Annotated in this window: 55 protein-coding genes, 2 pseudogenes and 3 other annotated features (2 of these 60 cut by a window edge); of the genes and pseudogenes, 44 read left to right on the top strand and 13 right to left on the bottom strand. The window is 34.3% G+C overall.

Annotated features, from left to right (window positions below):
• Both AC3EMB_RS14615 and lsrB read left to right on the top strand, forming a co-directional pair.
• Positions 1-246: the final stretch of an ABC transporter permease gene (locus tag AC3EMB_RS14615; RefSeq protein WP_000876510.1), read on the top strand. 744 nt of this gene lie to the left of the window's left edge; 246 of the gene's 990 nt are visible here — the last part of the coding sequence; the start codon falls outside the window, past its left edge; its stop codon occupies positions 244-246.
• A complete protein-coding gene (lsrB, locus tag AC3EMB_RS14610; RefSeq protein ID WP_069355819.1) occupies positions 243-1,286 on the top strand; it encodes an autoinducer 2 ABC transporter substrate-binding protein LsrB in 1,044 nt (347 codons plus the stop codon). The genes AC3EMB_RS14615 and lsrB overlap by 4 nt, the downstream gene beginning before the upstream one ends.
• Before the next feature lie 47 nt (positions 1,287-1,333).
• Here lsrB and AC3EMB_RS14605 read toward each other — a convergent pair whose 3' ends face one another.
• Positions 1,334-2,836, bottom strand: a complete 1,503-nt coding sequence (locus tag AC3EMB_RS14605) for a malate:quinone oxidoreductase (RefSeq protein WP_000069161.1) — start codon at positions 2,834-2,836, stop codon at positions 1,334-1,336.
• Between the two features lie 380 nt (positions 2,837-3,216).
• Here AC3EMB_RS14605 and AC3EMB_RS14600 point away from each other — a divergent pair, with 380 nt between their 5' ends.
• Positions 3,217-4,263 (top strand): DUF2332 domain-containing protein, encoded by a 1,047-nt coding sequence (locus AC3EMB_RS14600; RefSeq protein WP_071732045.1) that lies wholly within the window; start codon positions 3,217-3,219, stop codon positions 4,261-4,263.
• Between the two features lie 121 nt (positions 4,264-4,384).
• On the opposite strand, the pseudogene AC3EMB_RS14595 reads toward AC3EMB_RS14600, so the two are convergent.
• From AC3EMB_RS14595 to AC3EMB_RS14580, 4 genes and pseudogenes are all read right to left on the bottom strand, one after another.
• Positions 4,385-4,513, bottom strand: a pseudogene (locus AC3EMB_RS14595) (short-chain dehydrogenase); the annotation flags it as partial.
• Positions 4,514-4,533: 20 nt separating this feature from the next.
• Positions 4,534-5,016, bottom strand: coding sequence for a hypothetical protein (locus AC3EMB_RS14590; protein ID WP_488517086.1), 483 nt, complete (start codon positions 5,014-5,016; stop codon positions 4,534-4,536).
• 335 nt (positions 5,017-5,351) lie between these two features.
• The gene (locus AC3EMB_RS14585; protein ID WP_488517085.1) at positions 5,352-6,689 is read right to left on the bottom strand and encodes an FAD-binding oxidoreductase; all 1,338 of its coding nucleotides are present in this window, start codon (positions 6,687-6,689) and stop codon (positions 5,352-5,354) included.
• 155 nt (positions 6,690-6,844) lie between these two features.
• Positions 6,845-6,997, bottom strand: a pseudogene (locus tag AC3EMB_RS14580) (GNAT family N-acetyltransferase); the annotation flags it as partial.
• 97 nt (positions 6,998-7,094) lie between these two features.
• Here AC3EMB_RS14580 and AC3EMB_RS14575 point away from each other — a divergent pair.
• From AC3EMB_RS14575 to AC3EMB_RS14560, 4 genes are all read left to right on the top strand, one after another.
• On the top strand, positions 7,095-7,586 hold the full coding sequence (locus AC3EMB_RS14575) for a hypothetical protein (protein ID WP_001071236.1): 492 nt from the start codon (positions 7,095-7,097) through the stop codon (positions 7,584-7,586).
• A gap of 213 nt (positions 7,587-7,799) precedes the next feature.
• Positions 7,800-9,416 carry a cell wall-binding protein EntB gene (gene entB / locus AC3EMB_RS14570; RefSeq protein ID WP_488517084.1) on the top strand — a complete coding sequence of 539 codons (1,617 nt, stop codon included), beginning with the start codon at positions 7,800-7,802 and terminating at the stop codon, positions 9,414-9,416.
• Positions 9,417-9,729: 313 nt separating this feature from the next.
• The gene (locus AC3EMB_RS14565) at positions 9,730-10,152 is read left to right on the top strand and encodes an SMI1/KNR4 family protein (protein WP_071732048.1); all 423 of its coding nucleotides are present in this window, start codon (positions 9,730-9,732) and stop codon (positions 10,150-10,152) included.
• A gap of 52 nt (positions 10,153-10,204) precedes the next feature.
• Positions 10,205-10,879: a hypothetical protein gene (locus tag AC3EMB_RS14560; RefSeq protein ID WP_488517083.1), complete on the top strand. Its 675-nt coding sequence runs from the start codon at positions 10,205-10,207 to the stop codon at positions 10,877-10,879.
• 18 nt (positions 10,880-10,897) lie between these two features.
• Here AC3EMB_RS14560 and AC3EMB_RS14555 read toward each other — a convergent pair whose 3' ends face one another.
• A complete protein-coding gene (locus AC3EMB_RS14555) occupies positions 10,898-11,422 on the bottom strand; it encodes a kinase (RefSeq protein WP_069355812.1) in 525 nt (174 codons plus the stop codon).
• A gap of 99 nt (positions 11,423-11,521) precedes the next feature.
• Here AC3EMB_RS14555 and AC3EMB_RS14550 point away from each other — a divergent pair, with 99 nt between their 5' ends.
• The 3 genes from AC3EMB_RS14550 to AC3EMB_RS14540 are packed head-to-tail and all read left to right on the top strand — an operon-like array spanning position 11,522 to position 12,952.
• Complete coding sequence (locus AC3EMB_RS14550) at positions 11,522-11,827, top strand: YfzA family protein (protein ID WP_000502339.1); 306 nt, start codon at positions 11,522-11,524, stop codon at positions 11,825-11,827.
• Positions 11,828-11,839: 12 nt separating this feature from the next.
• Positions 11,840-12,379 carry a GNAT family N-acetyltransferase gene (locus AC3EMB_RS14545; protein ID WP_000898784.1) on the top strand — a complete coding sequence of 180 codons (540 nt, stop codon included), beginning with the start codon at positions 11,840-11,842 and terminating at the stop codon, positions 12,377-12,379.
• Between the two features lie 42 nt (positions 12,380-12,421).
• Positions 12,422-12,952, top strand: a complete 531-nt coding sequence (locus AC3EMB_RS14540) for a cysteine hydrolase family protein (protein WP_488517082.1) — start codon at positions 12,422-12,424, stop codon at positions 12,950-12,952.
• A 150-nt stretch (positions 12,953-13,102) separates the two neighbouring features.
• Here the strand turns inward: AC3EMB_RS14540 and AC3EMB_RS14535 are convergent, their stop codons facing one another.
• Positions 13,103-13,540, bottom strand: coding sequence for a YndM family protein (locus tag AC3EMB_RS14535; protein WP_000997702.1), 438 nt, complete (start codon positions 13,538-13,540; stop codon positions 13,103-13,105).
• A 181-nt stretch (positions 13,541-13,721) separates the two neighbouring features.
• Between AC3EMB_RS14535 and AC3EMB_RS14530 the strand changes: the two genes are divergently transcribed.
• From AC3EMB_RS14530 to ltaS, 11 genes are all read left to right on the top strand, one after another.
• Positions 13,722-17,204, top strand: coding sequence for a DUF4020 domain-containing protein (locus AC3EMB_RS14530; protein ID WP_140155494.1), 3,483 nt, complete (start codon positions 13,722-13,724; stop codon positions 17,202-17,204).
• Between the two features lie 107 nt (positions 17,205-17,311).
• Positions 17,312-17,547, top strand: a binding site (T-box leader).
• A gap of 54 nt (positions 17,548-17,601) precedes the next feature.
• Positions 17,602-17,837: a binding site (T-box leader), on the top strand.
• A 194-nt stretch (positions 17,838-18,031) separates the two neighbouring features.
• Positions 18,032-19,108 (top strand): bifunctional 3-deoxy-7-phosphoheptulonate synthase/chorismate mutase, encoded by a 1,077-nt coding sequence (locus tag AC3EMB_RS14525; protein WP_001273575.1) that lies wholly within the window; start codon positions 18,032-18,034, stop codon positions 19,106-19,108.
• A 9-nt stretch (positions 19,109-19,117) separates the two neighbouring features.
• Positions 19,118-19,337: a binding site (T-box leader), on the top strand.
• Between the two features lie 53 nt (positions 19,338-19,390).
• Positions 19,391-20,563, top strand: coding sequence for a chorismate synthase (gene aroC, locus AC3EMB_RS14520; RefSeq protein WP_488517081.1), 1,173 nt, complete (start codon positions 19,391-19,393; stop codon positions 20,561-20,563).
• Between the two features lie 18 nt (positions 20,564-20,581).
• On the top strand, positions 20,582-21,682 hold the full coding sequence (gene hisC, locus AC3EMB_RS14515; protein ID WP_488517080.1) for a histidinol-phosphate transaminase: 1,101 nt from the start codon (positions 20,582-20,584) through the stop codon (positions 21,680-21,682).
• Positions 21,675-22,775, top strand: a complete 1,101-nt coding sequence (gene tyrA, locus AC3EMB_RS14510; protein WP_095690671.1) for a prephenate dehydrogenase — start codon at positions 21,675-21,677, stop codon at positions 22,773-22,775. The genes hisC and tyrA overlap by 8 nt, the downstream gene beginning before the upstream one ends.
• Positions 22,776-22,792: 17 nt before the next feature.
• Positions 22,793-24,082, top strand: coding sequence for a 3-phosphoshikimate 1-carboxyvinyltransferase (aroA, locus tag AC3EMB_RS14505; RefSeq protein ID WP_078401528.1), 1,290 nt, complete (start codon positions 22,793-22,795; stop codon positions 24,080-24,082).
• A gap of 125 nt (positions 24,083-24,207) precedes the next feature.
• Positions 24,208-25,365: a GNAT family N-acetyltransferase gene (locus AC3EMB_RS14500; RefSeq protein WP_142245235.1), complete on the top strand. Its 1,158-nt coding sequence runs from the start codon at positions 24,208-24,210 to the stop codon at positions 25,363-25,365.
• Between the two features lie 272 nt (positions 25,366-25,637).
• Positions 25,638-26,204 carry a TetR/AcrR family transcriptional regulator gene (locus AC3EMB_RS14495; RefSeq protein ID WP_001107290.1) on the top strand — a complete coding sequence of 189 codons (567 nt, stop codon included), beginning with the start codon at positions 25,638-25,640 and terminating at the stop codon, positions 26,202-26,204.
• A 245-nt stretch (positions 26,205-26,449) separates the two neighbouring features.
• A complete protein-coding gene (locus tag AC3EMB_RS14490; protein WP_168410563.1) occupies positions 26,450-29,566 on the top strand; it encodes an MMPL family transporter in 3,117 nt (1,038 codons plus the stop codon).
• A gap of 312 nt (positions 29,567-29,878) precedes the next feature.
• Positions 29,879-31,504 carry an ABC-F family ATP-binding cassette domain-containing protein gene (locus tag AC3EMB_RS14485; RefSeq protein WP_000633860.1) on the top strand — a complete coding sequence of 542 codons (1,626 nt, stop codon included), beginning with the start codon at positions 29,879-29,881 and terminating at the stop codon, positions 31,502-31,504.
• A gap of 518 nt (positions 31,505-32,022) precedes the next feature.
• Positions 32,023-33,996, top strand: a complete 1,974-nt coding sequence (gene ltaS, locus AC3EMB_RS14480; RefSeq protein ID WP_029442622.1) for a lipoteichoic acid synthase — start codon at positions 32,023-32,025, stop codon at positions 33,994-33,996.
• Positions 33,997-34,051: 55 nt separating this feature from the next.
• Here ltaS and AC3EMB_RS14475 read toward each other — a convergent pair whose 3' ends face one another.
• The 4 genes from AC3EMB_RS14475 to AC3EMB_RS14460 all read right to left on the bottom strand — a co-directional run bounded on the left by AC3EMB_RS14475 (position 34,052) and on the right by AC3EMB_RS14460 (position 37,278).
• Positions 34,052-34,723 carry a TerC family protein gene (locus AC3EMB_RS14475; RefSeq protein ID WP_000395169.1) on the bottom strand — a complete coding sequence of 224 codons (672 nt, stop codon included), beginning with the start codon at positions 34,721-34,723 and terminating at the stop codon, positions 34,052-34,054.
• Positions 34,724-34,832: 109 nt separating this feature from the next.
• Positions 34,833-35,495, bottom strand: coding sequence for a DUF3841 domain-containing protein (locus AC3EMB_RS14470; RefSeq protein ID WP_168410562.1), 663 nt, complete (start codon positions 35,493-35,495; stop codon positions 34,833-34,835).
• 157 nt (positions 35,496-35,652) lie between these two features.
• Positions 35,653-36,480 carry a peptidoglycan-N-acetylglucosamine deacetylase gene (locus AC3EMB_RS14465; RefSeq protein ID WP_000551449.1) on the bottom strand — a complete coding sequence of 276 codons (828 nt, stop codon included), beginning with the start codon at positions 36,478-36,480 and terminating at the stop codon, positions 35,653-35,655.
• 150 nt (positions 36,481-36,630) lie between these two features.
• The gene (locus AC3EMB_RS14460) at positions 36,631-37,278 is read right to left on the bottom strand and encodes a DJ-1/PfpI family protein (protein ID WP_000407025.1); all 648 of its coding nucleotides are present in this window, start codon (positions 37,276-37,278) and stop codon (positions 36,631-36,633) included.
• 417 nt (positions 37,279-37,695) lie between these two features.
• Here AC3EMB_RS14460 and AC3EMB_RS14455 point away from each other — a divergent pair, with 417 nt between their 5' ends.
• The 8 genes from AC3EMB_RS14455 to AC3EMB_RS14420 all read left to right on the top strand — a co-directional run bounded on the left by AC3EMB_RS14455 (position 37,696) and on the right by AC3EMB_RS14420 (position 43,491).
• The gene (locus tag AC3EMB_RS14455) at positions 37,696-38,517 is read left to right on the top strand and encodes an MBL fold metallo-hydrolase (protein ID WP_069355807.1); all 822 of its coding nucleotides are present in this window, start codon (positions 37,696-37,698) and stop codon (positions 38,515-38,517) included.
• A gap of 177 nt (positions 38,518-38,694) precedes the next feature.
• On the top strand, positions 38,695-39,084 hold the full coding sequence (locus AC3EMB_RS14450; RefSeq protein ID WP_000800663.1) for a VOC family protein: 390 nt from the start codon (positions 38,695-38,697) through the stop codon (positions 39,082-39,084).
• A 175-nt stretch (positions 39,085-39,259) separates the two neighbouring features.
• Positions 39,260-40,213, top strand: coding sequence for a PLP-dependent cysteine synthase family protein (locus AC3EMB_RS14445; protein WP_078401530.1), 954 nt, complete (start codon positions 39,260-39,262; stop codon positions 40,211-40,213).
• A gap of 241 nt (positions 40,214-40,454) precedes the next feature.
• Positions 40,455-41,138 carry a DNA alkylation repair protein gene (locus tag AC3EMB_RS14440; RefSeq protein WP_098976104.1) on the top strand — a complete coding sequence of 228 codons (684 nt, stop codon included), beginning with the start codon at positions 40,455-40,457 and terminating at the stop codon, positions 41,136-41,138.
• Positions 41,139-41,154: 16 nt separating this feature from the next.
• Complete coding sequence (locus AC3EMB_RS14435) at positions 41,155-41,856, top strand: nucleotidyltransferase domain-containing protein (protein ID WP_000802433.1); 702 nt, start codon at positions 41,155-41,157, stop codon at positions 41,854-41,856.
• A gap of 15 nt (positions 41,857-41,871) precedes the next feature.
• Positions 41,872-42,417 carry a GNAT family N-acetyltransferase gene (locus AC3EMB_RS14430; protein WP_001102507.1) on the top strand — a complete coding sequence of 182 codons (546 nt, stop codon included), beginning with the start codon at positions 41,872-41,874 and terminating at the stop codon, positions 42,415-42,417.
• Positions 42,418-42,450: 33 nt separating this feature from the next.
• The gene (locus tag AC3EMB_RS14425) at positions 42,451-42,951 is read left to right on the top strand and encodes a GNAT family N-acetyltransferase (protein WP_000620322.1); all 501 of its coding nucleotides are present in this window, start codon (positions 42,451-42,453) and stop codon (positions 42,949-42,951) included.
• 15 nt (positions 42,952-42,966) lie between these two features.
• Positions 42,967-43,491 carry a DinB family protein gene (locus AC3EMB_RS14420; RefSeq protein WP_000653846.1) on the top strand — a complete coding sequence of 175 codons (525 nt, stop codon included), beginning with the start codon at positions 42,967-42,969 and terminating at the stop codon, positions 43,489-43,491.
• Between the two features lie 32 nt (positions 43,492-43,523).
• Here the strand turns inward: AC3EMB_RS14420 and AC3EMB_RS14415 are convergent, their stop codons facing one another.
• A complete protein-coding gene (locus tag AC3EMB_RS14415) occupies positions 43,524-43,910 on the bottom strand; it encodes a hypothetical protein (RefSeq protein ID WP_000390805.1) in 387 nt (128 codons plus the stop codon).
• Positions 43,911-44,200: 290 nt separating this feature from the next.
• On the opposite strand from AC3EMB_RS14415, the gene AC3EMB_RS14410 reads away from it, so the two are divergent.
• The 14 genes from AC3EMB_RS14410 (at position 44,201) to AC3EMB_RS14345 (ending at position 55,634) form a co-directional block, all read left to right on the top strand.
• A complete protein-coding gene (locus AC3EMB_RS14410; protein WP_053564173.1) occupies positions 44,201-45,139 on the top strand; it encodes a DMT family transporter in 939 nt (312 codons plus the stop codon).
• A 56-nt stretch (positions 45,140-45,195) separates the two neighbouring features.
• A complete protein-coding gene (locus tag AC3EMB_RS14405) occupies positions 45,196-45,597 on the top strand; it encodes a GNAT family N-acetyltransferase (RefSeq protein ID WP_088024654.1) in 402 nt (133 codons plus the stop codon).
• A 230-nt stretch (positions 45,598-45,827) separates the two neighbouring features.
• Positions 45,828-46,631 carry an AAC(3) family N-acetyltransferase gene (locus AC3EMB_RS14400; protein WP_095690678.1) on the top strand — a complete coding sequence of 268 codons (804 nt, stop codon included), beginning with the start codon at positions 45,828-45,830 and terminating at the stop codon, positions 46,629-46,631.
• A gap of 15 nt (positions 46,632-46,646) precedes the next feature.
• Entirely contained in the window at positions 46,647-47,336 is a 690-nt protein-coding gene (locus tag AC3EMB_RS14395; RefSeq protein ID WP_098127898.1) for a phosphopantothenoylcysteine decarboxylase domain-containing protein, read from the top strand.
• Between the two features lie 141 nt (positions 47,337-47,477).
• On the top strand, positions 47,478-47,951 hold the full coding sequence (locus AC3EMB_RS14390) for a tetratricopeptide repeat protein (protein WP_000400637.1): 474 nt from the start codon (positions 47,478-47,480) through the stop codon (positions 47,949-47,951).
• A gap of 12 nt (positions 47,952-47,963) precedes the next feature.
• On the top strand, positions 47,964-49,022 hold the full coding sequence (locus AC3EMB_RS14385; protein ID WP_097821870.1) for a hypothetical protein: 1,059 nt from the start codon (positions 47,964-47,966) through the stop codon (positions 49,020-49,022).
• A gap of 205 nt (positions 49,023-49,227) precedes the next feature.
• A complete protein-coding gene (locus tag AC3EMB_RS14380) occupies positions 49,228-49,737 on the top strand; it encodes a DUF402 domain-containing protein (protein WP_168410557.1) in 510 nt (169 codons plus the stop codon).
• A gap of 239 nt (positions 49,738-49,976) precedes the next feature.
• Entirely contained in the window at positions 49,977-50,567 is a 591-nt protein-coding gene (locus AC3EMB_RS14375) for a TetR/AcrR family transcriptional regulator (protein ID WP_144465286.1), read from the top strand.
• Positions 50,564-51,292, top strand: coding sequence for a hypothetical protein (locus AC3EMB_RS14370; protein ID WP_095690683.1), 729 nt, complete (start codon positions 50,564-50,566; stop codon positions 51,290-51,292). Before AC3EMB_RS14375 ends, AC3EMB_RS14370 begins: the two co-directional genes overlap by 4 nt.
• Positions 51,293-51,532: 240 nt before the next feature.
• On the top strand, positions 51,533-52,288 hold the full coding sequence (locus tag AC3EMB_RS14365; protein ID WP_340783543.1) for an ABC transporter ATP-binding protein: 756 nt from the start codon (positions 51,533-51,535) through the stop codon (positions 52,286-52,288).
• A gap of 17 nt (positions 52,289-52,305) precedes the next feature.
• A complete protein-coding gene (locus AC3EMB_RS14360; RefSeq protein WP_078401537.1) occupies positions 52,306-53,292 on the top strand; it encodes an aliphatic sulfonate ABC transporter substrate-binding protein in 987 nt (328 codons plus the stop codon).
• 16 nt (positions 53,293-53,308) lie between these two features.
• A complete protein-coding gene (locus AC3EMB_RS14355; RefSeq protein WP_488517079.1) occupies positions 53,309-54,157 on the top strand; it encodes an ABC transporter permease in 849 nt (282 codons plus the stop codon).
• 76 nt (positions 54,158-54,233) lie between these two features.
• The gene (gene ssuD, locus AC3EMB_RS14350) at positions 54,234-55,346 is read left to right on the top strand and encodes an FMNH2-dependent alkanesulfonate monooxygenase (RefSeq protein ID WP_043938042.1); all 1,113 of its coding nucleotides are present in this window, start codon (positions 54,234-54,236) and stop codon (positions 55,344-55,346) included.
• Between the two features lie 195 nt (positions 55,347-55,541).
• The gene (locus AC3EMB_RS14345; protein ID WP_001289320.1) at positions 55,542-55,634 is read left to right on the top strand and encodes a putative holin-like toxin; all 93 of its coding nucleotides are present in this window, start codon (positions 55,542-55,544) and stop codon (positions 55,632-55,634) included.
• Positions 55,635-55,862: 228 nt separating this feature from the next.
• Here the strand turns inward: AC3EMB_RS14345 and AC3EMB_RS14340 are convergent, their stop codons facing one another.
• Complete coding sequence (locus AC3EMB_RS14340) at positions 55,863-56,684, bottom strand: HNH endonuclease (protein WP_366987982.1); 822 nt, start codon at positions 56,682-56,684, stop codon at positions 55,863-55,865.
• A gap of 149 nt (positions 56,685-56,833) precedes the next feature.
• Here AC3EMB_RS14340 and AC3EMB_RS14335 point away from each other — a divergent pair, with 149 nt between their 5' ends.
• Positions 56,834-57,671: the 5' portion of an AI-2E family transporter gene (locus AC3EMB_RS14335; protein WP_000837894.1), read on the top strand. 248 nt of this gene lie beyond the right edge of the window; 838 of the gene's 1,086 nt are visible here — the first part of the coding sequence; its start codon is at positions 56,834-56,836; its stop codon lies beyond the right edge, outside the window.

Here is a 57,671-nt window from a genome sequence, read left to right as displayed (position 1 = left end):
ATTACAGCAGTCGTATTAGGCGGGACACTTATTACAGGTGGAAAAGGAAGTATTTTCGGTACTGTACTTGCAAGTATTTTTATAGGCCTTATGCAATATGGCCTACAAATGACAGGCTTAACAAATGAACAATCAAATGTCGTAATAGGTATTATCCTTATTCTTTCAGTTATTATGAGACATTTCAAATTACATCAATTTTTAGCGGGGAAAAGACAGAGTTGGCATAAGGGGGAAATGTCATGAAGAGAAAACTGGGGATTGTATTGATTGTATGTATTTGTTTAATAGGTTTAATCGCTTGTTCCAGTCAAACGGCAGATAAGAAAAAAGCGGATGATGTGAAATTTGCATTTATCCCGAAATTAACTGGAGTTGGCTTCTTTACATCGGGCGGTGAAGGAGCAAAGGAGATGGGAGATAAGCTAGGCGTACAAGTGAAATATGATGGGCCGTCTGAAGCGAGTGTATCAGGGCAAGTAAAGTATATAAATAATTTTATTAACCAAAATTATGATGCACTTATGGTTTCCTCTACATCAGTTGATGGTTTATCGCAATCATTGCAACGTGCTAAGAAAAAAGGAATGACTGTCTTAACGTGGGATTCTGATGTGAATCCCAAAGACCGTTCTTTTTATATAAGTCAAGGGACACCAGACCAACTTGCTAACTTATTAATTGAAATGACTTCCAAGCAAATTGGAGATAAAGGGAAAGTAGCGTTCTTTTATTCTAGTCCAACAGTAACGGATCAAAACCAATGGGTAACGAAAGCGAAAGAAATTATTAAAAAGAAATATCCGAACTGGGAAATTGTAACGACGCAGTACGGTGAAAATAATGCACAAAAATCTTTATCCGTAGGGGAGAACATATTAAAAACGTATCCAGATATTAACGCAGTTATTTGTCCAGATGCAACAGCACTCCCAGCCATGGCGCAAGCAGCTGAAAACTTAAAAATGGATAAAAAAGTAGTGGTAACTGGATTTTCTACACCGAACGTTATGCGTGATTATGTAAAACGAGGAACAGTACAACAATTCGGATTATGGGATGTCAAACAGCAAGGTGCGTTGGCAACTTATGTAGCAAATGAAATTGTTGTAAAAGGGAAGAAGTTAAAAGTAGGGGATAGCTTTGAAGTAAAAGGAATTGGAATAGTGAAAGTAGAGCCAAACTCCATTCAAGGATATGACTATGAGGCAGAAGGGAACGGAATTATCGTATTACCAGACCGAGTTGTATTTACGAAAGATAATATTGATAAGTATAATTTTTAGTAGACAAAAAAACGTCCGAATATATCGGACGTTTTTTAATTTCTTCATTAATTATGAACAGTTTCTTTTTCGTTTAATCCAAGTGTACGACCAGTCGAAGTGTGAAGATCTTGGAACAATCTTGGATTTTCAGTTAGTGAAATGCCATATGAAGGAATCATTTCTTTTATTTTTTCTTCCCATTCTACCATGCGGCTTGGGAAACATTTTTCTAATACTTCAAGCATGACGTGAACAGCAGTAGAAGCACCTGGTGATGCACCTAGTAATGCGGCGATTGAGCCGTCAGCTGCACTTACTACTTCTGTACCAAATTGAAGTGTTCCTTTACCGCCAGCATCAGTATCTTTAATTACTTGTACACGTTGTCCAGCAACTACAATATCCCAATCTTCACTTTTCGCGTTCGGAATGAATTCGCGTAATTCTTCCATACGTTTTTCGTGCGATAACATAACTTGCTGAATTAAGTATTTTGTAAGTCCCATTTCTTTTACACCAGCAGCTAACATCGTTAAGACGTTATTCGGTTTTACAGAACCGATTAAGTCAAGGTTTGAGCCAGTTTTTAAGAATTTAGGTGAGAAGCCTGCGAATGGTCCAAACAGTAAAGCTTTTTTATTGTCTATATATCTCGTATCTAGATGAGGTACAGACATTGGCGGAGCGCCAACTTTAGCTTTACCGTATACTTTCGCATGATGTTGCTCTACAACTTTTTGGTTTTTACATACCATAAATAGTCCACTTACCGGGAATCCTCCGATATGCTTTGATTCAGGGATACCAGTCTTTTGAAGTAGAGGTAGACTACCGCCACCACCGCCAATAAAGACGAATTTAGCAGTATGATGCTCAATTTTACCACTATTCATATCGTGTACTTTTACTTCCCACAAACCATTTTTCGTGCGCTTAATATTTTCGACACTATGCTTGTAGTTTAGCTCGACATTTTTTGTTTTTAAGTAATCAAACAACATACGTGTTAATGCACCGAAGTTAACATCTGTTCCAGAGTCAATCTTCGTTGCCGCCATCGGTTCATTAGATGTGCGGCCTTCCATAATGAGTGGAAGCCATTTTTTTAATGTTTCAGGAGCATCAGAAAATTCCATTCCTTGAAACAGTGGATTTTTTGAAAGCGCTTCAAAACGGTTTTTTAGAAATTCAACATTTTTTTCCCCTTGTACTAAACTCATATGAGGTAGTGGCATAATAAAATCTTGTGGATTACGAATTAATTTGCTCTTTACAAGATATGCCCAAAATTGTCTTGAAAGCTGGAATTGCTCATTCACTTTTACAGCCTTACTAATATCTATAGATCCGTCAGATTTTTCGGAAGTATAGTTCAGTTCGCATAGCGCAGAATGCCCTGTACCTGCATTATTCCATTCGTTAGAGCTTTCTTCCCCGGCACTTGCGAGTTTTTCAAAAACTTTAATTTCCCATTCTGGTGCTAATTCTTTTAGTAATGAGCCTAACGTTGCACTCATAATTCCTGCACCAATTAAGATAACGTCTGTTTTTTGCTGCATGTTGCTCATGATAATCTCTCCATCCCCTATATTGGCAAAAAAGTGTAGGTGTTTTCTATGTCTAAGCCGTAAAAGAGAAACACCGCCTAGGCCCCACCTAGGTGTATACCTTTTTTGTCTCAATTATATAACCATCTCATACTCTATTATAATAATTAATAGACTAAAATATCTAGTGTTATCTGATAATTTTAAACTATTTAACGTTTTATTCGCTAAAAATCTTATTTAACAAGCTCTTTTAAGGTGATAAATAGAAAAAAATTACAGTTTGAAATTATCTCGAAAAAGCTTACGTATCCTTAAGTGACTAAATCGAGTACCTTTTTATGGGATTATTCTTTCTGTAATGGTAAGATTATTCTGAAAAATAAAAAGGAGGGACTCTAATGTGTACAAAAGAACAAATTTCAAACTTATTTCGAAACTTTTCAATAAAGGAATGTAAAGGGTCAAGTGATTTATATGAATATTTATCAATGAAAATTGCTGAAGATGAGGAAGTACTTACACTATCGTCCTCTGCTCAGGTAGGTCAACCAGTCCCAAACTTACTATTAGGTGCAGTACATTATTTATTGTTAGCAGGGAAAGAACATCATTTAAAAACGTATTATAGTAGTTTAGTTGAAAATGCCGATACAAATTTAAATAAAGCTTTTGATCATTTTAAAGATTTCTGTAAAGAGTACCGAGAAGAAATCATTACATTGTTACAAACGAAACTCGTTCAAACGAATGAAGTAAGACGGTGTGCATACTTATACCCAAGTTTCTGCTACATATTTAACAAAGTGAAGAAGCCGTTAGCGTTAATTGAAATTGGGACAAGTTCTGGGTTGCAACTGTTCTGGGACCAATATAGTTATTCGTACGGGACGGATGAAATGTACGGAAATATAAATTCAAATGTGCATGTAACTTCTGAAATAAGAGGGGAGAATGTACCGCATTTTCTAAAAGAAAGCCCATCTGTCGTAGAAAGAATCGGACTGGACTTACATGTGAATGATTTACATAATGAGGAAGATTATTTATGGTTACGTGCTTTAATTTGGCCAGAACATAAAGAAAGGCTTGAGATGTTTGATCAAGCTGCATCTTTAGTGAAAAATGAATCTGTCCAATTCATAGAAGGAGACGGTGTAGAGCTATTATCATCTATTATTGAACAAATAAGTGAAGAAGCTGTTATTTGTATTTTCCATACACACGTCGCAAATCAAATACCAGAACAAGTAAAACATAAGTTAGAAAAACAAATACAAGAAATTGGCGCAAAACGTGATGTATTCCACCTTTATAACAACATGTGGGATCGTGACCTTCATATTGATTATTATATTAACGGAAACGAATATCGTGAAACGGTTGGAGAAACAGAAGGGCATGGGAGATGGTTTAGCTGGAAGATTGGAAATGAGACGCTTATTTAGATTAATATGGGTGCTCTCACTTGTAAAAGGTTCAAGCATTGACTAAATGACTAAGGAATAAATTTATTAGTACCATACAAAAAATGCTTGGGAGAAATCCTAAGCGTTTTTTGTATTACATTTAAACCCCATAATGGATCATGTACTTTTGTTCTGCTGTAGCTTGTTCAATTTTTGAAGCTAACTCATTCAGCTCATCAGAATTTATGAAGAACTTTGAAGATGTAACTGCTTCATAAAATATCTTCGGTTCTTCTTCGTGAAGACAGTTTATTTATCGATAAACTCATCGGGAGCCCAAGTGGCGATTTCATTCCTAGGTGCAGCGACTACAAGCCATTGCTCACATAGAACACCAGATTGCCAACATTCATAATAATCATGAAAACCATTTACAAAAATAATTTGTCCACTCTCTAATGTAATAATTAAATGAGGGCTTTCTAAGCCGAGTCGTATATCGGTAACTTTTTTTCTTCTTATCTTAAATATTCTTTCATATTCTTCTTCCTCAGAATAAACTTCAAATTCATCTTCATTTAATGGGTATCTTTTTTGAGGTTTATTAAATAAACACCATTTGGATTCGATATTGATATATAATTGTCCGTCATAATCAACTGAGTCGTGAAAGTTTGTGAAATGAATCTTTATAGCGGCTGGAGAAATACCAAATTGTAATCCATCAACTTGTGATCCGATGAATAGATTTTTCAACACTTTTTCAGCGTAAATTTTATCCTCTTGATTCATTCTTGAAATCCTCCTTTTCTTAAAAATATACCGTATATTTTTATTGTAATAAATAAATTTTCATGTAAAATGAACCTTTTGTGAAAAACGAGCGAATATAGTGTGAAAGATTACGAGAGGGGAACGAAACTTTGGATGAAGTACAATTAAAAGAATGGCTATATAAACGAAAGTATGTTATTCAAAAAAGAGCTTGAGAAAGTTTTACTTTCGGTGATTGAATAGTTATTTGGTATAAGTAATTGATAATTATATTATGTAAACTTATTTTTACAAAACATCCATTTTTTAAAATGGATGTTTTGTATTTAGATAGATTAGGTGGAGTATATAGTTTAAAAAAGCGGAATACTTTGCGGAAAGTTAAAGACATTTTTCGGATCATATTTCGCTTTTACTTCCATTAATCGGTCAAAGTTGCAACTGAAGTATGCATCTGGCCAATTTTTAATGTAAAGGTCAGGCGTATTAACGTAGACACCTTTTGTAAAGGGGAGCATTGCCAAACGGAAATCTTCAACCCATCGAATACTTCCACCAGCACCTTCTGGTTGCCCCCAAGTAGCGAATATTGACATGTTTGATAGTGCTTTTCGGTAAAAATAAGCAGTCGCCTCATTTGGCACTTCAGCAACAGCACCGCCTAATCCGTGGAAAAATACGGAGGTGGTGGAAAAGGGAGGTGCATTATTAATAAAGTGATCGATAATGGATAGTCCTTCTTCTGGTAATAGTTCATATACATATGGACCAACACTTTTAAATGGTAAAGGTGTTGCAGGTTGCTTCTCAGCTATTTTCGCTGCTGCTTCTGCCCATGGTATTTCTTCGATAGTTACTTGCAGTGGTGAACCGGCTTCTAGTAATGGCTGTAGTAGCGACTGCAATTCTTGTACAGAACCGAGAAATACACCTTGCATTAATAATGATGGTTCTAATCCTGCAGACATAAAAAGAGTAGTTGTAAGTCGATTATTAGCGCAAGGTAGCGTATATTCTTGCCAAGAGGTTAATACAGGTTTTAAATCTGATATCCCCCAGCTTATTTCTGCAAATCCTACCGTATTAATTTTATGTGTTCGAAACTTAAACGAAGTACATATTCCAAAGTTACCACCACCAGCACCGCGCGAAGCCCAATAGAGATCGGAGTTACACTTGGCGTTAGCGCGTATTATACAACCATTCGCGTCTACCATTTCTAATTCAAGTAAATGATCGAGAGTTAATCCAAACGGACGAGAGAGAATACTATGTCCGCCACCTAAAGTAACACCTGCAATCCCGGGAGTAGGACAAACACCACTCGGCACAACTAATCCTTCAGCTGCAAGTGTTTCAATTAAAGAAATATTTCTCCATCCAGTCCCGATAGTTACAGTTCCATTATTGTGATCTATTTCTAATTGCTTCATTTCACTTACATCAATTACAAGACCAGCATTACTGACGGATAATGCCTCATAATTATGACGTCCAGAGCGCATGCGTATAGGAACGTTATGTAGCCTTGACCAGCGAACAGCGTTTACTACATCCTGCGTATTTTGAGCAAAAATAATGATTAACGGAAATTTGTTGAAGAATGTATTGAATTCTTCACGCGCTGAATTATAATCAGGATCATTAGGTGTAACGATACGACCAGTAAGTTCAATTTTTTGATTATTCATTTCAGTCATCTCTCCTTGACGTGAAATATTTATAATGTGGAAATACAGAACATAAAGAAGAACTGACAATACTTTATAAGTAAATGAATAAAGGAAAAGGATTATTCCAATAAAGAAAAAGGCAGTGCTACATAAGTAGCACTGCCTTTTTGTAATTATATGTATGTGCTCAAAATTTCCTCAGGTAATCCATCAATCTCACAAACTTTCTCCGATGTAAAACCTACGCTTAGTAAAATTTTGCGAGAAGGGATATTATTTGGATCGATCATTGCTTTTAGTACGTTTACATCTGTTTGCTTCACTATTAAAGCTAGATGTTAATTTTTGATTATGTACGTACATACAATGTGTAATTAAGTGAATGATTAACATAGTAATTACAGAAAAGGGTGAATGAAGCATATGAATCAATTTGAGCAAATGATGTACGTTGGTGTCATCATGTCTATTGTACTATCCGTAATGATTTTAGGGTCCTTATATTATAATCCTCGACTTTCATTAACTGATTATCCGAAAGATATTCAAAAAGTAGTTTTTCCAAAATCGATTCATGAAAAAAAGCAAACCATTTACTTTAATATTGTATACAATGCTATTCTTTTCGGTTGTCCTTTCGTTTCTACATATATATTACATAAGCATGAAAAATTAATGTATATGGATGCTTATTTACACACTTTTGGTATTTTAATGATTTTCAATTTAGTAGATTTACTTATAATTGATTGGCTAATTTTTTGCTGGATTACTCCAAGGTTTGTTGTGATTCCTAGTACGGCAGGTATGAAAGGATATAAAGATTATAAGTTTCATTTAAGAGGGGCTATAGTCGCTACTCAAATTTTAGCAATCGTAAGTTTATTTTTGGCGGGAATTGCAACAACTATTTAGTGTGAAGAAGGGCATGAAGCTTTTATAAAAGATAAGGAGATTTATAATATATAGAATTAGAAATGAGAATTTGTTAGTATTGAAGTGAGGAGTTTTAATAACAGTATATTAAGCCGTATTAATATACTGTTGCAAATGTTTTGATATTATGTAAAATTATACAATTTTACAGAGACATTTGATAAAATTCAAAAAAATATAATGGAGGCTAATATGAAAAAAGTAATTGGCGCAGCAACAGCAACTATTTTTGGATTGGGGGCGTTTACCACAACTGCTACCGCAGAAACAATCGTAACAGCAGATGTACTTAACGTACGTGAAAAACCGACTACAGAATCAAAAGTGGTCGAAAAAGTAAAGAATGGGCAAGAGTTAAAAGTCATCAATACCGAAGATGGCTGGTCAAAAATTGAATTGAACGGTAAAGAAGTGTTTGTAAGTTCGGAGTTTACAAAAGATGTGTATCATGTAACGGCGAATTTGTTAAATGTACGTACCGAAGCAAACACAGATTCAGAAATTCTTGGCAGACTAAAAAAAGATGATGTAATTGAATCAACGCATCAAGTAAAAGACGGATGGTTGGAATTTGAGTATAAAGGAAAAATTGCTTATGCAAACGTTTCTTTCCTATCAAGTACAGCACCAACTGAAAAGAAAACTGAAGAGAAAACGAAGCAAGTAGCGAAAGTACAAAAATCAGTTAAAGAAAAGAAAGAAGTAAAGACGCAGAAAGTAGCAAAAGCGAAAGAAACAACGAAAGCACAAGAAATAGTAAAGCCTAAAGAAGAAGTAAAAGTTAAAGAAGAACCGAAAGCACAAGAAATAGTAAAGCCTAAAGAAGAGGCAAAAGTTAAAGAAGAAGTAAAAGTTAAAGAAGAAGTAAAAGCACAAGAAATAGTAAAGCCTAAAGAAGAGGCAAAAGTCAAAGAAGAAGTAAAAGTTAAAGAAGAACCGAAAGCGCAAGAAATAGTAAAGCCTAAAGAAGAGGCAAAAGTCAAAGAAGAAGTAAAAGTTAAAGAAGAACCGAAAGCGCAAGAAATGGTAAAGGCTAAAGAAGAAGTAAAAGCTAAAGAAGAAGTAAAAGCTAAAGAAGAAGTAAAAGCTAAAGAAGAAGTAAAAGCTAAAGAAGAAGAAAAAGCGCAAGAAATAGCAAAAGCAAAAGAAGAAGAGAAAGCAAGAGAAATAGCAAGAGCTAAAGAAGAAGAGAAAGCAAAAGAAATAGCAAAAGCAAAAGCAAAAGCAAAAGAAGAAGAGAGAGCAAGAGAAATAGCAAAAGCTAAAGAAGAAGAGAAAGCAAGAGAAATAGCAAGAGCTAAAGAAGAAGAGAAAGCAAAAGAAATAGCAAAAGCAAAAGCAAAAGAAGAAGAGAGAGCAAGAGAAATAGCAAAAGCTAAAGCTAAAGAAGAAGAAAAAGCAAGAGAAATAGCAAAAGCTAAGGAAGAAGAAAGAGCAAGAGAAATAGCACAGGCTAAAGAAGAAGAGAGAGCGAAAGAAGTATCAAAAAACAATATACAGTCTGCTAAACGTGAATTAACGGTAGTAGCGACAGCGTATACTGCTGATCCAAGTGAAAATGGTACATATGGTGGACGCGTTTTAACTGCGATGGGGCATGATTTAACGGCAAATCCGAATATGAGAATTATCGCAGTTGACCCGAAAGTAATCCCATTAGGATCTAAAGTATGGGTAGAAGGTTATGGAGAAGCTATCGCTGGTGATACTGGAAGCGCAATTAAAGGTAATCGTATTGATGTATTAATGGGGTCAAAAAGTAAAGCTATGAATTGGGGAAGAAAAACTGTTAAAGTAAAAATTTTATAGTAACTATAATGATCCAAATAGAAGTCAGTTCTCTTTATTGAGGCTGGCTTTTATTTTTTTAGTGGAAGTATAATAGGATTTTTAAATGACTTATTAATAAACCTGTAATAAAACATAAAAATTGTCTCATGTTTAGAAAAACTATTAAGAATGAGGTAAGGAAGTAGAACAGAAGGTTATTGAGAAGTAGAGAAGAATAGTATGTTGAAAACGAAGGGTTAACGTATAATGAAATATATAAATCGGATCAAATCGTTTACTAAACACTTTCACTCATAATAGTGTAATTAAGTTCAAAGGATAGGTGTATTTCATGAAAGAAGTAAGAGAATATATTGAAACAAAGAAACAAGGTGTATTGGAGTTGCAAATAAAAGAAACGGAAGAAAAGCTAGGTGTTGCTTTCCCAAATCAATATAGGGATCTTATTAAATTAGTTAATAATGCTGAAATAGGGGAATGGATACTATATCCGATTAAAGATAATAGAAATGTAACGAAAACTTGGGATGATATTGTTAGACAAAACATTGACATGAGAGATGAGTCTATACCAGAAAATCTTATCATAATTGGTGACGATGGTTCAGGGGATAAATTGTGCTTTAAAATAAATAATGGAAAAACGGATGATAAAATATATATTTGGTATCACGCGGATGACGAAATGGAAGAAATATCTCCGAGTTTAAAAGAATTTATTATGGAAACTATTCAGGAAGACGATGTTTTTTAGTCTTAATTATTATCATTTTGTGAATCATTCTTATAAAAGGCGAGGATAGAATATGACAATAGAATTATATGGCGCACATTGTAATGAGCGGAAAGGGTATAGAGTAATTGAAGGAAGAGGTTCATATAATCATTACTTTGGCGGTCAAGATTGTAATTTGCCAGTATGTAAGTTATGCGGTGAGAAGATGCATCAAATTCTCTGTTTTGATTTAAAAGATGGGAGACTTGCTGAACTTAAAAGTAATGAACTAAATATTTTACCATTCGTTTCATGCTTGAACTGCGCGATGGTGTGGGAACCGCAATATTTTCAGTTAAGTGATGGAGGTAAAACAGTTCAAATCATAAAGCAGCAAAATACAGAAGAATGGATAATGGAAGAGGAAGATAAGTTACCAGTTTCATTACCAAAAACAACGGTAAAGCTTATAAATATGAAAAATGAAGATATACCTACAGATGAAGATAGTTACTGGGAAGCTTTTGACTTGTTCGGTTCTGAATATGTATGTAGATTATTAGGGGCACCATTATATGCGGATCTTCCAGAGGATTTGGCGTGTCCAACTTGTTCTAAAGAGATGAAGTATGTTGCTACAATTACACAAGATATCGAGGAACGTGAACTTATTTCAGTAGTTGATTTCCAGTTTGGGGAAATGAATATCTATTTTTATTTATGTCAAGATTGTTCAATTATAAAAACGGAAACACAAAGTACATAACAAGACTAACATATTATATTAGTCTTGTTTTTGTATCGCAACATCGTTAAGAATCGCATCAAATATATCTTTTTGTGTAAAATTATCTGTAAAAATAGTTTCACTAGCAACTTCAATTGTATCGTGCGGATTATACCATTTTTGAAGGGAATATTCACCAAATTCATGTCGTTTGTCCCTTGTGTTATGTCGTCTAATGGTTTCCTCGAGTGATAAATCAAAGTAATATGTATATGCATTTCCATCAAAATAACGAATTAATTCTTTCAACATATCACCGTATCTACGATTGTTTAAAATACCTTCTAAAATAACAAACTTACATTTTCCTTTTCCGTACTTCGTAATTTCAAATAGTAGATCATGAGATAAGTTCCCCATCGTGTCGTGTACTCTTAACATATCTCTACGCACGACGTCTTGAGAGACTAAAAGTGTACCTTGTCCGAAATGTTCTTGTAGTTGCTTTGCAATCGTTGTTTTACCACTTGCGGAGTTTCCTCTAAGAATGATTAAAGTGGATGTAAGTATAGGTTTAGACATAATGTATTCCCCAAACGGTATTAATTATATAGAAAATTTTAACAAATAAAGTGAGGAAAGTGTATAATTAATATGATGAATATTTAAGGAGGGGATTAGATGGGGGATATATTAAAAAATGCACAACCTATATGGAAACGGACTTGGTTTCGTTATCTAGGGGCATTTTTTATTGTTCAGTTACTGTTTATTTTGTGTGAAATAACTGCGTGGGCACCAAACTTTAGGCCAGGCGGAGAGTTTTTTAATAGAATATTAAATTCTCAATTTTTCACTGAATGGTTCACACTCTATACAATCCCGCAATTTAACGTATTTACAGCATTTTTTGCGATTACATTACTACCATATGCATTAGTAGGTGCAATGAAAGATGTAACATCAAGAAAAAATATAAAGGAATAATAGAGGTATAATATGCTTTTTCAAAAAGAAGGTTTATTGATTAGATACGTAATGGAAAATGATGCAGCTATCATTTCTAAATGGTTAACGGACCCAGCAGTCCTGCGGTATTACGAAGGGCGAGATAATCCGCAATCTGTAGAAAAGGTGCTTGATCATTTTATGCATAATCCAAACAGTAATGAAAATAGATGTTTAATAGAATTTGATACCGTTCCGATTGGTTACATACAAATGTACCCAGTTGATTCAGAGTGGAAAGCGATATATGGCTATAAAGAATCACAAAATGTATGGGGAATGGATCAATTTATCGGTGAACCAGTCTATTGGGGAAAAGGAATTGGACAAAAACTCGTTCAGGCAGCAATTACATACATTATGGGTGAAATGGGAGCAGAAGCAATCGCAATGGATCCGAAAGTAAATAATGAACGAGCGATAAAGTGTTATGAAAAATGCGGATTTAAAAAAGTAAAGATTTTAAAGGAACATGAGCTGCATGAGGGGGAACTAGAAGATTGTTGGATGATGGAATACAAACAATTATAATGAATATGCAATGGCTTATATAAACGAAGGGAGCTGTGTGAAATGAAAAAAGCATTAATCGTAATTGATGTGCAAGCCGGTATGTATACAGCTGGAATGCCAGTACATAATGGGGGAAAGTTTTTACAAACATTGCAAGAGCTTATTGGGGAATGTCGTTCAAATGATATTCCAGTTATTTATGTCCAACATAACGGTCCTAAAGACCATCCGTTAGAAAAAGGTACGGATGGATGGCGAATCCATGCAACAATCACTCCGCAAGAAGGGGATGATATTGTTGAAAAGACGACGCCAGATTCATTCCATAAGACAAACTTAAGCGAAGTGTTACAAGAGAAAGGAATTGAACACGTTATTCTTTCGGGAATGCAAACAGAGTATTGTGTAGATACGACAACGCGCAGAGCATGTAGTGAAGGATATAAAGTAACGTTAGTGAGTGATGCGCATAGTACATTTAATACAGAAGTGTTACGTGCTGAAGATATTGTGAAACATCATAACACAGTATTGGGAGCGTTTGCGGATGTTGTTGCATTAAAAGACTTGAAAGTGGCTGCCTCTAAATAAGAGGCAGTTTTTTTATTAGAAAAATAGCGTCAAATATTGTTGGTAAGTCGATATTTTGAAATAATCGTTTATATAATTTCACGTACCATAATAAAAATATACAAAAAAGGAGCACCACATAATTAAAAAGGGTGCTCCTGCATTAAAATGTTACTTTTTCTTGTCTTTATCCAATATATTTTGTTCTTCAGCAAACTCCGTACCATATGCAAAGCGGCGATTAATACGAATGTTATCATTGTTGTGCCTTGTATGAGAGTTAGAGAAGCGATGAACGATTACTTCAGATAAAGTGAAGACGATGGCAGAAAGGATACTGCCCCATGCAATTTGCATATAGTTGTCTAATAAAATATTACCGAAAATCCATACGCTTAAATATGTTAATAAGAAATCCGACATAATGGCACCAGTATTGCCAATTCGATTTAAAATAATTTTATCAACGAACATGTAGGATACGATTGTAACAAAGAGACTGAATGAAATAATTTGAACAAACGTTGCAGGGAAAAATAAAGCAAGCCCAATGCTAAATGCGATAATGCACGATATAAACTTGATAAGCACTACTGTGAAATCATTCAAAATTTACACCTCCGATTTATACATAGTTTTGCAATAAATTCTGGAGTTCATACATTGTAACGGATTTATTTACATAAAACTTTTTCATGTTCGGAATTTAGTCTAAATATTATAAAAATAACGAAAAAATGTTATAGTAAAATGAGAGTGTATGACATTTTTAGGTAAGGGGGAATCCAGGATGTGGATTACTTCAGAAGTAGAAATTCCAGATGAGTTAATTGATCACATTGAGCAAGGAAAGTTAGTGTTATTTGTTGGAGCGGGAGTTTCTATGAAAGGGAAATCAAACTTACCAAATTTTGATGATTTAGTTGATGAAATTGCAAAAACGTTATATGTCGAAAAGCGTGAAATAACAGAACCACATGATTATTATCTTGGTAAAATTGCGAAAACAAAAGATGTACATCAAGTCGCAAGAGATCTTGTTCATATAGAGAAATCAAAACCGAATCCATTACATTATGCAATTCCAAGGTTATTTCCTTTAGATACAGATATCCGCATTGTAACAACAAATTTTGATCAACATTTTACAACTGCAATTAAAGAAATAAATAGAGATATCAATGTTTATTACGCTCCAGCTTTACCGACTGGGAGAGCTTTTAAAGGTCTTGCTTATATACATGGTAATGTAGAACAGGAGAAAGAGGCTTTAATTTTAACAGACGGTGATTTTGGAAGGGCTTACTTAACGGAAGGGTGGGCGAGAAGATTTTTAGTCGATCTATTCTCAAATTACACCGTTTTATTCGTTGGATATAGTCATAATGACCCAGTAATGAAATATTTAGCAACTGGTTTACCACCAAGTACAAGACGATTTGCTTTCGTCGCACAAGGAGAAAATACGTACCACTGGGAACATTTGGGGATAAGACCGATTGTGTATCCGAATAAAGTGAATAATCATCAATCCCTCGTAAAAGCGGTAAAACGCTGGGCGGAATTAATGGGTGATAATTATATTACGAAAAGAATGCGTATTCGGGATATTGTAACGGTTCCCCCGTCAGTAGAACAGGAACAATTATCATACATAAAGCAATCAATTAAAAAAATTGAAACAGTTCGTTACTTTGTGGAATTTGCTCACGATTATGAATGGGTCGAATGGTTAGAAGCAGAAGGTAAATTACAAAATTTGTTTATGCTTACGCCAAACTATAATGAAGTAGATGAATTACTTGCAGAATGGTTAGTGGAACAATTTCTTTTTAGTCATCAGATAGAATTATTTCAATTAATTTATAAAAACTATTCTAAAATATCACCGTTATTATGGAGAACAATTTGTAACTACTTAAACGAAACGAAGAGTAAGATGGACCCATTGTTGTTTGCCAGGTGGACACTCCTTTTATTAGAAACTGCTGAAAAAGATAGTAGCTCTATAGAAAAGATTTCTAAGTTACTGCAAAAATGTTCTTTTCCTGAGCATAAGGAAATTGCGTTATTGTTACTAACTTTTATTTTAGACGGAAAGCTGAAGTTGAAACGTGTAAGAAAATGGGGAAATGATACGCAAGAAGCAATAGAACTCGAGGAATCGAGTCGCTTACCAGTATCAACATTTTCTCATGTGGAGCAAATTTGGAATGAAAAGATGAGGCCATATATCGCCTATTATGCTGTTCCAATTATGATGATTGGATTAGAAAAATTGAGAATGTTGTCATTAAGACAAACGGCACTGAAAAAAAGAAATACGGAAGATGTAGAAAAAGAGTTTCATCAAAATGATCTTGCATTTTTAATACAAATTGTAAAAGAGTGTCTAACTTATTTATGTGAAAACAATGAGAAAAAAGCGGATTATTATATTACAGAAATGATAGAAGCGAATAGTGTACTTCAAAAGCGAATTGCAATTGATGCGATGAATAAAAATATTTTTGTTCGTGTAGATGACAAAATGAAATGGTTGTTACAGGAAGGACTTCTTTTAGATTTCACTTATAAACATGAAGTTTTCCAACTTTTAAAAAGTCATTATGCAAATTGTTTGGAAAAAACAAAAGAAGAAGTCACTCGAACTGTAATAAAGCGTCTTACAGAAGAGAGAGTATTTGATGCATGTCTCGTATTAGACTTATTATTCAAGTGTGATTCAAATAGTCCATCTACGGCAAATGGGTATGAGTTAATGAAGCAAAAGCATCCTCATTTTCATTCTGAACGATACAGTGTACAAAAGAAAGAGGATACAGCGCAAAGCATTACTTGTAATGTAACAGCTGACGGATTATTGCAGCTGAAAGATGTTGAAATTATGAAGCAAGTTCGGCAATTTTCGCAAGATGGTGTTTTTGAACAACGCCATTTTTTAGAGATGTTATCAAAAGCATGTAAATTGAATACAGAGTGGAGTATTTCATTCGCATATCAATTAGTAGGAGTGCAAGAAATAAGTAATGAAGTATGGTTTGTTTGTATTAGAGAATGGCGAAATAACAGAGGATTGACAAATGATCAAATCCAAAAAATTATTCCGTTATTGCAGAAATTTGTTAGAAATACTGCTTTTCATTGGTTAATTAGTAGTTTTTTATATGAAATTAGTAATCGACTAGAAGAGTTAGAAGAGAATAGTATACGTGTTGTAAAACGCTTTGCTTTTTCAGTATTTCCTCAAGTTATGAAGAGTGATACGGATTTTAAGCTTGGAAAACAAGATTTTTACAATGAATCAATTCAGCATCCTGTTGGAAAAATGACGGCTGTATTATTAAAGTTGTTATCATATGATCATTTATACGATCGTAATGTATATGAATATTTATTTTTATTTGAAGAACAAGTAAGAGTTAATTCAGTACGAACAAACTTTATGTTTGCTCGTTTAATAGCAGATATTACATTTCTATATCATATTGAAAAGCAATGGTGCCGAAAATATTTGTTACCATACTTAGATTTAAAAAAACAAAATGAAATTACGGAATATGCATGGGCTGGTTTATGTTACACGCAAATAAATTTACCTTTATTTACAGAAATGAAGCGTTTTATTAAGTATGCGATAGAACATTTGGAAGTATTACATCCGCATACGAGGGAAGCTTTCTTGAAGTGGCTTAGCTTTGTATTTATTAAATGTGTACTATATTGGGAGCAAAAAACAGATTGGTTATACCCTTTACTCGTATTAGAAAATGAAGAAAATAAAATTAAATTTATGCAGTTTTTATGCTATTACGTCAAAACATTAAGTGTAAAAGAACAACAAAAATTTTGGACAGCTTGGCTCAGTGTATTTTTGCGAGAACGACCAAAAATGGGTGAGATAACAGCGAGAGAATATGTAATGCTTTTACGTATTATTTTATACATGGATGAAATATTAGAAAAAGGATTATGTATTATGTCTCGTGCATTTTCAAGTGTAAATGGTAAATGTACAGGTGAGGAAATGAAGCAGTTATTGATTGAAATGCTTCATAAGAAAGAAAGTATGAAAGCGCATAAAGAAATGTTTGCAAATGTGTTTTTTATTTTACTACAAACATGTCAAGAAGCCGTTTTATTTGAAAAAGAAATCATAAAAATAAAAGAATTATTAGTTCAGTATGGAGTAGAGGAATATGTTTTACATTTACTAGAAAATGAAATAATTCGCATAGGAATTGTAATGGGTGATTTACAAGAAGAATTATAGGACGAAAGTGGAATTTTAAAAAATATATAAAAAGTTGTTGACAGTGTTTTGAAAAGCGTTCTATAATACGAATCATACTTATTCAATTTCAAAAACATTTGAATAAACAAAGTGCAATGAAGAGATCACAGTAGTGGTTAGTCTTACTGTAACAGAGAGCTGGTGGTTGGTGTGAACCAGTACAGGGATAATCATGAATTACAGTCTTGGAGCATCTTTTTCGTAATAAAGATAGTTTGTCTTTATGAGGAAAAAGCGGTCAATTGATCGTTAACAGTGAAGAGAGGTAGACAGAAAGTTAGTCTACAACTAGGGTGGTACCGCGATAAATATCGTCCCTACTGATTTATTCAGTAGGGACTTTTTGTATTTTAGTGGTCCAACTTGAAAATAAAATAGTCATGCATTGAAAGGAAAAGCAGTAGTTGTTGTTTCCCTGTAACAGAGAGCTGGTGGTTGGTGCGAACCAGTACAAAAACAAGAGCGAATTACAGTCCTGGAGCATCTTTTTCGTAGTAAAGATAGTATTGTCTTTATGAAGGGAAAGACGGTCAGATGATCGTTAACAATGAAGAGAGGTAGACGAAAGAAGTCTACAACTAGGGTGGTACCGCGATAAATATCGTCCCTACTGATTGGATCAGTAGGGCTTTTTTGTACAAAAAAGTGGCTTTTTAACTAGTAGTTCATGTCTTTGTACGAATTATTAGTTTAAAATAAGAAGAGGTATCGATTCCACTATAAATTTGTATAATTAGCCAGTTCAGAAAATAGAGAATCTTTTATTCTCTTACTATACTTTTAAAACATTAGAGGAGGATTTCCAAATGGCAAATCATGAATTAGATCAATTACGTAAACAGGTAGATGAAATTAACTTACAACTATTACACCTTTTAAACAAACGTGGTGAAATCGTTCAAAAAATTGGAGAGCAAAAGCAAGTACAAGGTACGAAACGCTTTGATCCAGTACGTGAGCGTGAAGTACTTGATATGATTGCAGAGCATAACGAAGGACCATTCGAAACATCAACAGTTCAACATATTTTCAAAACGATTTTCAAAGCAAGCTTAGAGTTACAAGAAGATGATAACCGTAAAGCGTTACTAGTATCACGTAAAAAGAAACAAGAAAATACAATCGTTGATGTAAAAGGTGAATTGATTGGAAACGGAACACAAACGTTCATCATGGGACCTTGTGCAGTAGAAAGCTTAGAGCAAGTTCGTCAAGTAGGGCAAGCGATGAAAGACCAAGGCTTAAAATTAATGCGCGGTGGTGCATTCAAACCGAGAACATCTCCATACGATTTCCAAGGTTTAGGAGTAGAAGGACTTCAAATTTTACGTCAAGTAGCAGACGAGTTCGACTTAGCAATTATTAGTGAAATTTTAAATCCGAACGATGTTGAAATGGCATTAGACTACGTTGATGTAATTCAAGTTGGCGCACGTAACATGCAAAACTTCGATTTATTACGAGCTGTAGGTAAAGTTAACAAACCAGTATTATTAAAACGTGGATTAGCAGCAACAATTGATGAGTTCATTAACGCAGCGGAATACATCATTGCGCAAGGTAACGATCAAATTATTCTTTGTGAGCGCGGTATCCGCACATACGAAAGAGCAACACGTAACACATTAGACATTTCTGCAGTACCAATTTTAAAGAAAGAAACACATTTACCAGTTATCGTTGATGTAACACATTCAACTGGACGCAGAGATTTATTATTACCAACAGCGAAAGCGGCACTTGCAATTGGCGCAGATGCAGTAATGGCTGAAGTTCATCCAGATCCAGCAGTTGCATTGTCAGATTCTGCACAACAAATGGACATTCCAGAATTCCATAGATTCATGGATGAGTTAAAAGGTTTCAAAAATAAATTATCTTAATTCCATATCATATATGCGTTGAAGAGGAAACAGTAGTGCTTATCTCACTGTTAAAGAGAGCTGATGGCTGGTGTGAATCAGTACAAAGGTAAGCATGAATTACAGCCTTGGAGCATCTTTCTCGACAACTTATGGAGGGGAAGACGGTCAAACGATCGTTAAAGAAGAAGAGAGGTAGACGACAGTTGTCTACAACTAGGGTGGTACCGCGATAAACATCGTCCCTACTGAGCGCTCAGTAGGGACTTTTTTGTACAAAAAAATAGTAAAGGGGCAAGAGAAATGAGATACATTACAGCTGGAGAATCACATGGACCGCAGTTAACAGTTATTTTAGAAGGTGTACCAGCAGGTTTGACACTTACGGCGGAACATATTAATAAAGAATTATTAAGAAGACAAAAAGGTCATGGACGCGGAAGACGCATGCAAATTGAAACAGATACAGTTGAAATTGTAAGTGGTGTTCGTCACGGGATGACACTTGGATCACCGATTACGTTAATCGTAAAAAATGATGATTTCAAACATTGGACGAAAGTAATGGGTGCTGAGCCAATTTCTAAAAAAGAAAGTAAAGACATGAAACGTACAATTACAAAACCACGTCCAGGACATGCGGATTTAAATGGAGCAATTAAATATGGTCATCGTGATATAAGAAACGTATTAGAGCGCTCATCTGCAAGAGAAACGACAGTTCGTGTAGCTGCTGGTGCAGTTGCAAAACAAATTTTAAGCGAATTAGGCGTAAAAATTGCAGGACATGTTCTTGAAATTGGTGGAGTAAAAGCAAAACATATTTCAAACTTACCGATTGAAGAAATTCAAACGATAACTGAAAACTCACCAGTTCGATGTTTAGATAAAGAAGTAGAGCAAGAAATGATGGATGCGATTGACAACGCAAAAAGTACCGGAGATTCAATCGGTGGTATTGTGGAAGTTATTGCAGAAGGTATGCCTATTGGCGTTGGTAGTTACGTTCATTACGATCGTAAATTAGATGCAAAACTTGCTGGTGCAATTATGAGTATAAATGCATTTAAAGGTGCTGAAATTGGCGTAGGTTTTGAAGCGGCAAGACAACCAGGAAGTAAAGTGCATGATGAAATTCTGTGGGATGAAGAAAAAGGATACACGAGAAAAACGAATAATGCCGGCGGTTTAGAAGGCGGTATGACAACAGGTATGCCAATTGTCGTAAGAGGCGTTATGAAGCCAATTCCTACATTATACAAACCGTTAGCAAGCGTTGATATTGATACGAAGGAAGCATTCCAAGCGAGTATTGAAAGATCTGATAGTTGCGCAGTGCCAGCAGCGGGTGTAGTAGCTGAATCTGTTGTAGCATGGGAACTTGCAGATGCACTAGTCGAACAATTCGGAAAAGATCGTATGGAATTATTAAAACAAAACATTATGCAACACAATAACTACGCAAAAGAATTTTAATAAAAAGGTGGGTTTAACGTGCAAGTAAAAGATCAACTATCATCATTACAACCATATAAACCAGGTAAATCACCAGAACAAATGAAAGAAGTGTACGGAGATCATTCGTTTGTGAAATTAGCATCGAATGAAAATCCATTCGGTTGTTCACCGAGAGTTTTAGAAGAGTTGCAAAAATCTTGGTTGGAACATGCTTTATATCCTGACGGAGGTGCTACGACGCTCCGTCAAACAATCGCGGATAAGTTGCATGTGCAAATGGAACAAGTACTTTGTGGTAGTGGTTTAGATGAAATCATTCAAATAATAAGCCGCGCCGTATTACGAGCGGGAGATAACATTGTAACAGCAGGTGCAACATTCCCGCAATACCGTCATCATGCGATTATTGAAGGCTGTGAAGTGAAAGAAATTCCTTTAAATAACGGTGTATACGATTTAGACGAAATTTTGTCAGCGGTAAATAATAATACGAAAATCGTATGGATTTGTAATCCGAACAACCCGACGGGCACATATGTGAATGAGCAAAAATTAACTCAATTTATTGAAGGCATTAGTGAAAATACGTTAATTGTCATTGATGAAGCGTACTATGAATACGTAACAGCAAAAGATTTCCCTGAGACATTACCGCTTTTAGAAAAACATAAAAACATTCTTGTACTTAGAACGTTTTCTAAAGCATACGGATTAGCTTCTTTCCGCGTTGGATATGCGATCGGACAGGAAGAGCTAATTGAGAAATTAAATATCGTACGTTTACCATTTAACGTATCTTCATTAGCGCAAAAAGCAGCTACGATTGCTTTTGGTGATAACGAGTTTATTGAAGAAATAGTTCGTGTGAATACAGAGGGATTACAACAATACGAAAGCTTTTGTAAGGAAAATGAAATTCCATTTTATCCATCACAAACAAATTTCATCTTCTTGGCAGTTGAGAATGCAGGAGAGATTTATGAAGCTTGTGCACATGCAGGGTTTATTATTCGTCCATTCCCAAATGGTGTCCGTATTACAGTTGGAACAAGGGAGCAAAATGAAGGAGTGATTTCAGTGTTAAAACAACACTTTGAAAACAAAAAAAGTAAGTCTCGAGATGAGGCAAATGCGTAAAAAGGTAGTATTAATTGGAACAGGTTTAATAGGAGGCTCTCTCGCATTAGCGATTAAGAAAGAGCACGATGTAACGATAACAGGTTACGATATATTTAAAGAGCAAGTAGAGCGTGCAAAAGAATTACACGTAGTAGATGAAGTAGCAGTTGATTTACAGCATGCATGTGAAGAGGCACATTTAATTATTTTTGCTTCTCCAGTTGAAGAAACGAAGAAGCTATTACACAAACTTGCGTCATTCCGTTTACGAGAAGATGTTATAGTGACTGATGTTGGTAGTACAAAAGGGTCTATTATGAACGAAGCGGAAGCTTTATTTTCAAAGGAAGTTTCTTTCATTGGGGGACATCCGATGGCGGGTTCTCATAAAACGGGAGTTGAAAGCGCAAAGGCGCATTTATTTGAAAATGCGTTTTACATTTTAACACCGATGAATCATGTACCAAATGAACAAGTGGAAGACCTTAAAGTATGGTTAAAAGGAACAGGATCTCATTTTCTTGTTTTAAATACAGAAGAACATGATTATGTAACAGGGATTGTTAGTCATTTCCCGCATCTTATCGCAGCAGGTTTAGTAAAGCAAGTTGAGAAACATGCAGGAGATAATCCGCTCATTCATCAACTCGCTGCTGGAGGTTTCAAAGACATTACACGTATCGCATCTAGTAGTCCGAAAATGTGGAGTGATATTGTAAAGCAAAATCGAGAGCATTTAATGGTATTATTAAAAGAGTGGATCTCTGAAATGGAAGGTTTATATAAGACAGTTTCTACCGGAGATGCAGGCGAGATTCAAAACTATTTTGCAGATGCGAAGGAATACCGTGATTCTTTACCAGTAAGAAAGAGTGGTGCAATTCCTGCCTATCACGACTTATACGTTGATGTATTAGATAAGGTGGGGGCATTGGCTCATATTACGAGTATTTTAGCGCGCGAGGAAATTAGTATTACGAACTTGCAAATATTAGAAGCGCGTGAAGGACTGCTTGGGGTATTACGTATTAGTTTCCAAAGGGAAGAAGATCGTATGAAAGCGAAGCTAGCGCTTGGAGAAGAAGAATACCAAACTTATGAAACAATTTAAATGAGAAGGTGAAAAACGTGAAAGAAAGAACAATACAACCTGTTAATAACGGATTGAATGGCAATATTACAATCCCAGGTGATAAATCCATTTCACACCGTGCTGTTATGTTCGGTTCGATTGCAGAAGGGAAAACAACAATTAAAGGTTTCTTGCCCGGTGCAGACTGTTTAAGTACTATTTCATGTTTTAAAGAAATGGGAGTAGAAATTACGCAAAACGGTGATGAAGTTACTGTAGTTGGTAAAGGATTAGAAGGTTTACAAGAACCGAAAGTTGTATTAGATGTTGGTAATTCTGGTACAACAATTCGATTAATGTCAGGTATATTAGCTAACACACCATTTTTCTCTTGCGTACAAGGTGATGAGTCTATCGCAAAAAGACCGATGAAGCGTGTAACAAACCCATTAAAACAAATGGGTGCAAACATTGACGGCAGAGAAGAAGGAACATTTACACCGCTAACAATACGTGGCGGAGATTTAAAAGCAATTGAATATATTTCTCCTGTTGCAAGTGCACAAGTAAAGTCAGCTATTTTACTTGCAGGTCTTCGTGCAGAAGGTGTAACAGCTGTTACAGAACCACATATTTCACGCGACCATACGGAAAGAATGCTTGAAGCATTTGGTGTTAAAGTAAATCGCGAAGGGAAAACAGTGAAGCTGTCAGGTGGACAAAAATTAACAGCAACAGACATTCAAGTGCCAGGTGACGTATCATCAGCAGCATTTTTCTTAGTAGCAGGTGCAATCATCCCAAATAGTAAACTAGTATTACAAAATGTAGGAATGAATCCAACTCGTACAGGTATTATTGATGTTTTAGAGAAAATGGGTGCTACGTTCACTGTAGATATAATTAACGAAGGGGCATCAGAACCAGCTGCAAATATTACAATTGAAACATCTTCATTAAAAGGAATTGAAATTGGCGGAGATATTATCCCTAGATTAATCGATGAGATTCCTGTAATCGCATTAGCGGCAACGCAAGCGGAAGGAATTACAGTAATTAAAGATGCACACGAATTAAAAGTAAAAGAAACAAATCGTATTGATACAGTCGTTGCTGAGTTAACGAAACTAGGAGCTCGCATAGAAGCAACTGATGACGGCATGATCATTTACGGAAAATCAGCTCTAAAAGGCAATACAGTAAATAGTTATGGTGATCATCGCATCGGAATGATGCTTGCGATTGCTGGCTGCCTGGCAGAAGGAAAAACAATTATTGAAGATGCAGAAGCAGTAGGTGTATCATATCCTACATTCTTTGATGAACTTCAAAAGTTAGCTAAATAATAAGGATGGAAAGCAGATACGTGATGTATCTGCTTTTTTTGTTAAAACGTCTTTCTAATTTCACTTACCGAACTATAATAGAAAGAATTGTGATACAATTCAAACAGGGAATGGAGGAGAATTATATGAATGTCATACAATTAAAAGAAGATAAGTTCAGAGAAGCATTACGTTTATCAGAATACGCTTTTCAATATAAAGTAGATGAGGAACGATTACAGCAGCAACTTACAAAGATGAAGGAAAGTCATGAAATATACGGCATTATGGAAGGGGAAGACTTAGCAGCAAAACTACATCTTATTCCGTTTCATATTTACATAGGTAAAGAAAAATTTAAAATGGGTGGCGTTGCAGGGGTAGCGACGTATCCTGAGTATAGAAGAAGTGGGTATGTAAAAGAGCTACTTCAAGATTCACTTCAAACGATGAAAAAAGATGGCTATACAGTCTCTATGTTACATCCATTTGCGGTTTCATTTTACCGTAAATACGGCTGGGAACTTTGTGCGAATTTAGTCACATGTCATATGACTAAGAGCGATTTAGTGATGAAAAAACAAGTAAATGGCACTGTGAAACGTTTTAATAAAGAAAATCATCCAGAAGAGGTCGAAAAGCTCTATGAAGTATTTGCAGAACGTTTTTCAGGTATGCTAGTTCGAGAGAAGAACTGGTGGTTACAAGCGGTTTATGATGATTTAACATTAGCGATTTACTATGATGAAAATAAAAGGGCAGCAGGTTACATGTTATACAAAATAGAAAACTATAAAATGACAGTAGAAGAATTTGTACCACTACATAATGAAGCACGAAATGGTCTGTGGAACTTTATTTGCCAGCATGATTCTATGATTAAAGAACTTGAAATGACAGTAAGTGAAAACGAACCGTTGTTATATTCATTGCAAGAGCCACGCGTGAAGACAGAAATAAAACCATATTTTATGGGAAGAATTGTAGATGTAGAGCAGTTCTTAAAACAATATGAGTTGAATTGGAACAATGTACAGCAAGAAGTGATCCTACACATTACAGACGCATTTGCTCCGTGGAATAACGTAACAGTGAGACTTGCAAATCATGAAATAACAATTGTAGAAGAAACAACGGAAAAAGGAATAAAACTGGATATAAATGCACTATCGGCAATAATGTTTGGTTATAAACGCCCATTAGAACTAAATGAACTTGAATTAATTAGTGGAAGTGACGAGGCAATACGGTCAATTGAGAATCTAGTACCAGTGCGTAAGCCATTTATTTATGATTTCTTTTAATTTGTATGTATGAAGGTGGGCTATCCTAAGTGAAATTTCGGGATAGCTTCCTCTTATATTGTGAATTTTTGTCGGTAAGTCAATATATCATGAGAATCGCTGATATAATTTTAAGTTGCGCCAATATATCCAGAAAGTCACTCATATAATTTCATTCACAAATAGAGGATAAAAAATCACAGTTATACTTTGTCACGCACTTGACTTTTAATTCATGTAATTTATAATTAAAAACGGAATGAATTTTCATTCCTGGAAATTGAGGTGGAAAAATGGCTAAAAACAAACAAGAGGATATTTTTGATGCTGCAATACAACTTTTTGCAGAACGAGGTTATGATGGTACAACAATTCCGATGATTGCTGAAAAAGCAAAAGTAGGCGCAGGTACGATCTACCGTTATTTTGAAAATAAAGAAGCGCTTGTTAATTCTTTATTTACGAAAAGTGTTTTACAACTATCAGAATTAATAAAAAATGATTTCCCGGTCGATGCAAATATTCGTGAACAGTTTAGCCATACATACAACCGTTTATTTGAATTTGCGAGACAAAATGCAGATGCTTTTCTTTTTACAAATTCTCACTGTGATAGTTATTTTCTAGATGAACATAGCAATGAAATATTCGAGGACTTCATGGGTTTCTTCATGAACTTGATTGAAGATGGAATCGAAAAAGGTTTGCTTCGTCCATTACCACCAATTGCTTTAATTATTATTGTATATCAACCAATTGAAAAATTAATTAAAGTAATGGAAACAGGGCAGTTAGAATATACAGATGAATTGGTAAAGGAATTGGAAGAAAGTTGTTGGAATGCTATTAGAATCATTTGATTCTATAGCGTTATAAGGATAGGAATGAACATTCATTCCGAGAGAGGTATGAAAAAGAATAACAGGAGATGATAACTCTTTATAACTAAAGGAATGAATATTCATTCCGATTCACCTAGTTTAATAAAGTTAATTAATAAATTAATAGAATGATAGGAATGAACGTTCATTCCGAAAAGTGTTTTCAAAAGATTAGGAATGAATATTCATTCCACATGTGAATTTTATAATGGGAGATGATTCAAATGAGCATGTTAAAAAGTTGGAGAAGTTTATCTTTTCTATTATGGATAGTTATTACTATTGCAATGGTCGTAACGATGCCTAATATGGATAAATTAGTGAAGGAAAAAGGGAAAATTACAATCCCTAATACAGAACAAAGCAGCATTGCTGACAAGATGATTAAAGAGATGGATAAAGAAGGGGTTGAAAAGTATGAAATTATAGCCGTTTTTAATAGTGGCAATAAGGCAGCTTTAACAGATGAACAAAAGAAGGAAATAACAAAAACAATCAACGCCCTGCAAAATGAAAAAGAGCAATTAGGAATTAAGGAAGTTGTTTCACATTTAGATAATAAAGACTTGGAGAAACAATTAGTTTCTAAAGATAATACGACTATTTTAACGCAAATATCGATAGATAAAAAACATGGTGAAATATCAAGGGTTTCAAATAATCTGCATGAAAAGGTGCAAACGAAAGGAGTAAAAACGTATTTAACAGGAAGTGACTTAATAGCGGGTGATTTTCTTAAATCCTCTCAAGAGGGAGTGAAAAAGACAGAAGTTATTTCAATCATTTTCATTCTTGTAGTATTAATCTTCGTATTCCGTTCACCAGTTGTTCCGATTGTTTCTCTTCTTACAGTCGGTGTGTCGTATTTAGTTTCAATGGGGATTATTGCTCAGCTTGTAAATCAATTTAATTTCCCATTTTCAAACTTTACACAAGTGTTCGTAGTCGTCGTCCTCTTTGGAGTAGGAACAGATTATAACATTTTATTATATACGAGGTTTAAAGAAGAATTAAGTAAACAAGAAAATGCATTTTGGGCTACGAAAGAAACATTTAAATCGGCAGGTAAAACCGTATTATATAGCGGTATAGCGGTGCTAATTGGTTTTGCATCACTTGCGTTAGCGAGTTTTAAATTATATCAATCTACTTCAGCGGTAGCAATTGGTGTTTTAGTATTACTACTCGTATTAACGACTTTAAATCCATTTTTTATGGTGCTTTTAGGAAAAGGAATGTTTTATCCAGTTAAAACATTTAAAGGTCATGAGGATAGTCGCTTATGGGGATTCTTTGCGAAAAACTCAGTAGCAAGGCCATTTATCGCTTTAATCATCGTATTTTTAATATCGATTCCTTTCATATTAAAATACTCTAATACACTAAATTACAATGATTTATTTGAAGTAGATAATAAGTATGAATCAAAGATGGGTATTAACGTAATAGAAGATCATTTTCCGCCTGGTTTCTCTTCGCCGAGTACATTAGTCATTCAATCTGATAAAAAGCTGGATGAAGGAACTTCTCTACAAATTTTAGACGAATTAACTGATAAAATTTCGAAAGTTAAAGGTGTATCAGAAGTATATGCACCGACACGTCCAACTGGTGAGAAGATAAAAGAATTATATTTAAATAAGCAAGCGGGAGAATTGAATACAGGATTAGGAGATGCGAATGGTGGCATAAAGGAAATTAATGATGGATTAACGGATGCGAAAAATAAAATGGGAAGTAATGATTCAAATAGTCTTGCGAATGTTCAAAAATTAATTGATGGAACGAACGAGGCGAAAAACGGGGTATCAGCATTAGGAACAGCTTTACATCAATTATCAAATGGCATAAACGACGGTGCACAAGGAGCACAGCAAATTGAGAGTGGCTTAGCTTCAGTAAACGAAAATATAAATGTTCTATCTAATGCAACGTCGCAGCTGCATGCTGGTTATGCACAGTTAGAAAAAGGTTTAAGCTCTTACGATCAATACTTCGGAAGTATTTCTCAAGCAATTGATGGTGCGAAAAAGGGATATGAACAAATTGAAATGTTAATGACCAATTTCGTTCAAACGAAACCAGAACTAGCGAATGATTCAAACATACAACAAACGATAGGGATTGCTAAAGAAGCTCAAAAACAATTAAATATACTTTCAAAAGAATTAAATCAATTAGCAACGCAGCATAAAGCAGCGATGAGTTCATTTAAAGAAGCGAATCAATCGTTACTGAAAGTGGATAACGGCTTAAAAGAAATGAACAATGGAATTAATAAGTTACAAAAGGGAGCAGCGGATCTTAAAAATGGATTAAATGAAGGTTCTGCAGGTTCAAAACAAATTGCGAATAAATCAGCTGAGTTACAATTTGGATTAACGAAAATAAACGATGGGCAAGGGCAACTTTTAACGGGCCTTAAAGACCTGCAGGAAAAGATGGGGCAATTACAATCTGGTTTATCTAAAAGTACAGAAGGGCTTGGAAAAGCAAGCAGTGGCCTGCATGACGCGCAGAAATATTTAGGGGAGCTCAATGAATCGAAAAGCTCTGAGAAGTTTTATATTCCAAAAGAAGTGTTAGAGGGAGACGATTTCCAAAAAGCATTGAACACGTACATGTCACAAGATAGAAAGATTGCTAAAATGACCATCATTTTAGATGTAAATCCGTATTCAAAAGAAGCAATGCCGATTATTCAAGAAATCAATAAAACAATCGAGGGCACTGTAAAGGGAACGGAATTACATGATGCGAAAACAGCAATTGGCGGAACAACAGCTAGAAACGTTGATTTAAAAGAAGTAACAGGGCAAGATTTCTTACGTACAGCTACGATTATGTTAATTGGAATTGCGATTGTATTAATTGTAATTACACGTTCATTATTAAATACAATATTTATTATTGGCTCATTACTATTAGCGTACTTTGCATCGCTTGGTATAAGCGAACAAATTAGTGCACATGTATTACATGTAGAGTCATTAAGCTGGAATGTTCCATTCTTTAGCTTCATTATGATTGTCGCTTTAGGAGTGGATTATAGTATTTTCGTAATGATGCGCTATAACGAGATAGAAGGGGATTCGGTAACGAAAATTGTAACTGCATCTCGTCATATAGGAGGAGTTGTATTATCAGCGGCGCTAATTTTAGTAGGGACATTTGCAGCATTAATCCCTTCAGGTGTATTAACACTTATACAAGTAGCATCAGTTGTTGGCGTTGCACTATTACTATTAGCTTTAATCGTGATGCCGATATTGTTACCTGCTTTAATGGGATTAACGAGTAAATTGAAGAGTTATAAAGAAAAGATAATAAATACGAAATAAGTGAAGACTGTAGGGGATGATTTCTCTACAGTTTTTCTATATATAAAATTTCGAATGAAAAATGAATCCAATGTATTACAGAATGAGAAGTGAATGGTTATATGAGAAAGAGGTCGATGATATACATACAATAGCTAGGGGAATGGATAAAAACTATCCGATTTCATTATAGAAAGGTAATCAACCGTTGCTATTCATCCAGCTTCTACTATATAATAGCTATAGTCTACAATAATTGAGTCGTAATATGCGATTTTTTAAGACAATCGGTGAGAAAACGCTGAAATAAGCGGTATTAGTAGGAGGACACAAATGATTACAGTAAGTAACGTTAGTTTGCGTTTCGCGGATCGCAAATTATTTGAAGATGTTAACATAAAATTCACGCCAGGTAACTGCTACGGTTTAATCGGAGCAAACGGTGCTGGTAAATCAACATTTCTAAAGATTTTATCTGGAGAAATTGAACCATCAACAGGTGACATACATATTACGCCAGGTGAGCGTCTAGCAGTATTAAAACAGAACCACTTCGAATATGAAGAGTTCCCAGTATTAGAAACAGTAATTATGGGTCACACGCAACTTTACAAAGTAATGCAAGAGAAAAATGCTATTTACATGAAAGAAGACTTTAGTGATGAAGATGGAATGCGTGCTGCAGAACTTGAAGGTGAGTTCGCTGAGCTTAACGGTTGGGAAGCTGAGTCAGAAGCTGCGATCCTTCTAAAAGGTCTTGGTATTGGTGAAGATCTTCATGACAAAAAATTATCAGAATTGACTGGTGCAGAGAAAGTAAAAGTATTACTTGCTCAAGCATTATTCGGTAAACCTGATATTCTATTACTAGATGAGCCTACCAACCACTTGGACTTAAAAGCGATTCAATGGTTAGAAAACTTCTTAATGAACTTTGAAAATACAGTAATCGTTGTATCCCATGACCGTCACTTCTTAAATAAAGTATGTACGCACATGGCTGATCTTGATTTCGGTAAAATTCAACTTTATGTTGGTAACTATGACTTCTGGTATGAGTCAAGCCAATTAGCTTTAAAATTAACACAAGATGCTAATAAGAAAAAAGAAGAGAAAGTAAAAGAGTTACAAAACTTCATTGCACGCTTTAGCTCAAACGCATCTAAAGCGAAACAAGCAACTTCTCGTAAAAAATTATTAGATAAAATTACATTAGATGATATTAGACCATCATCACGTCGTTACCCATTCGTTGGCTTCACACCTGAGCGTGAAATAGGAAATGACTTATTAACTGTTGAAGGCCTTTCTAAAACAATTGATGGCGAAAAAGTGTTAGATAATGTGTACTTCACTTTAAATAAAGGTGATAAAGTTGCATTTATCGGTCGTAACGATATCGCGATGACAACATTATTTAAAATCCTTATGGGTGAAATGGAGCCAGATAGCGGTTCATTCAAATGGGGTGTTACAACATCTCAATCTTACTTCCCAAGAGATAACTCTAAGTACTTTGAGAACAGTGACTATAACTTAGTTGATTGGTTACGCCAATTCTCTCCACAAGATGAGTCAGAAAGCTTCTTACGTGGTTTCTTAGGCCGTATGTTATTCTCAGGTGAAGAAGTTAAGAAGAACGTTTCTGTATTATCTGGAGGCGAAAAAGTTCGTTGTATGTTATCTAAAATGATGTTAAGTGGTGCGAACGTAATTACACTTGACGATCCAACGAACCATTTAGACCTTGAGTCTATCACTGCATTAAACAACGGTTTAATTGCTTTCAAAGGTACAATGTTATTCACATCTCATGACCATCAGTTCGTACAAACAATTGCAAACCGCATTATCGAAGTAACACCAAACGGTGTAATCGATAAAGAGGCAACTTACGATGAGTACTTAGAAAATGAAGAACTTCAAAAACAAGTAGATGCAATGTACAAAGGTCAATAATATATCATGAAAAAACTCGCTCTTTTTAGAGCGAGTTTTTTTGTCGAGAAAACATAACACTACTGGTAGGGTAAATGAATAATTATTCAAATATAATATTAGTGAACATGAGGATTTTTCATGTATGGAAGAGATGTAATGACTTTAAGATTTAGTTGAAGCAGGGGAATGTAAGGTGAGCAATATAATTAAATAACATTATTTTGTCATGTGAAATATGTACCAAAATTGGAGATAGAATAGTTTGCGAATGAGTTTATAAAGGTATATAGTATGGGATGTCATAATTAGTGGATGAATCTTGGGAGAAAACAGGAAATGTTACAAATTTATTTTGTTAAATAGAAACCAAGGTCAAAATGTTTAAAAAGAAATAGTTGAATAAATACTAGCTTCAAATTATAATTACTAATATTCTTCATATAGTTAAATAAAGATAATCTATTTGAAGAAGAAAATTTGAATAGAGAGACAGACTTATAAAAAATAAGCCTTGGATGATTAAAAGAGGTGGAGAAATGAAACAGTTCTTATTAAAGAGCAAAAGTGTGTTAAGCAATCATTTTGGATTCTTTCTGTTTGCCGTTATTTTATTGTGGCTCAAAACGTATGCAGCCTATGTAACGGAATTTAATTTAGGAATTTCAAACACAATCCAAAAATTCTTGCTGTTTTTCAACCCGCTTAGTTCAGCAGTTCTATTTTTAGGACTTGCATTATTTGCAAAAGGGAAACGATCTTATATTTGGCTAATTGTCATCAACTTGTTATTGTCGATTCTTTTATACGCAAACGTAGTATACTATCGCTTTTTCAGTGACTTTATTACGTTCCCGACATTAACACAAACGAATAACTTTGGAGATTTAGGTGGTAGTATTCTTGCGTTGCTACATCTTTATGATCCACTATACTTTTTAGACACGATTATATTAATTGTGTTAGTCGCAACAAAATTTGCAAATCCAAAACCAATTCGTGTTGCGAAGCATAAATTATCTCTAGTATTTGTAGCAGGTATTTTATTATTCAGTGTTAACTTAGGTCTTGCAGAGTCTGACCGTCCTGAATTATTAACAAGAACGTTTGACCGTAATTATATTGTGAAATATTTAGGGGCATACAACTACACAATTTATGATGGAATTCAAAGTGCGAAAGCATCGACAGAACGAGCATTAGCTGATGGCGATAATATGACAGAAGTACGAAATTATTTAACATCAACTTATGCAAGTCCAAATCCTGAGTATTTCGGTAAAGGAAAGGGAATGAACGTAATTTATATTCATTTAGAGTCATTCCAAAACTTCTTAATCGATTACAAATTAAATGGTCAAGAAGTTACACCGTTCTTAAACTCATTTACAAAAGATGCGAATACACTATACTTTGATAACTTCTTCCATCAAACAGGACAAGGGAAAACATCTGATGCGGAGTTTATGTTAGAGAATTCAATGTTTGGTTTACCGCAAGGTTCTGTCTTTACAACGAAATCTCATAATACGTATCAATCAGCACCAGCTATTTTAGGACAACAAGGATACACATCAGCAGTATTCCACGGTAACTACAAAACATTCTGGAACCGTGACGATATTTATAAATCATTTGGTTTTAATAAATTCTTTGATGCGTCATACTACGATATGAATGAAAAAGACGTAGTAAACTACGGATTAAAAGATAAACCGTTCTTTAATGAATCTATTCCGTTATTACAAACGTTGAAACAACCTTTCTATACGAAGTTTATTACGTTATCGAACCATTTCCCTTATCCAATTGATAAGGCAGAAGCAACGATTGAACCAGCAACAACAGGTGATTCATCAGTAGATACGTACTTCCAAACAGCACGCTATTTAGATGAATCTGTAAAAGGCTTCATCGATTACTTGAAACAATCTGGTTTATATGATAACTCAATTATCGTTATGTACGGAGACCATTACGGTATTTCAGATAATCATAACGCAGCAATGTCAAAAGTAATGGGTAAAGAAATGAACTCATTTGAAAATGCACAGTTACAACGTGTGCCTTTAATCGTTCGTGTACCAGGAGTGAAAGGTGGCGTACAACATCAATATGGCGGTGAAATTGACGTTCTTCCTACGTTATTACACTTACTAGGTACAGATACGAAAAACTATGTTCAATTCGGTTCAGATTTATTATCACCAGAGCATAAACAAGTCGTTGCGTTCCGAAACGGTAACTACGTAAGCCCAACTGTTACTGCACTAAACGGCAAATACTATGATACAACAACTGGAAAACCTGTAGAATTTACAGATGAAATAAAGAAAAATGAACAAATGGTTCAAAACTCACTAAAATACTCTGACCAAGTCGTAAATGGTGACTTATTACGATTCTACACACCGGAAGGATTCACTCCAGTAGATCGTTCGAAGTATAACTATAACAATCGTGATAAAAACAAAACGAAGGTAAAAACGACTCCGGAAGGGGAAGCTAAATAATAAAAAGCGCTATTCATGTGAATAGCGCTTTTTATTTGTAAATATACCATCATTATTAGACAGAACTAGCTGTTGCTTTTTGTTTTGCCTTTCCGAAGAAAACTACACCGACGATGATAATAATGATAAATGCCCATTTAATGAAAGGGTTACTTTCGAAAAATCCAGCAAACCATTTCTCATCTACAATCATTTTTGCAGCAGTATAAGCTAAAACCGCTGCTCCAATCGTAATGATGACAGGAAAACGATCCACCCATTTTAAAATCAATGTACTGCCCCATACGACTACAGGAATAGAAACTAATAGACCAATGATTACTAAAGAAAAGTTACCATGGGCAGCTCCTGCAACAGCGAGTACATTGTCAATGCCCATTAACGCATCAGCGATAATAATGGTTTTAATAGCAGACCAAAATCCTTCTTCGGCTTTAATATCATGATTTTTGCCCTCAGCAATCAACTTGTAAGCGATCCATATAAGAAGTATACCGCCAATTAGGAGTAAACCAGGTATTTTTAATAACCAAACGACAACTAAGGTAGCGAGGGCTCTAATAGCGATCGCCCCGACAGTACCCCATATGATAACTTTTTTTTGTTGGTCTTTCGGTAATCTTCTTGCTGCTAATCCAATTACGATGGCATTATCTCCGGCTAACACTAAATCGATTACAATGATGGCAAGCAAGGCAGACAAATATTCAGATGAGAGAAACTCCATATACATATCACTCCTTATGGTTAATATGTGCTAAAGTGTTGATAATATAAAAAGGGTTGAAATTTTATATTCAATCCATAATTTCTTACTATATTTTGATAAATCTGTTTTAATTTCGTATAAGTCGCTTTTGCAATCTTTTTTGTTTTTCGATTCTTTTTCTTAATTTTCGATTCATCTTTTTAATACGGTTTTCTTTTCTACTATCCCAGTTATCACTTCTGATTTCATTAATAGATGTATCTTCCTTAGCGCGAAAACGCCTTACTTTTTTTACGAAGAAAAGGGGGATGTTGCCGATAACACCTTGTTTTTCTAACGAATCCTCTTTATCTAGACACCAATCAGGATGAGATAATAAATAATCGAAATCAAATATTATCTCGTATTTTTTATCCATATATGTATACCATTCATCTAAAGTACACTTATTTTTTGTATGTAAATATATTGATCCATCAGTCATAGCACAGCACCAATAGTCAAAATAGCTCCATAGTACCCATTCTTTCGGTACATCTAGTGTTAAAATTACCATTTTTGAATTTGTTCTACCCCAAGCTTTATGATTTCGATTTGGGTAATTATTTGCTTCCCAGACCCAAATAGGATAGTTACCTTCGTAATGAGGCAATCTTGTTTTAGCAACGCGCACCATCCAGTCATATGAATATAAATCGTCTGGATCGATGAATTCTTTATTACCTTCTAAATAACCAAGTTTCTTAAATTGTTTCCAAGCTTCTTCAGTTTGTACTGTATATACGATCATATGGCACCTACTTATTTAAACTAAATTTTAGTATAACATGTGATTTTGAATTTTTATTGATATTAGAGAAGGGGGAATTTGAGTCGAATATACGAGGAGTAATTCCCAAAACGACAAAAAGACTTGATTCCCAGCTAAAGGGAATCAAGTCTTTTCATTACATACGATTATCATGCCAGAAGTTTAATGGGAAGTGTTCGTTCTCATTATATGCTTCTAATTCATATCCTTTTTCTTTCAGTCCTTTAATAATTCCAGGAACTGCTTTTACTGATTGTGGATGAATATCATGCATAAGGATAACTTCTGTTGGATTTGTAGCACCATGTAACACGTTTTCTACAATTTTAGCAGATGCAGCATCAACTTGCATTTTGTTGTATTTCCAGTCTAAAGAATCAATTGTCCAATCCCAAACTTTTAAGCCATTTTCTACAACTTTGTTGCGAAGAGCTTCGTTTAATCCTGGCATAGAGCCGTAAGATGGACGAGTTAATACTGGTGATTTACCTAAAACACCAGCGATTAAGCCTTGGTCTTCCTTCATTTCATCTACGTAATGACCTTCTGTGTAAAGTTTCTTGTAGTTATGAGTCATACTGTGCATCCCAACGTAGTGGCCTTCAGCATCTTCGCGTTTTACAAGATCAGGGAAAGCTTTTACGTTTGAACCAATTAGGAAGAATGTTGCTTTTGCATTTTCTTTCTTTAACATATCTAAAAGCTCAGCTGTGTATTTTCCAGGACCATCATCAAATGTTAAATAAGCGACTTTTCTAACTTGCCCGTTATAATGTTTAGGAGCTTCTTTCGGAGCAAGAGATGTTTGAATCTCACTTACAAGTTGAACAGATTTTGCTTCATCCTCTGTACTAGCTAGAGCAGTATGTACTGATCCCAAAGCCGCTTCGTATGTGAATAATACCCCCGCACAAACTAACATAGCCCTTTTTACTAAAGTTGTCATTCGAATTCCATTGTGCATAATTTTCCTTCTCTCTATAAAAGTTCTACTCTACTATATTAGCAATTATAGGTAGGGAAATGCAAAAAAACTTTTTTACAAGTGTAAAAAAGTTTACTCAAAAGTATGCAAGATTTTATATCAATTGCAGTTTTGAAAAATAGGATGAATTTAAACTTTATTATTTAAACTTTCAATCATCAAATTTAAATCTTCTAATAAGGATGCATGCGCTTTTTTAGGAGAACCTGTATCAAAGGGAGGCTGAGGGTCGTATTCTAACATGAGTTGAACTGCTTTGCTTTTTTCATCTCCAAATTCCCAAGCTATTAACTGAAGGGCCATATCAATACCTGCAGATACACCAGCAGCTGTTATAATTTTTTCATGGCGCACGAATCTCTCTTCAGTTGGAATAGCTCCGAGAGAACGAAGTAAGTTAAAACAGCTCCAATGACTAGTAGCATTAACACCATTTAGTAGACCAGTAGCACCTAAGATTAAGGAGCCCGTACATACAGTTGTAGTCCACTTTGTCGTTTTATGTATTTGGAGAATCCAATTAAGAGTTTCTTCATCCTTCATAAGTTGTGTAAAGTTTGGTGGACGACATCCGGGAATAATAAGAATATCTGCTGAAGTAATTTCATTAAAATTGTAATCAGCATGTAAATAGCCCATTTTCGAATCTAATTTTATTAATCCCTTCGTTTTAGCAACAAATTTTATGTTGTTGTTGCTTTCTGCAGCAAATACTTCGTATGGACCAATAGCATCTAATGCAGTAATTCCATCATAGAGCATAATAACGATTTCCATTAAAACCTCTCCTTTATTTGTTACGAATTGAATCTAGTAACGATAAGGAAGATAAAATTATTGAATATTCTTTTATCGTTTCTTTAAATATACTATACCTCTAATGTGTATCGCTTAGTGCAACTATGTCAAAGGTGTGACGAAATCTATGAATAGGTTCATTTATTTTGAAAAGATGTATTCACTTATTTAATGGGTAAAAGTTTAATTTACTTGGAATTTCTATTAAAAACGATATGCAACTTTCACAGAAAGAAGAAATGAAAAATATAGTACTTAGGCTAAAGTCTTAAAACGAAAGGAGACTAATCATACTTTCGTATCATTTCATTTTCATTCCAATTATTGATTCGAATATTTTTGCTTTTTATTAAAATATTGGTAAAGAAACAATTACATGAAAAAAGGAGTGGGAATATGGATAATTATATTTGCACTACATGTGGAGTACAGTATCCCGAAAATGAAGAAGCACCTTCTCGCTGTAAAATTTGTAATGAGGAAAGACAATATGTTAATCCAATTGGGCAGTCATGGACAACATTAGAAACGATGCAAAATAGCAATTTATACAAAAACGAAATAATAAAAGAAGAAAGCGGTTTGTATAGCATTACTACTAAACCTAAATTTGCGATTGGACAAACAGCATTTTTAATACAAAGTAAAACTCTAAATGTTATGTGGGATTGCATTAGTTATTTAGATGATAAAACGATACAACGTATATATGATTTAGGTGGTATTCAAGCAATAGCACTTTCTCATCCACATTATTACTCTACACAAGTTAAATGGGCGGAAACATTCAATGTACCTATTTATATTCATGAAGATGATAAAGAGTGGGTGGTTCGTCCGAGTAAGCAAATTAAATTTTGGTCTGGGGAGCATCTGATATTATCGGAAGAACTTACATTGCATCGCTTAGGAGGCCATTTTAAGGGCGGAACTGTTATACATTGGAAAGACGGTAATGAAGGGAAAGGCATTTTGTTATCAGGTGATATTATACAAGTAGTTTCGGATCGAAAATGGGTAAGTTTTATGTATAGTTATCCCAATCTCATTCCATTACCAGCGAATAAAGTTAGAGATATGGCAGAGAAGGTAAAAGATATCCAATTTTGTCGACTATATAATGCATTTCATGGTGTGGTGGAAGATGCGAATAAAGCTGTACAAAGATCTGCTGATCGGTATATAAAGGCCCTGCAAGGAGAACTATTTCATACGTAATAGCTTGTAATTCATCTCTACATTTATATAACTAATTTTATACTAAAGTCCTATTGTTTATTAACTAATAGGTCTTTCAACTTAGGAAGTTCACACTAATGAGGGATGTTAAAGGGAATATATGTAACCTATACTAATTACTATAAAGCTTTGGAAAATGAAAAGGAGGAGATTTGCATGAAGAATTGGGTTCAATTTAGAATTGCAAGACCAACAGATAAATTTGAAGAAGTGATAAATTTTTATGAAACAGGATTAGGTTTAAAACGTATAGGGGAATTTCACAATCATGAAGGATATGATGGGGTTATGTTTGGCTTACCAGATGAAGAGTATCATTTGGAGTTTACTACACATGTTAATGGAAGTCCATGTCCGGCACCGACAAAAGATAATTTACTAGTTTTTTATATGCCTAATAAAGATGAAATTGAAAAGATAGTGAATCGATTAAGTAATATGGGCTATCATGAGGTGGAACCAGAAAACCCGTATTGGATAGAGAAAGGAACCACAATAGAGGATCCAGATGGTTGGAGAATTGTGCTTATGAATGCATCTGAATAAAGAAACTATTTTCATATGAAATAGAGTGTAACAAAATGATTTAGACATAAATCCCTACAGTGTTTGTAGGGATTTTTATATAAGAAGATCTTATTGAGAGAGTTATTAAAATGTAGAAAGTATTTTGGCTGAGAACAAATGTAATAAACATAATTTATGAAGGAGGTATAAAAGTATGATAGTAAACCATTTTGAAGAGTTTTCTAAACATGTTGGAAATACACCTCTCATGAAATTAAAATGCGAAGAAACGAAGGACCTTTCTATCTATGCTAAATGTGAATGGCACAATCCTACAGGATCGATTAAGGATAGGGCAGCACTTGGAATGATTAATAAATATTTACAAGAAGCGGACAAAAAACAAAATATTTTAGAGTATAGTGGTGGAAGCTTAGCGAGGTCAATTGGGTGTATTTGTAATTATTTAGGGATTCAATGCACGTTAGTTTTAAGTTCTGGAACCGGTAAATCTCTATTAAATGAACTTGATCGTTATGGTGCTAACGTAATCTTAGTTGATAAATGTAAAGGGTTCTACGCAGTAATTGAGAAAACAGTAGAGATTAGTAAACAAAATCCAGAATTATACTTTTTATTCCAACATTATAATAATGCAAATCTAGTAAGTCATATAGAAGGTACAGGGCGAGAAATTATTGCACAAATGATTGGAAAACCAATACATGCATGGGTAGCATCTGCTGGTACTGGTGGAACTCTAATGGGAGTCTATACAGCAATAAAGAATTATACAAAAAATGTTGAACTACATTTAGTAATGCCTGCTGAATTGCCTTATGGTTCGGAACAACCACCAAATGATTTAAAGAAATATGCTGGATCAGGTGGGTTCGGCTTAGGAAGGAAACAACATTTCATAGAACAGGAAGAAAATTTGATAGAAAAACAATGGACTTATTCATATGAAGATACCCTGTATGAAATGGCACGTTTTTACAAAGATACTGGTATAAAAATAGGAACTTCTGCGGCAGCGAATTTATTAGCAGCTAAACAAATTGGGAAAGAAAAAGGTGCGAATTTTAATGTAGTTACAGTTTTTCCGGACGCAGGATCAATAGAAGAGTGGTCAGATGTAAAAAATTTAGTTGAAAATAGGGAATAGACCAAATGATAGAGAGGACCATTAAAAGTTCTATTGTAGTTTATATCTTATTCTACGCAAAATTGATACCATTAAAAAACTGTATGTTTAACATGTACAGTTTTTTAATGGTGTAGCTGTGCAATGTTTAGAAATTTCACATACCGTATTTTAAAAATAAATATAGGAAAACCGAAAAGTAATGTAGAATATATCGTACATACATATATACAGTCAACATAAAAGATAAAGAGGTGGGTATATGTTACTTGAGGAAGTAATGCAGCAACTAGAGGAATATGGAACAGAACAAAATCGTAAAACGTATAAAAACCACGGAGCGAAAGAGCCACTATTCGGAGTTAGTTTTGCAAATTTAAAATTGTTAAAAAAGAAAATAAAAAAAGATCACGATTTAGCAGTTGAATTGTGGGAAACGAAAAATATGGACGCAATGATATTAGCAACTTATATTTTAGACCCGAAGAATATAACAGCAGAACAGCTTAATAGTTGGGTTCAGGATGTTGATTATTACTGTTTAATGGATGTTTTTATGACATCTATATGTACTTCGCCAATTGCAATAGAAAGAATGGAAGAGTGGACAAAGTCTAATGATGAATGGATTGGAAGAGCTGGCTGGTCTTTATTAGCAAATATATCGATTAAAAATAAAACGTTACATGATGATTTCTTCTCTCCATACTTAGAAGAGATTAAAGAAAATATACATAATGAAAAAAATAGAAAAAAAGAAGCGATGAATAGTGCTTTAATCGCAATAGGAATTCGTAATGAAGACTTAGAGCGACAAGCGATTGAAATTGCACGTGAAATTGGAAAAGTAGAGGTTGATCACGGTGCAACATCATGTAAAACACCAGATGCAGAAAGCTATATAAAAAAAGCGAGAGAAAGAGCTCAAAAAAAGAAAGTGAAATAAGAAAAGAGGAACGGCTATGAAACCAATTGAAGCAGCACAAAGCATAATTACATCACAATTTCCGAATTGTGATGTAGCTTTACTCGGTGGAAGCGTTGCACGAGGAGAAGCGACGAAAACATCTGACCTTGATATTGTAATAGTTGACCAAAGTTTAACTTCTTGTTATAGAGAATCTTTCTATAGTAATGGATGGCCTGTTGAGGTGTTTGTTCATAATTTTACAACATATAAAACCTTTTTCAAAATGGATTGTGATCGAGGGAGACCGTCGTTACCACAATTAGTTTCAGAAGGGGTTGCATTAAAAGGGGAAAAGGAAATTGTTGAGAAATTAAAAAAAGAAGCGAATGATTTACTACATAAAGGACCAGCTAAATGGACCGAAGAAACGATTAAGCAGAAGCGATATTTTATTACGGATACTTTAGATGACTTTATTGGTGCAACAAAAAGAGAAGAAGAATTGTTTATCGCTAATTTATTAGCGGATTTAGTACATGAATATGTATTAAGAGTAAATGGTAGGTGGCTTGGGAGTTCAAAATGGTTTATTAGAGTGCTAAGAAGATATGATGAGCAATATGCAAACAAATTTGTAGCGGCTTTTGATCATTTTTATAAAACGGGAGAGAAAAATGAATTAATTCATTTTATAGAAATGACGTTAGAACAGTATGGTGGAAGAGTGTTCGAAGGATTTTCTATTGGTAAATAAAAAGGGGAGAGAAAAATGAATGTACCATATGTTCAATTAAGAGAATTGACACTAGATGATGTAGAAGATCGCTATCAATGGTCGTTAGATAGCGATGTAACAAAGCATTTAGTCGTACCAGACCAATATCCTCCGTTCACTCGTGGAGATACGAGAATCTGGATTGAAGCTTGTATAAGCCGAAAAAATGGTTATGAACAAAGGGCGATCGTTACTGAGAAAGGTATACATATTGGATGGGTAGACCTTAAAAATTTTGATAAAACAAATAAAAATGCAGAACTAGGAATTGCGATTGGAAATAAAGACTATTGGGGTAAAGGATTTGGAATGGCAGCTCTAAACAGCATGTTACAAATAGGTTTTTCCCAGTTTGAATTGGAGAAAATTTGGTTACGTGTAGATGAAGATAATACACAAGCTAAAAAGAGTTATGAAAATGCCGGATTTGTATGCGAAGGGTTAATGAGAAATGATCGATTGAGACAGGGAAAGTTCATTCATCGCTATCGTTACAGTATATTAAAAGAAGAGTATGAATCAAAAAATAATAACCTATAAAAATATTATGTCAATTAAAAAGGGGAAGATAAAATGATTCGATTACTTACAAAAGCGGATGCAAAACAATATTGGGAGTTACGTTTACAAGCACTACAAGTAAATCCAGAAGCATTTGTAACGACTTATGAAGAAGCAGTACGTCAAGAAAACCCTCTTGAACGCGTTGCTAGTAATCTTTCATCCAACAGTAGTTTTACATTTGGTGCTTTTAATAATGAAAATCGTTTAGTTGGGGTTGTTACTTTATTAACAGAAGAAAAGGACGCATATAAGCATAAAGGGCATATCGTTGCAATGTATGTAGATACTGAAAATCGAAGAAGTGGTCTTGCACGTGATTTAATACGTAAAGCAATTGAAAGGGCAAAAGAGATGAAGTTAGAGCAATTGAATTTAGGGGTTGTGTCAACGAACGAACCAGCCAAACGATTATATGAATCAATGGGATTTAAAACGTACGGAATTGAAAAAAGGGCTATAAAAATGAATGGTGTGTATAGTGATGATGAACATATGGTGTTGTTCTTTTAAGAGAGGAAGTTTTGTATGAAAGATCTCCATTTAGAAAGAAATCTGGACCCTCAAGTAGCGATTTTGTATGCGACGGTTGCTGATACGTTTAATAGATTGCAAAGGTTAGTAGAAGGTACTGAAGAGAACGAACTATCCTATAAAGGGTCTGAAAATAATGAAAATAGTATTGGGCAGTTACTTCAGCATTTAGCAGTTGTCGATTTACATTGGGTGTATCGTTTCAAGGGAGAAGATGTTCCAACAGCATTTGAAAATAAATATGGTCCTATGTTGAATGAAGTAGGAGAAATACCGAGTTTAAGAAAATACACGTTGCAAGAGTTAATGCAAGATTATGAAGCAGTGCAAAAATTGTTTTATGAAGAATGTATGAAACTAACAGAAACTGATTTAACGCGGGAAGTTTTGTATGAAAAAGGGGAAAATGCGACTATAAGATGGGGAATTTGGCATATAGCAGATCATAATCGGTATCATCAAGCACATATAAGTCGATTGAGGAAATTATATAGAGAATATAAACTACATATTCTTTAATTTTTGAATGAACAAACGCTCCTAAATAATAATTAAAGGAGGCGTTTATTTTTATTTGTTTGCTTTTCTTCCCAAGCTATCATTAAATTTTTATGATAATCTTTTGGTTTTTCAATAGAAAACCAGTAAATTGAATGTGCAATAGTTGGTAGCCATCTTTTATGGCGGATTCGTATATTTTCATGGTGAGTATAATGGGTCGAGATTAAGGTGGATTTTGACCCTTGAAAATTTTGGTATGTAATATCCTTGATTTCATACCAATACACTTTATTCCCATGCAAATCTACTACAATTCCTTCATCATCCCAATAGGAACCTATATCGTTTGCACGTGTTTTCCATAAGGTTAGGGCATACTTTAGTAGCCATAAGGAGAAAAATATTGAAATAATTCCTAGTAAATCAAATTCTTCCATTAAAGATAAAACACTTATTAGAAGGAAAACAACTCCGAAAGAAAGTACAAATAAAATAGATTGTATAGAGGCTCTGTATATTTTCAGTGTTATTACATCCATAGAAGTAACTTATTTTTAAAATTATTTCTGTTTAATGTTTTTATATTAAGTATAATAAATGAATGTATTATTATCTTTTTCATTGCAAGTGAATGGAAAGTGAAATGTAAGTTTGAATGTAGATTTTTCATCGCGTATACTAAAATATATGTTATAAAGATTAAAAATTAAATACAAGGGGTTTTACAATGAAAGCAATTGTTATAGGGATACTGGCATCATTTTTCTTTGCCTTTACCTTTGTTTTAAACCGGGCAATGGACTTAGAAGGTGGAAGCTGGATTTGGAGTGCATCATTACGGTATTATTTTATGGTTCCAATGCTATTACTTATTGTTATGTATAGAGGGAACTTAAAGCAACTCTTTCAATATATGAAAAACAATCCGAAAGAATGGTTAGTATGGAGTATCGTTGGATTTGGTCTCTTTTATGCACCGCTTAGTTTTGCTGGAGCGTTCGGACCAGGTTGGCTCGTTGCATCAACATGGCAAATTACAATCGTTGCAGGGATTTTGTTAACACCATTTTTTGCGGTGGATCCACTACATAAAAAACTTCCGATGAAGGAATTAGTTATGTCGGGCATTATTTTATTCGGTGTTGTTCTCATGCAAGTAGAACATGCTTCTTCATTAGGTATTCGTGAAACCGTTTTATGTGTAGTTCCTGTACTTATTGCAGCATTTGCGTATCCTCTTGGAAATCGAAAAATGATGCAAGTTTGTAAAGGGGAATTAGATGTATTTCAGCGAGTACTCGGTATGACATTAGCAAGTTTACCATTTTGGTTTTTATTATCTGGTTACGAAGTATCAACTGGCGGATTACCGTCAAGTAACCAAGTTTTTCAATGTTTTATTGTAGCAGTTAGTTCTGGGTTAATCGCGACAATATTATTTTTCTTTGCAACAGATCTTGTGAAAGATGATCCACAAAAACTAGCAACAGTGGAAGCGACGCAGTCTGGTGAAGTTTTATTTGCGCTAGTAGGAGAGCTGATCTGGTTATCTGCACCAATTCCGTCATCATTATCTTGGATTGGTATGAGTCTCGTTATTATTGGAATGGTACTTCATAGTTATGTGGCTGTCGTTGTAAAAAAAGAAGAAAAAATAACGGCGTAATGAGATTAGCTCTTTTTATTAAGAGCTAGTCTTTTTTCATAGAAAGGGATGAAAATATGAATTTACAGCGTGTTGAACAAATTGAAAAAGATTCAATATTAAATGTGCTACAATATGCCGTCGGTCCAAATGAAATAAGCTTAAAGAAGGCAGTATTATTTTACCAAATGAATAAAGGGACTTTGTACAAATATGAAGAAAAAGCTTGTATAGGTATTGAAGTAATCGGAGCAACTAAAGCACGAGTATGCCATATAGCAGTGGATTCAGATTATCGTCAAAAAGGAATTGCACTGCAAATGATTAAAGAAGTGGTAAGGATATATCAATTGACTTATATAGAAGCAGAGACAGATGATGGGGCGGTAGAATTTTATAAAAGAATTGGTTTTCAAGTTAAAAGTTTAGGAGAAAAATATACGGGAATCGAAAGATTTCATTGTTATTTGGAAAAATAGTATAAAAATATGCATATGGAGTATAGCTTGAAAAAATAAGATTTACATTTTTCTTCATTTGAAAAAACTCTCGCTCATCATTATCTACGATTTTAATAGAGTTTTGAGGCTTCAGTACACCCATATACATATTTTTGTAGTAATGAATATGATTAAGTTAAAAATTAAGAAAAATATGATAATATATTTATATAAAAGTTTAAATTTACGTGGCTAGTGAGGGAACCAATATGAAAATGAATGAAATAGTAGCAAGCACACAATTTCCAAATACAATCGAAACAATAACAAAAGATTTAAAAGCATTAGGAATCGAAAAAGGAATGACAATTATCGTTCATTCATCACTAAGTTCTATCGGATGGACATCTGGTGGTGCGGTTGCTGTAGTAGAAGCATTAATGAAAGTTGTTACGGAAGAAGGAACGATAATAATGCCAACGCAATCTTCGGATTTGTCTGATCCGAAACATTGGTCAAGACCACCTGTACCGGAAGACTGGTGGCAAATTATCCGAGATAACGTCCCTGCATTTGATTCACGTATAACCCCAACAAGGGGAATGGGTGAAATAGTTGAATGTTTTCGTACATATCCGAATGTAGTACGTAGTAATCATCCGTTAGGAAGTTTTGCTGCATGGGGAAAACATGCAGTAGAAATAACAATGAACCATTCATTATCAATGAGCTTTGGAGAAGAATCTCCATTAAGAAAAATATACGATTTAGACGGGTACGTATTATTGATTGGTGTTGGATATGATTCAAATACGTCTGTTCATTTATCCGAGGTGCGTACTGGTGCATGTGAGTTAATACAAGTAGGAGCACCTATTATAGAAAACGGTGAAAGAGTGTGGAAAGAGTTTGTTGAAATGGATTACGAATCTGAGAAGTTTGTAGAAATTGGTGTGGAGTTTGAGCGAAAAGGAACTGTAAAAAACGGGAAGATAGGGAATGCAACGTGTCGTCTAATGAAACAGCGTGATATAGTTGACTTTGGAACAGAATGGTTTCGTAAGAAAAATTAGTAAGGGATGGTTACAATGAAGGGGAAAAAGGTATTAATTACGAGCGGTGGTTGTCTAGAAAAATGGGATCAAGTACGCGGGCATACGAATATGGCTAAAGGTACAATCGGAAGGATAATCGCAGAAGAACTTATAGCTAAAGGGGCACATGTTATATATTTGCACGGTTATTTTGCGGAGAAACCGAGCGATGTACATAGAGGGTTAGAATTACATCCATTTGAAGGAATTGTTGATTTACAAGATAAAATGAAAAGTATCGTCACACATGAAAAGGTTGATGCGGTTATTATGGCAGCGGCTGGATCAGATTGGATTGTGGAGAAAATTTGTGATCAAGATGGTAATGTTCTTAATATGGACGGAAAAATTTCAAGTGATATAGCACCGATTATTCACTTTCAAAAGGCTCCAAAAGTATTAAAACAAATAAAAGAATGGGACCCAGAAACAGTACTTGTTGGTTTTAAACTTGAAAGTGATTTAAATGAAGAAGAACTGTTTGCAAGAGCGAAAAATAGAATGAAAGAAGCAAGGGCGAATGTAATGATTGCGAATTCACCACATTCTTTATATTCGCGTGGAGCTGTACATTATGTAATTGGACAGGATGGTAAAGGGAAGTTGTGTAATGGAAAAGATGAAACGGCGAAAGAAATTGTCAAAAGCTTAGAAGTATTATGTAATCGTGTCACTGCTTTTTAAAATTAAGTTTTTAGATAAGAATGAATCCGCATAGTAATAAGTAAGCGAAACTTTAATTGGTGGGAATTTTACTTTTACACGAATGTGAAGCGTATATCAATCAAGAGCTATACACAGAATAATTGGTGAGGAGTGGATTCTATGGAACATTTATTAAAGCAAGCTATTAAACTTAGAAACGAAAAGAAATATGCGCAGTCTAAAGAGATGCTTATAGGATTAACAAACTTTACAAAGGATGCAGAAGTACTGTATCAGTGTGCGTGGATACATGATGTAATGGGGCTAGAAACAGAAGCAGTTCCGTATTATGAGCAGGCAATCGCAAATGGACTTGATGGCGAATCCCTTTGCGGTGCTTATATTGGTCTAGGAAGTACATATCGTTGTATAGGGGAATATGAAAAGGCAATTACAGTATTAGAAGCTGGGGTGAAAAAATTCCCAGAGAACGATCCGATGAAAGTATTTTTATCATTAGCAAAATATAACGTAAACGATCACGAGTCAGCGATGAAATTATTACTTGAAACTGTCGTGAAAGTAGAGGAAGTAAAAGAATTTGAACGTGCCATTTCATTTTATAAAGACCACTTAAATGAGGTTTTTAAATAAAGGAGTGAACGTATGAATGTTACACTATCGCGAAGGCGAAAAGGTATTTGGATTGGACTCGTCTCTTTAATTATGCTATCAAACTATTTATTGTATGCTCTTCCAATAGTACCAGCTGCGCCGAAAGAAGTTGTACTTGGGTCATTATTAGATTGCATGTTTGTCATTCCAATCATCACGTATTTCTTCATTATTCGAAAAAGGTACTCGTTAACGTATATAGTTCCTGTTGTAATAGCTGGTTATATTTTTGCAAGATTTATTATTCCAAGTGACTATTTACAAGATTTTTCATACGTTTCTTATATTATAATTGCAGGAGAAATTGCTTTTGTATGTTTAGAGTTATTCCTTCTATATAAAATTGTTAGAAAGCTTCCTACCATAATAAAAAAATATAAAGAATATAAAAGTGAGTACTCTTCATTTTCTTATGCAATTGATGCTGCGTTTGACGCTACTATGAAAAGAAATAAATTAATAGATATCATTGTAACGGAGTGTAAGTTAATCTATTATGCATTTTTATCGTGGCGTGAAAAAGTACCAGAAGGTGAATACGTATACTCATATCACAAAAAGACTGGTGCAATAGGTGTATATATCATGATCATCCATGCGACCTTAATAGAAAGTATTGGTTTTCATTATTTGCTACACCAGTGGAATCCAGTAATAGCATGGATTTTACTTATTTTAAATGTATACGCGATGATTTATTTTATAGCTGAAATACAAGCGATGCGTAAAAATCCACTTAACGTAACAGAAGAACAAGTAATCATTCAAATTGGATTAGGAAAGAAAATTGTTATACCATTTACACAAATTGATAATATTGCGTTCTACAAGGGTGATGAATTGCTAACGGCAAAAGAAGGGAAACAGGTATTGGATGCAACTGTTATGGAGTTCATAAAAGAACCTGCTACTTTTGAAATAACATTAAAAGAGCCAGTGAAAGCACAGTTGTTATATGGATTTTCTAAAACAGTAAGTCGTGTGCACTTAAATGTTGATGAAGAACGAAAATTTTATGATGCGGTTAAGGAAAAGTTAAAACATGAGTAATAGTGCTGTTAGTTACATAAAAACAAATAAGCTTCCGTTAGAAGTGAAAAAATATGAAACATGGATAGTGAAAAACTCTTTCTAAATAAGAAGGAGTTTTTCTTGTGTACTTGTATAAATCATTATATAAAAAACTATATACTTCTTTATCGTTAGATAAGTGGATATAATTGAGGATAGAACTAGTATAAGGGGAAACAAAATAATGAATAAGTTACTTACATCGAAAAGTGAAATTTTAGAAAGAAAAATCCGGTATAACTCAACAATAGTAGATCACAATTGTTTATTACTTGAAAAGCAATCACAAAGTATCGTTTTATTTCACGAGGTGCAGTATTCATTTACAATGACTGCAAAAGATACTAAGTTAACAATCCCAAAAGGAAGTTATACAATCGCATATTATTGGAAAGATCGTCCGTACAATTTATACGTATGGAGAGATATAAAAGGGAAGTATTTAGGTTCCTATTTTAATATCGTAAAAAATACACAAATAAAAGACGAAGTGGTTTCCTTCGAAGATTTAATCATCGATATTATGGTACTTCCTAATGGAGAATACTTCATATTAGATGAGGATGAATTACCAGAATCATTAGGGAATTTCGAAGGTGGTTATGTGAAGAAAGCTCTTTATGGACTGAAAGAAATCATTCAAAAAGAGCTTCCACAAATAGTTTTGGAGACAGCCAGGGTGCAGAAGAACTAAAATTTAATTACATAAATATTTTGAATGGAAATGAGTAGTCTCAAGTTATATGGTCTAACTTTTTTGATAAATCTAAGGTTAGTAGCATATTTCTTGAGATTACTTTTTTTTGGTAGAAATTTTGTTGCTTAGTTATTAAATGGATTTAAAATTTATGAAATAATATTGACTGAATCAAGTTCAGTCGTTTATGATTGAATCAGATTCAGTCGCAGGGAAAATAAAGTAGGAGATGACCTATGAAAAGAATATCAAAAGAACCAGATGTAAGACGCCAAGAGTTAATGGATATTGGTTTTGAACTATATATGAAAAATGGTATGAAAGGATTTGGCATAAAAGATGTTGTGAATCATGCAGGTGTAGCAACGGGTTTATTTTATTATTACTTCAAGTCTAAAGAGAATTTTGTTGATGAAGTTTTAAATGACTTTATTGTGAAAAATATGGAGTTAATTGAAGAAATACTTATTTCAAATGAACGGTCTGTCATACAAAAGATGAAAGATTCACTAGATATATTTTGGACATTTATTGAAAAGTTAGCACCCTATAAAAATGTGAGTTCGTTTCAGACGGAACAACATTTTCAACTGGAAAAGAAATTATTCGCACGTATGCAACCGTTAATTAGACAAGTAATTGAAGAGGGAGTAAACATAGGGGTTTTTTATACTGATAACTCATTATTAGCTTCTGGGTTTATTCTATACGGTCTTAGCAGTATTGCTCATTCAGAAGTAAAGTTGAATCTAGATACAAAACAAGAAATGGTTAATTTAGTATTAACTACACTACGATACAATCAAAAGGAAGGAGAAAGTTTATGAAAATTATTATCGATGGAAATAATATCTCACAAGAGCAACTTATAAAATGGAAAAGAGAACGGGTAAAAAAAGTATTATATATATTAGGACATAAAGAGCCTGAAATAAATGATACAGACGTCATGATAAAACAGCTAACGGAAATAAAGTTGCGATATACATACAATGAAATGTACGAAAAGTTGAAATCAAAACTTAGATTAAGTGCAATAGGTATGCGTATCTGTACTCTTTTATCTGGCGATAGACGAAAATTTTCAAAAACTAGTATTTATTTAGACGGGATTACAGCAGAAGAAGCCATACATGGAATTGATAGTTTGATGCTTGAACAATCACGTGAAAATAACAAAGTGAATTTATCTGCTTGTCCTGATCACTATGTACTAAGGCCCTTTGGGGAAAATGAATTAGAGGTTATCGAAACTACTGGTAATTCTCCGTTTCCAGTTCAATTTTTCATTGTTTTTGGTGACGAAACTGGATTGAAAACACCAAGAGATAAATCTTATCAATACCAATCAACAGGTGTTGCACGTATGAAAGATGGTACTACTATTGGTGGAGTTCGACATCAATTTAAAGATACTGATACAGGGATAGAAGTAAGTCTAGTTGTTGAGTTCCCAGCCCTTTGTCCTAATAGTCTAATTAAATCCCATCAAATGCATTTAGCGTGTGAGTTTTCTTATTGGTTACAGTGGATTAAAGATCAGAAAAAATAGTAAGTAAACGATATCGTTTAAATAAACAAAAGTAAAATGTTCAAACAAATCATATGTATGTTTTAATAAAACCTAGTTGACTTATCGGAAATATTTGTATAATATGTACTTAATTCCATAACGTATTGCTGATTGGAGAAACCAAAGGCATTTTATCAACAGATAAAATGCCTTTGGTTTTTTTATTGCACAAATACTGAATCTGTTCATTTATATGAATCATTTTAAGGAGGGAAAGAAATGACTGTTTCAATTGATGGGGTATCAAAATATTTTTTGAAACAAACTGGTACGGTTCAAGTGCTAGAGAATATTAATTTTCAATTAGAGAAAGGGGATTTTGTTACAGTAATTGGTCCGAGTGGGTGCGGAAAAAGTACATTACTAAAAATTGTTGCAGGTCTAGATAATGATTTTGAAGGTGAAGTTATTATTGACGGGGAGCCTATCTTAAAAACGAGCAAGAAACAAGGTTTTATTTTTCAAGAGCATAGGCTTTTTCCATGGTTAACAGTTGAAGAAAATATAGCGGCAGATTTGTCGTTAAAAGATAAGTATGTGAAAGATAAGGTGAGAGAATGGGTTGAAATCGTTCGGTTAGATGGCTTTGAAAAATCGTATCCGAAAGAAATTTCAGGCGGGATGTCACAACGTGTTGCGATAGCGAGAGCGTTATTAAGAAATCCGAATGTATTATTACTTGATGAACCTTTTGGAGCGCTGGATGCTTTTACTCGAAGTCATTTACAAGAAGTATTGCTGAATATTTGGGAGCAGAAGAAAACAACAATGATATTCGTTACACATGATATAGACGAAGCGATATATCTTTCAAACCGAATTATCATTATGAGTGCAAAACCAGGGAAAATACATAAAGTGATTGAAAATAATTTGCCTTATCCGCGAAATAAAACTTCTCAATCGTTCCAACAACTTCGAACGAAAGTATTACAGCAGTTTGAATATGGAGGGTTGATTCAAACAAGTATATAGGAAAAGGGTGATTTTATATGTATAAAAAATTTAAAATTCTTTCTTTTGCTTTAGCTATATCAGTATTTTTATTAGGATGTGAAAAAAGTACAGTAAGTAGTAAGAAAGAAGATGTAACAATACAAATTGGTATACAGCAAGGATTAAGCCCACTATTACTAGCAAAGAAAAAGGGATGGTTTGAAGAGGAGTTTAAAAAAGAAGGAGTTAAAGTGAAATGGACAGAGTTCCAAAGTGGACCTCCTTATTTTGAAGCAATCGCATCAAACCGGTTAGACTTTGGTGAAGTAGGGAATTCTCCAGTCATTTCAGCGCAAGCAGCAGGTATTGGATTTACCGAAATCGCCAATACAAGTTATGCGAGAAAAGGAACTGGAATTCTCGTTCAAAAAGATAGCAAGATTGCGAGTGTAAAAGATTTAAAAGGTAAAAAAATTGCAGTAGCAAAAGGAAGTAGTGCCTTTAATTTATTATATCGAGCGCTTGATAAAGAAGGTATTGATGCAAAAGATGTAAATGTCATTCAATTACAACCAGATGAAGCGCAGCCTGCATTCGAATCAGGATCAGTAGATGCATGGGCGATTTGGGACCCTTTCATATCATTACATACGTTAAATAAAGGTGCGAAGGTGATTGCAGACGGTGAAACATTAAATGTCTCTTCACCAGAATTTTTAATTACGAGGACAAAATTTGCGAAAGAACATCCAGAATTAGTTGAGAAATTCCTCAAAGTTTATGAGAAAGCACGTGTATGGCAAGAGGCTAACTTAGATGAAGCAATAAAAGTGTACACTTCTGTAAAAAAGATAGATGCGGAGATTGTAAAAGAAGTGTTTAATCACGACAAACCAATTTTAGTTCCGGTAACGAAGGAAATAATAGCAGAACAACAAAAGACAGCGGATTTTCAATATAAGATCGGTTCTATAAAGAAAGAAATTAAGACGGGAAAAGTTGTAGATAATTCTTTCGTAGAAAAAGCATTGAAAGCGAAGTGAAAAGAGGTTTTGTAAAGTGGAAAATACGAAAGCTGTTATGAAACCAGCGAGTATAACGATTAAGAAAAATGGCATAAAGAAGGTACGAAAGTTAAATGTAAAAGTTTTAGTAAGGGCGATTACTATACCGGTTATTATATTAATAATTTGGCAGTTGGCTGGCGTATTCGGTCTTGTTTCTAAAACAGTTTTACCAACACCATTAGATATTTTTCTAGCTTTCCAAGAGCTTATTAAAACAGGAGAGTTATTCGGCCATTTAAGTATTAGTGTATTCAGGGCTGCGGCTGGTTTCTTTATTGGTGGGGGCTTAGGAATCATTTTAGGAACAATTGTTGGATTTTCAACGAGAAGTGAGCAATATTTAGACCCATCTGTGCAAATATTAAGAACTGTACCTCATTTAGCTGTTGCGCCGCTTTTCGTATTATGGTTCGGTTTTGGTGAAACATCGAAAGTGTTATTAATTGCAGATGGTGCATTTTTTCCTTTATACGTAAACGCATTTTTAGGTATTAGAGGTGTGGATTCAAAGTTATTTGATGTTGCGAGAGTGTTAGAGTTTAGCAAAAGAAAACTAATTACGAAACTAATTTTACCATCTGCATTGCCTAACCTTTTACTAGGAGCAAGGTTATCGTTAGGTGTTGCATGGGTGAGTTTAGTAGTAGCAGAACTTATGGGATCTACAGAAGGTATTGGTTATATGATTATGGATGCAAGGCAATTTTCAAATACAGATATCGTATTTGTCGGCATAATTATCTTTGCATTTGTTGGGAAGTTTTCTGACTCTCTAGTACGTTTACTAGAAGTGAAGTTTTTAAGATGGCGAGATAATTTTAAAGGTGAGACTGGGAATTAACATATAAATTATTAGGGGTAATTTATATAGAATTTGTTAGTATACGTTTCAAAATAAATAAGGGGTGTGTAAAGGTATGGAATTATTATGGTTTATTCCGGCTTATGGAGATGGTCGATATTTAGGAACGACAAAACGAGGAAGAGCAGCTGAATATGGTTATTATAAGCAAGTTGCTGCGGCAGCTGATTATTTAGGATATACGGGTGTTTTACTTCCAACTGGTCAAGGATGTGAAGACCCTTGGGTGTTAGCTTCAGCTCTTGCTGCTGAAACAGAAAAACTAAAATTTTTAGTAGCAGTGAGACCAGGACTAATGTCACCTACAGTTGCAGCGAGGATGGCATCTACATTTGATAGAATTTCAGATGGGAGACTACTTATTAATGTAGTAGCTGGAGGAGATCCAGTTGAACTACAAGGAGATGGATTATATCTTGAGCATGATGAAAGATATGAAGCAGCGGATGAATTTTTAAAGGTTTGGAAATCGACATTGCAAGGTGAAACGATCTCTTTAGAAGGAAAACATATTCAAGTTACAGATAGTAAAGTTGTATTCCCGCCAGTTCAAACACCATATCCTCCTATATATTTCGGAGGATCATCAGCTGCTGGAAAAGAAGTAGCAGCTGAACATAGTGATGTATATTTAACGTGGGGAGAGCCACCAGAGCAAGTGAAAGAGAAAATTGAAGAAGTAAGAAAACTTGCAGAAGAGAAGGGGCGTACAGTACGATTTGGCATTAGATTACACGTAATTGTAAGAGAAACAGAAGAAGAAGCGTGGGAAGAGGCAGAACGTTTAATTCAATATGTGGATAATGAAACAATTGAGCTTGCTCAAAAGACATTTGCAAGATATGATTCGGTTGGTCAAAAGAGGATGACACATTTAAATAAAGGTACGAGAGAGTCGTTAGAGATAAGCCCTAATTTATGGGCTGGAATCGGACTTGTAAGAGGTGGGGCAGGTACTGCACTTGTAGGCAATCCACATACAGTAGCAGAAAGGATAAAAGAATATGAATCGTTAGGAATTGATACGTTTGTTTTATCAGGATATCCGCATTTAGAAGAAGCGTATGAGGTCGCAGAATTGTTATTCCCATTATTGAAAGACGAGAAGAAAGAAGAAAATAAAATTGTTGGTGAAATGATTGCTGATGCATATGCATTAAAAAAATAGTGAGAAATAAAGTTTCACATATTTATTGCTTTATTTTGTTCACTGCCTGTTAATACGGGATAAAAAACCCGCAAGTTATTCGCTTGCGGGTTTTCATCGTAAATTATTAGAAAATATGGTAAAATTAAAGGGTAACTTAAGGTGCGGTTGGTTGTTCAATTATCACTTCTCCGAGTAGGAGGGGGGTGATAATACGTGAGTGAAATAGCGTTGCTACTGCAAGGTGGACTGTTTCTCGTTGCATTGTTAACGTTCGTCGTCGTTTTAATAGACAAGCTCAAAAAATAACAACCCACCTATGCTTATAGAATGTGGGTTGTTTTGTTTGTAAGAAACAAATAGGATAAATGAACAATCCAATCTGCTAAGTTACGTGGACTAGTGTGTAGCCGCACACTAGTCTTTTTTATTTATATACAATTTATAATTGGTTTATGTGATTGTATTGTTCTTTTCATACTCATTATAACACAGTGTCTTTTCATCAAGAAAGGAGACCGTATGTTCTGGTTCCTGTTATATAGTAGGTGCTTTTTCTTTAAACAGCCCATCCATATACTGTTTTAAACTTTGGACATAAAATTTCTGCGTATTCACATTATTTACACCGACAATCGGCGATGGAAGGTCAAATCTTTTTTCTGATAAATGAACGACAACATCAAAGATGTCAAACAAACGAATGAAGCAAAACAGGCCGTCTTTATCGCTAAGTAAAATAAAGTAATGATTTTCACTACTTGTATTTAGCGTATTCCATAAAGAACTTTTGCTTAAATCACGTACAATGCTTTTTTCTTTTAGTTCCACGAAATCTGCATTTGAGAGAATGGTAGAAATATCAATTGCATCTTGATCTTCAAAGTAGCCATCAACTGCTTGTACAGCGAATGTATAAGCCATTTTTAATACACTCATTTTATATTTACGGTTATCTAATAGTAATTCACGTTGAATAGAACTCGCTACTTTCGTTACACGTTCCTCTTTCCAAATTTCATTATGTAAGGAAATATCGTGCTTTTTACATAGTTTCATAATTAATGCATTAGAATAAAGAATCTCGTCGCTTACTTCGGCAACATCAGTCTCAGCAGCCGCAAGTTCCTCACCGTGCTCATTCGTATAGAGTGGGGAATCAATTTGTCTTTTCATTTGTTCAATCTTAAATTGACTCAATTTATGCCTAATTAAAGGACGATCAATATTTGTTGTCATTTGTTCATGACAAGTATCACAAATTGAGTTTGTGAAATAATATCCACATAATATTTCTGGAATGACATATTGTTCACTAAGTTCTTTCGTATCTTTTCTGCAAATGATGCATTGTGTCATTTTTATCACCTTTACCTGCAAATTTGTATGTAATCTCATTGTAGTGTATTTATCGGTATTTTGGAATATTGTAAACGAAAATATTATGTGAAATTCATGCTTATTTTGGTACAATGAAGAGAAGTGCTAGTTTAAAGGAGGCCGTTTTTTTGAAATCAAAAGTGCACTTTTGGACATTAGAAGTGCTAATGGTTGTAGGAATCATATTTATTTGCACAAAAATATCATTTTTATTTCAACCGATTGGTATCTTCATATCAACATTGTTTTTCCCAATCTTAATCGCGCTTTTTTTATACTTCATATTTAATCCTGTATTAATCTTTTTGGAGAATAAAAAAGTACCTAGAAATTTAGCGATATTACTGTTATATCTTTTTATCATAACATTAACTGCGGTTGGCGTTGGAGTAGTTGTTCCTACGATTTCACAACAGCTAATGGACTTAGTAAAAAATATGCCAAGCTACATAAAAGAGGGGAAAGTATACATACAAGAATTATCACATCATAGGTTGTTTGAATGGTTATCTACACAAAACTACGTTTCCATTGAAACAATTGAAAAAAATGCGATTGAATACTTAAAAGATATACCAAATACAATTACGTCGAGTGCAACGGCTTTATTTGGTATTATCACGAACGTTGCATTAGTTGTATTTACAGTACCGTTCATTTTATTTTACATGTTTAAAGATGGACATGCCTTTCCAGGAAAAGCGGTAAGTTTATTACCTGAGTCTTACCGTGAAGAGGGGCTTCGTATCATTAAGGAAACGAACGAAACATTATCTGCATATATTCAAGGGCAAGCGCTCGTTTGTATATTTGTAGGTGCGTTTACTTTTATCGGTTATTTAATTATCGATTTACCGTACGCTTTCGTTTTAGGAATTATTGCAGCATTTACAAACATCATTCCTAACTTAGGGCCATTTATTGGGGCAGCACCAGCTGTTATTGTAGGACTGTTCGTTTCTCCGA

The organism is Bacillus sp. LQ16 (assembly GCF_057784645.1).
This window is presented reverse-complemented; position numbering and strand designations above follow the sequence as displayed.

Bases quoted from the DNA above. Each gene is read 5' to 3' on its own strand.
- AC3EMB_RS14555 (WP_069355812.1), bottom strand. From the start codon at position 11,422: ATGTCTAAACCTATACTTACATCCACTTTAATCATTCTTAGAGGAAAC.
- AC3EMB_RS14440 (WP_098976104.1), top strand. From the start codon at position 40,455: ATGTTACTTGAGGAAGTAATGCAGCAACTAGAGGAATATGGAACAGAA.
- AC3EMB_RS14435 (WP_000802433.1), top strand. From the start codon at position 41,155: ATGAAACCAATTGAAGCAGCACAAAGCATAATTACATCACAATTTCCG.
- AC3EMB_RS14395 (WP_098127898.1), top strand. From the start codon at position 46,647: ATGAAGGGGAAAAAGGTATTAATTACGAGCGGTGGTTGTCTAGAAAAA.
- lsrB (WP_069355819.1), top strand. From the start codon at position 243: ATGAAGAGAAAACTGGGGATTGTATTGATTGTATGTATTTGTTTAATA.
- AC3EMB_RS14590 (WP_488517086.1), bottom strand. From the start codon at position 5,016: ATGAATCAAGAGGATAAAATTTACGCTGAAAAAGTGTTGAAAAATCTA.
- AC3EMB_RS14470 (WP_168410562.1), bottom strand. From the start codon at position 35,495: ATGATCGTATATACAGTACAAACTGAAGAAGCTTGGAAACAATTTAAG.
- AC3EMB_RS14585 (WP_488517085.1), bottom strand. From the start codon at position 6,689: ATGAATAATCAAAAAATTGAACTTACTGGTCGTATCGTTACACCTAAT.
- entB (WP_488517084.1), top strand. From the start codon at position 7,800: ATGAAAAAAGTAATTGGCGCAGCAACAGCAACTATTTTTGGATTGGGG.
- ssuD (WP_043938042.1), top strand. From the start codon at position 54,234: ATGGAATTATTATGGTTTATTCCGGCTTATGGAGATGGTCGATATTTA.
- AC3EMB_RS14375 (WP_144465286.1), top strand. From the start codon at position 49,977: ATGAAAAGAATATCAAAAGAACCAGATGTAAGACGCCAAGAGTTAATG.
- AC3EMB_RS14540 (WP_488517082.1), top strand. From the start codon at position 12,422: ATGAAAAAAGCATTAATCGTAATTGATGTGCAAGCCGGTATGTATACA.
- AC3EMB_RS14370 (WP_095690683.1), top strand. From the start codon at position 50,564: ATGAAAATTATTATCGATGGAAATAATATCTCACAAGAGCAACTTATA.
- AC3EMB_RS14385 (WP_097821870.1), top strand. From the start codon at position 47,964: ATGAATGTTACACTATCGCGAAGGCGAAAAGGTATTTGGATTGGACTC.
- AC3EMB_RS14340 (WP_366987982.1), bottom strand. From the start codon at position 56,684: ATGACACAATGCATCATTTGCAGAAAAGATACGAAAGAACTTAGTGAA.
- AC3EMB_RS14425 (WP_000620322.1), top strand. From the start codon at position 42,451: ATGATTCGATTACTTACAAAAGCGGATGCAAAACAATATTGGGAGTTA.
- AC3EMB_RS14360 (WP_078401537.1), top strand. From the start codon at position 52,306: ATGTATAAAAAATTTAAAATTCTTTCTTTTGCTTTAGCTATATCAGTA.
- AC3EMB_RS14495 (WP_001107290.1), top strand. From the start codon at position 25,638: ATGGCTAAAAACAAACAAGAGGATATTTTTGATGCTGCAATACAACTT.
- tyrA (WP_095690671.1), top strand. From the start codon at position 21,675: ATGCGTAAAAAGGTAGTATTAATTGGAACAGGTTTAATAGGAGGCTCT.
- AC3EMB_RS14465 (WP_000551449.1), bottom strand. From the start codon at position 36,480: ATGCACAATGGAATTCGAATGACAACTTTAGTAAAAAGGGCTATGTTA.
- AC3EMB_RS14365 (WP_340783543.1), top strand. From the start codon at position 51,533: ATGACTGTTTCAATTGATGGGGTATCAAAATATTTTTTGAAACAAACT.
- AC3EMB_RS14460 (WP_000407025.1), bottom strand. From the start codon at position 37,278: ATGGAAATCGTTATTATGCTCTATGATGGAATTACTGCATTAGATGCT.
- AC3EMB_RS14455 (WP_069355807.1), top strand. From the start codon at position 37,696: ATGGATAATTATATTTGCACTACATGTGGAGTACAGTATCCCGAAAAT.
- AC3EMB_RS14490 (WP_168410563.1), top strand. From the start codon at position 26,450: ATGAGCATGTTAAAAAGTTGGAGAAGTTTATCTTTTCTATTATGGATA.
- AC3EMB_RS14550 (WP_000502339.1), top strand. From the start codon at position 11,522: ATGGGGGATATATTAAAAAATGCACAACCTATATGGAAACGGACTTGG.
- AC3EMB_RS14405 (WP_088024654.1), top strand. From the start codon at position 45,196: ATGAATTTACAGCGTGTTGAACAAATTGAAAAAGATTCAATATTAAAT.
- AC3EMB_RS14560 (WP_488517083.1), top strand. From the start codon at position 10,205: ATGACAATAGAATTATATGGCGCACATTGTAATGAGCGGAAAGGGTAT.
- AC3EMB_RS14500 (WP_142245235.1), top strand. From the start codon at position 24,208: ATGAATGTCATACAATTAAAAGAAGATAAGTTCAGAGAAGCATTACGT.
- AC3EMB_RS14390 (WP_000400637.1), top strand. From the start codon at position 47,478: ATGGAACATTTATTAAAGCAAGCTATTAAACTTAGAAACGAAAAGAAA.
- aroC (WP_488517081.1), top strand. From the start codon at position 19,391: ATGAGATACATTACAGCTGGAGAATCACATGGACCGCAGTTAACAGTT.
- AC3EMB_RS14410 (WP_053564173.1), top strand. From the start codon at position 44,201: ATGAAAGCAATTGTTATAGGGATACTGGCATCATTTTTCTTTGCCTTT.
- AC3EMB_RS14525 (WP_001273575.1), top strand. From the start codon at position 18,032: ATGGCAAATCATGAATTAGATCAATTACGTAAACAGGTAGATGAAATT.
- AC3EMB_RS14475 (WP_000395169.1), bottom strand. From the start codon at position 34,723: ATGGAGTTTCTCTCATCTGAATATTTGTCTGCCTTGCTTGCCATCATT.
- AC3EMB_RS14380 (WP_168410557.1), top strand. From the start codon at position 49,228: ATGAATAAGTTACTTACATCGAAAAGTGAAATTTTAGAAAGAAAAATC.
- AC3EMB_RS14445 (WP_078401530.1), top strand. From the start codon at position 39,260: ATGATAGTAAACCATTTTGAAGAGTTTTCTAAACATGTTGGAAATACA.
- AC3EMB_RS14545 (WP_000898784.1), top strand. From the start codon at position 11,840: ATGCTTTTTCAAAAAGAAGGTTTATTGATTAGATACGTAATGGAAAAT.
- AC3EMB_RS14575 (WP_001071236.1), top strand. From the start codon at position 7,095: ATGAATCAATTTGAGCAAATGATGTACGTTGGTGTCATCATGTCTATT.
- AC3EMB_RS14400 (WP_095690678.1), top strand. From the start codon at position 45,828: ATGAAAATGAATGAAATAGTAGCAAGCACACAATTTCCAAATACAATC.
- AC3EMB_RS14430 (WP_001102507.1), top strand. From the start codon at position 41,872: ATGAATGTACCATATGTTCAATTAAGAGAATTGACACTAGATGATGTA.
- AC3EMB_RS14530 (WP_140155494.1), top strand. From the start codon at position 13,722: ATGTGGATTACTTCAGAAGTAGAAATTCCAGATGAGTTAATTGATCAC.
- AC3EMB_RS14600 (WP_071732045.1), top strand. From the start codon at position 3,217: ATGTGTACAAAAGAACAAATTTCAAACTTATTTCGAAACTTTTCAATA.
- AC3EMB_RS14565 (WP_071732048.1), top strand. From the start codon at position 9,730: ATGAAAGAAGTAAGAGAATATATTGAAACAAAGAAACAAGGTGTATTG.
- AC3EMB_RS14415 (WP_000390805.1), bottom strand. From the start codon at position 43,910: ATGGAAGAATTTGATTTACTAGGAATTATTTCAATATTTTTCTCCTTA.
- ltaS (WP_029442622.1), top strand. From the start codon at position 32,023: ATGAAACAGTTCTTATTAAAGAGCAAAAGTGTGTTAAGCAATCATTTT.
- AC3EMB_RS14605 (WP_000069161.1), bottom strand. From the start codon at position 2,836: ATGAGCAACATGCAGCAAAAAACAGACGTTATCTTAATTGGTGCAGGA.
- AC3EMB_RS14450 (WP_000800663.1), top strand. From the start codon at position 38,695: ATGAAGAATTGGGTTCAATTTAGAATTGCAAGACCAACAGATAAATTT.
- AC3EMB_RS14420 (WP_000653846.1), top strand. From the start codon at position 42,967: ATGAAAGATCTCCATTTAGAAAGAAATCTGGACCCTCAAGTAGCGATT.
- AC3EMB_RS14485 (WP_000633860.1), top strand. From the start codon at position 29,879: ATGATTACAGTAAGTAACGTTAGTTTGCGTTTCGCGGATCGCAAATTA.